General features: G+C 71.0%; 47 protein-coding genes, 2 rRNA genes and 1 riboswitch (2 of these 50 only partly in view). Of the genes, 18 read left to right on the forward strand and 31 right to left on the reverse strand.

Features of this window, described 5'->3' with window-relative positions:
• The 3 genes from B7C62_03140 to B7C62_03150 all read left to right on the forward strand — a co-directional run.
• Positions 1–576: the 3' portion of a stress protein gene (locus tag B7C62_03140; GenBank protein ID ARF71362.1), read on the forward strand. Its footprint begins 291 nt before the window's first position; the window shows 576 of its 867 coding nt (coding positions 292–867); its start codon lies off the left edge, out of view; the stop codon is at positions 574–576.
• Positions 577–809: 233 nt separating this feature from the next.
• Positions 810–1,298: a hypothetical protein gene (locus B7C62_03145; protein ARF71363.1), complete on the forward strand. Its 489-nt coding sequence runs from the start codon at positions 810–812 to the stop codon at positions 1,296–1,298.
• A 121-nt stretch (positions 1,299–1,419) separates the two neighbouring features.
• Entirely contained in the window at positions 1,420–3,006 is a 1,587-nt protein-coding gene (locus B7C62_03150; protein ID ARF71364.1) for an apolipoprotein N-acyltransferase, read from the forward strand.
• Here B7C62_03150 and B7C62_03155 read toward each other — a convergent pair.
• The gene (locus B7C62_03155) at positions 2,975–3,883 is read right to left on the reverse strand and encodes an oxidoreductase (GenBank protein ARF71365.1); all 909 of its coding nucleotides are present in this window, start codon (positions 3,881–3,883) and stop codon (positions 2,975–2,977) included. The genes B7C62_03150 and B7C62_03155 overlap by 32 nt on opposite strands.
• Positions 3,884–4,071: 188 nt before the next feature.
• Here B7C62_03155 and B7C62_03160 point away from each other — a divergent pair, with 188 nt between their 5' ends.
• Positions 4,072–4,584 carry a Mini-circle protein gene (locus tag B7C62_03160; GenBank protein ARF71366.1) on the forward strand — a complete coding sequence of 171 codons (513 nt, stop codon included), beginning with the start codon at positions 4,072–4,074 and terminating at the stop codon, positions 4,582–4,584.
• A gap of 216 nt (positions 4,585–4,800) precedes the next feature.
• Positions 4,801–5,277 (forward strand): hypothetical protein, encoded by a 477-nt coding sequence (locus B7C62_03165; protein ARF71367.1) that lies wholly within the window; start codon positions 4,801–4,803, stop codon positions 5,275–5,277.
• Positions 5,278–5,314: 37 nt separating this feature from the next.
• On the opposite strand, the gene B7C62_03170 is transcribed toward B7C62_03165, so the two are convergent.
• The 7 genes from B7C62_03170 to B7C62_03200 all read right to left on the reverse strand — a co-directional run bounded on the left by B7C62_03170 (position 5,315) and on the right by B7C62_03200 (position 11,395).
• Positions 5,315–5,791, reverse strand: coding sequence for a hypothetical protein (locus B7C62_03170; protein ARF71368.1), 477 nt, complete (start codon positions 5,789–5,791; stop codon positions 5,315–5,317).
• A gap of 112 nt (positions 5,792–5,903) precedes the next feature.
• Entirely contained in the window at positions 5,904–6,596 is a 693-nt protein-coding gene (locus tag B7C62_03175; GenBank protein ID ARF76962.1) for a uracil-DNA glycosylase, read from the reverse strand.
• A gap of 102 nt (positions 6,597–6,698) precedes the next feature.
• Positions 6,699–8,279: a peptide-binding protein gene (locus B7C62_03180; protein ARF71369.1), complete on the reverse strand. Its 1,581-nt coding sequence runs from the start codon at positions 8,277–8,279 to the stop codon at positions 6,699–6,701.
• 115 nt (positions 8,280–8,394) lie between these two features.
• A complete protein-coding gene (locus B7C62_03185; protein ID ARF71370.1) occupies positions 8,395–9,150 on the reverse strand; it encodes a 3-oxoacyl-ACP reductase in 756 nt (251 codons plus the stop codon).
• Between the two features lie 20 nt (positions 9,151–9,170).
• Positions 9,171–9,932 carry a beta-ketoacyl-ACP reductase gene (locus tag B7C62_03190; GenBank protein ID ARF71371.1) on the reverse strand — a complete coding sequence of 254 codons (762 nt, stop codon included), beginning with the start codon at positions 9,930–9,932 and terminating at the stop codon, positions 9,171–9,173.
• Positions 9,933–10,136: 204 nt separating this feature from the next.
• Positions 10,137–10,520, reverse strand: coding sequence for a hypothetical protein (locus B7C62_03195; GenBank protein ARF71372.1), 384 nt, complete (start codon positions 10,518–10,520; stop codon positions 10,137–10,139).
• Positions 10,517–11,395: a hypothetical protein gene (locus tag B7C62_03200; GenBank protein ID ARF71373.1), complete on the reverse strand. Its 879-nt coding sequence runs from the start codon at positions 11,393–11,395 to the stop codon at positions 10,517–10,519. Before B7C62_03200 ends, B7C62_03195 begins: the two co-directional genes overlap by 4 nt.
• Before the next feature lie 134 nt (positions 11,396–11,529).
• On the opposite strand from B7C62_03200, the gene B7C62_03205 reads away from it, so the two are divergent.
• A complete protein-coding gene (locus B7C62_03205) occupies positions 11,530–11,976 on the forward strand; it encodes an iron-sulfur protein (protein ID ARF71374.1) in 447 nt (148 codons plus the stop codon).
• A gap of 96 nt (positions 11,977–12,072) precedes the next feature.
• Here B7C62_03205 and B7C62_03210 read toward each other — a convergent pair whose 3' ends face one another.
• Entirely contained in the window at positions 12,073–12,582 is a 510-nt protein-coding gene (locus B7C62_03210; GenBank protein ID ARF71375.1) for a Mini-circle protein, read from the reverse strand.
• A gap of 43 nt (positions 12,583–12,625) precedes the next feature.
• The gene (locus B7C62_03215) at positions 12,626–13,282 is read right to left on the reverse strand and encodes an isochorismatase (protein ID ARF71376.1); all 657 of its coding nucleotides are present in this window, start codon (positions 13,280–13,282) and stop codon (positions 12,626–12,628) included.
• Positions 13,283–13,407: 125 nt separating this feature from the next.
• Between B7C62_03215 and B7C62_03220 the strand changes: the two genes are divergently transcribed.
• Positions 13,408–13,881, forward strand: a complete 474-nt coding sequence (locus B7C62_03220; GenBank protein ARF71377.1) for a pyridoxamine 5-phosphate oxidase — start codon at positions 13,408–13,410, stop codon at positions 13,879–13,881.
• On the opposite strand, the gene B7C62_03225 is transcribed toward B7C62_03220, so the two are convergent.
• On the reverse strand, positions 13,882–14,805 hold the full coding sequence (locus B7C62_03225; protein ARF71378.1) for a LysR family transcriptional regulator: 924 nt from the start codon (positions 14,803–14,805) through the stop codon (positions 13,882–13,884). It lies immediately after the preceding gene.
• A gap of 118 nt (positions 14,806–14,923) precedes the next feature.
• Here B7C62_03225 and B7C62_03230 point away from each other — a divergent pair, with 118 nt between their 5' ends.
• Positions 14,924–15,892, forward strand: coding sequence for an EamA family transporter (locus B7C62_03230; protein ID ARF76963.1), 969 nt, complete (start codon positions 14,924–14,926; stop codon positions 15,890–15,892).
• Positions 15,893–15,972: 80 nt separating this feature from the next.
• Here the strand turns inward: B7C62_03230 and B7C62_03235 are convergent, their stop codons facing one another.
• Positions 15,973–17,304: a GntR family transcriptional regulator gene (locus B7C62_03235; GenBank protein ID ARF71379.1), complete on the reverse strand. Its 1,332-nt coding sequence runs from the start codon at positions 17,302–17,304 to the stop codon at positions 15,973–15,975.
• A gap of 35 nt (positions 17,305–17,339) precedes the next feature.
• On the opposite strand from B7C62_03235, the gene B7C62_03240 reads away from it, so the two are divergent.
• The gene (locus B7C62_03240) at positions 17,340–18,026 is read left to right on the forward strand and encodes a hypothetical protein (protein ARF71380.1); all 687 of its coding nucleotides are present in this window, start codon (positions 17,340–17,342) and stop codon (positions 18,024–18,026) included.
• 102 nt (positions 18,027–18,128) lie between these two features.
• On the opposite strand, the gene B7C62_03245 is transcribed toward B7C62_03240, so the two are convergent.
• From B7C62_03245 to B7C62_03255, 3 genes are all read right to left on the reverse strand, one after another.
• Positions 18,129–19,100 (reverse strand): EamA family transporter, encoded by a 972-nt coding sequence (locus B7C62_03245; GenBank protein ARF71381.1) that lies wholly within the window; start codon positions 19,098–19,100, stop codon positions 18,129–18,131.
• A 158-nt stretch (positions 19,101–19,258) separates the two neighbouring features.
• A complete protein-coding gene (locus tag B7C62_03250) occupies positions 19,259–20,302 on the reverse strand; it encodes an EamA family transporter (GenBank protein ID ARF71382.1) in 1,044 nt (347 codons plus the stop codon).
• A 125-nt stretch (positions 20,303–20,427) separates the two neighbouring features.
• The gene (locus B7C62_03255) at positions 20,428–20,970 is read right to left on the reverse strand and encodes a peptidase (protein ID ARF71383.1); all 543 of its coding nucleotides are present in this window, start codon (positions 20,968–20,970) and stop codon (positions 20,428–20,430) included.
• A gap of 270 nt (positions 20,971–21,240) precedes the next feature.
• Between B7C62_03255 and B7C62_03260 the strand changes: the two genes are divergently transcribed.
• A complete protein-coding gene (locus tag B7C62_03260) occupies positions 21,241–21,435 on the forward strand; it encodes a hypothetical protein (protein ARF71384.1) in 195 nt (64 codons plus the stop codon).
• Positions 21,436–21,523: 88 nt separating this feature from the next.
• On the forward strand, positions 21,524–21,961 hold the full coding sequence (locus tag B7C62_03265; protein ID ARF71385.1) for a polyketide cyclase: 438 nt from the start codon (positions 21,524–21,526) through the stop codon (positions 21,959–21,961).
• Positions 21,962–22,039: 78 nt separating this feature from the next.
• Here B7C62_03265 and B7C62_03270 read toward each other — a convergent pair whose 3' ends face one another.
• On the reverse strand, positions 22,040–22,666 hold the full coding sequence (locus B7C62_03270; GenBank protein ID ARF71386.1) for a PadR family transcriptional regulator: 627 nt from the start codon (positions 22,664–22,666) through the stop codon (positions 22,040–22,042).
• 439 nt (positions 22,667–23,105) lie between these two features.
• On the opposite strand from B7C62_03270, the gene B7C62_03275 reads away from it, so the two are divergent.
• From B7C62_03275 to B7C62_03285, 3 genes are all read left to right on the forward strand, one after another.
• A complete protein-coding gene (locus B7C62_03275; protein ID ARF71387.1) occupies positions 23,106–23,357 on the forward strand; it encodes a hypothetical protein in 252 nt (83 codons plus the stop codon).
• On the forward strand, positions 23,341–23,583 hold the full coding sequence (locus B7C62_03280; protein ARF71388.1) for a hypothetical protein: 243 nt from the start codon (positions 23,341–23,343) through the stop codon (positions 23,581–23,583). Before B7C62_03275 ends, B7C62_03280 begins: the two co-directional genes overlap by 17 nt.
• Positions 23,584–23,680: 97 nt before the next feature.
• Positions 23,681–24,505 (forward strand): oxidoreductase, encoded by an 825-nt coding sequence (locus B7C62_03285; GenBank protein ARF76964.1) that lies wholly within the window; start codon positions 23,681–23,683, stop codon positions 24,503–24,505.
• 69 nt (positions 24,506–24,574) lie between these two features.
• Here B7C62_03285 and B7C62_03290 read toward each other — a convergent pair whose 3' ends face one another.
• Positions 24,575–25,354: a CPBP family intramembrane metalloprotease domain-containing protein gene (locus B7C62_03290; GenBank protein ID ARF76965.1), complete on the reverse strand. Its 780-nt coding sequence runs from the start codon at positions 25,352–25,354 to the stop codon at positions 24,575–24,577.
• A gap of 207 nt (positions 25,355–25,561) precedes the next feature.
• On the opposite strand from B7C62_03290, the gene B7C62_03295 reads away from it, so the two are divergent.
• Positions 25,562–27,337, forward strand: a complete 1,776-nt coding sequence (locus B7C62_03295) for a hypothetical protein (GenBank protein ARF71389.1) — start codon at positions 25,562–25,564, stop codon at positions 27,335–27,337.
• A gap of 128 nt (positions 27,338–27,465) precedes the next feature.
• Here B7C62_03295 and B7C62_03300 read toward each other — a convergent pair whose 3' ends face one another.
• On the reverse strand, positions 27,466–28,971 hold the full coding sequence (locus B7C62_03300) for a glutamate--cysteine ligase (protein ARF71390.1): 1,506 nt from the start codon (positions 28,969–28,971) through the stop codon (positions 27,466–27,468).
• Positions 28,972–29,467: 496 nt separating this feature from the next.
• Here B7C62_03300 and B7C62_03305 point away from each other — a divergent pair, with 496 nt between their 5' ends.
• Positions 29,468–30,070 carry a hypothetical protein gene (locus B7C62_03305; GenBank protein ID ARF71391.1) on the forward strand — a complete coding sequence of 201 codons (603 nt, stop codon included), beginning with the start codon at positions 29,468–29,470 and terminating at the stop codon, positions 30,068–30,070.
• Positions 30,071–30,384: 314 nt separating this feature from the next.
• A complete protein-coding gene (locus B7C62_03310) occupies positions 30,385–30,591 on the forward strand; it encodes a hypothetical protein (GenBank protein ARF71392.1) in 207 nt (68 codons plus the stop codon).
• 124 nt (positions 30,592–30,715) lie between these two features.
• Here B7C62_03310 and B7C62_03315 read toward each other — a convergent pair whose 3' ends face one another.
• Positions 30,716–33,601 carry a glycine dehydrogenase (aminomethyl-transferring) gene (locus B7C62_03315; GenBank protein ARF71393.1) on the reverse strand — a complete coding sequence of 962 codons (2,886 nt, stop codon included), beginning with the start codon at positions 33,599–33,601 and terminating at the stop codon, positions 30,716–30,718.
• 193 nt (positions 33,602–33,794) lie between these two features.
• Positions 33,795–33,892: riboswitch (glycine riboswitch) on the reverse strand.
• A gap of 152 nt (positions 33,893–34,044) precedes the next feature.
• Between B7C62_03315 and B7C62_03320 the strand changes: the two genes are divergently transcribed.
• A complete protein-coding gene (locus tag B7C62_03320; protein ID ARF76966.1) occupies positions 34,045–34,416 on the forward strand; it encodes a photosystem reaction center subunit H in 372 nt (123 codons plus the stop codon).
• Here the strand turns inward: B7C62_03320 and B7C62_03325 are convergent.
• From B7C62_03325 to B7C62_03380, 12 genes are all read right to left on the reverse strand, one after another.
• The gene (locus B7C62_03325) at positions 34,338–35,804 is read right to left on the reverse strand and encodes a DNA polymerase IV (protein ARF71394.1); all 1,467 of its coding nucleotides are present in this window, start codon (positions 35,802–35,804) and stop codon (positions 34,338–34,340) included. The two genes, B7C62_03320 and B7C62_03325, sit on opposite strands and share 79 nt — an antisense overlap.
• A 90-nt stretch (positions 35,805–35,894) precedes the next feature.
• Positions 35,895–36,512, reverse strand: a complete 618-nt coding sequence (locus B7C62_03330; GenBank protein ID ARF71395.1) for a MerR family transcriptional regulator — start codon at positions 36,510–36,512, stop codon at positions 35,895–35,897.
• 169 nt (positions 36,513–36,681) lie between these two features.
• Positions 36,682–37,155, reverse strand: coding sequence for a hypothetical protein (locus B7C62_03335; protein ID ARF71396.1), 474 nt, complete (start codon positions 37,153–37,155; stop codon positions 36,682–36,684).
• Positions 37,156–37,208: 53 nt separating this feature from the next.
• Positions 37,209–37,952 carry a MerR family transcriptional regulator gene (locus tag B7C62_03340; protein ARF71397.1) on the reverse strand — a complete coding sequence of 248 codons (744 nt, stop codon included), beginning with the start codon at positions 37,950–37,952 and terminating at the stop codon, positions 37,209–37,211.
• Positions 37,953–37,993: 41 nt separating this feature from the next.
• Positions 37,994–38,779 (reverse strand): hypothetical protein, encoded by a 786-nt coding sequence (locus B7C62_03345; GenBank protein ID ARF71398.1) that lies wholly within the window; start codon positions 38,777–38,779, stop codon positions 37,994–37,996.
• A gap of 190 nt (positions 38,780–38,969) precedes the next feature.
• Positions 38,970–39,809 (reverse strand): hypothetical protein, encoded by an 840-nt coding sequence (locus tag B7C62_03350; protein ARF71399.1) that lies wholly within the window; start codon positions 39,807–39,809, stop codon positions 38,970–38,972.
• A 5-nt stretch (positions 39,810–39,814) separates the two neighbouring features.
• Positions 39,815–40,147, reverse strand: coding sequence for a hypothetical protein (locus B7C62_03355; GenBank protein ARF71400.1), 333 nt, complete (start codon positions 40,145–40,147; stop codon positions 39,815–39,817).
• The gene (locus B7C62_03360) at positions 40,144–41,058 is read right to left on the reverse strand and encodes a hypothetical protein (protein ID ARF71401.1); all 915 of its coding nucleotides are present in this window, start codon (positions 41,056–41,058) and stop codon (positions 40,144–40,146) included. The genes B7C62_03355 and B7C62_03360 overlap by 4 nt, the downstream gene beginning before the upstream one ends.
• Before the next feature lie 100 nt (positions 41,059–41,158).
• A complete protein-coding gene (locus tag B7C62_03365; GenBank protein ARF71402.1) occupies positions 41,159–43,654 on the reverse strand; it encodes a mannose-1-phosphate guanyltransferase in 2,496 nt (831 codons plus the stop codon).
• Positions 43,655–43,766: 112 nt separating this feature from the next.
• Positions 43,767–44,375 carry a CDP-diacylglycerol--glycerol-3-phosphate 3-phosphatidyltransferase gene (locus tag B7C62_03370; GenBank protein ARF71403.1) on the reverse strand — a complete coding sequence of 203 codons (609 nt, stop codon included), beginning with the start codon at positions 44,373–44,375 and terminating at the stop codon, positions 43,767–43,769.
• Between the two features lie 167 nt (positions 44,376–44,542).
• Positions 44,543–44,659: ribosomal RNA gene (gene rrf / locus B7C62_03375) — 5S ribosomal RNA — on the reverse strand.
• A gap of 72 nt (positions 44,660–44,731) precedes the next feature.
• Positions 44,732–46,711 (reverse strand): 23S ribosomal RNA (locus B7C62_03380) (it continues 1,170 nt past the right edge of the window).

Below are 46,711 nucleotides of genomic sequence, written 5' to 3' on the forward strand. Positions count from 1 at the left end.
TCGATGGTCGTGGTCGGCTCGCGGGGGCTCGGCGGCTTCCGGTCGCTGATGATCGGCTCCAACAGCCTGGCCACCGCGTCGATGGCGAGCTGCCCGGTCGTCGTCGTGCAGGACGGCGTCCCGGACGAGGACGACCGGGCGGGGGACGCCGAACCCTTCTCCGACATCGTGGCGGGGGTGGCCGCCGACGAGAGCAGCGAGGCGGTCCTGGAGTTCGCCTTCGCCACCGCGGCCGAACGGCCCGGTGCGCGGCTGCGGATCGTGCACGGCTGGACGATGTTCTCCTCGATGCTCGCGGGCGGACCGGTCTTCGACCGGGAGACGGCGGCGGGCTCGGCCGAACGGAGCCTGGCGGAGGTGACCTCCGGCTGGCAGGAGCGGTATCCGCAGGTGGAGGTCGTACGGGAGCCGGTCAACGGTTCCGCCGCGCGCACCCTGGTGACGGCCTCCGCCACGGCGGCCCTGACGGTGATCGGCCGCCGCAGGGGCGGGGAGTCGCTCGGCCTGGGGCTCTCCCCGGTGGCGCAGACGACGCTCACGCACGCGCTGGGCCCGGTCGCCGTCGTGCCCTGCTGACCGGTCGGCCGTCGGCTTCCGGGCGGCGGACGTTCCTTTGGATACGGTGTCGGCCTACCGGTCTCCTGGCGGCCTGCCGACCCCCGGGCTGCGCAAGCCCTCTCGGTACGGTGGCGGCTTGTCGGCTCATCGGTTTCCCGGCAACGGAAGCCCCTCGGCGCGGTGTCGCTTTGTCAACTTTCCGGCGGTGCGGGCCCCTTGGCGTGGCGGGCGGCTTGACCGAGACTTGACCGATGACACAGCGCGTGGCACTCGCGACCGTGATGGACCGGCTCGCCATCGATGACGTGATCACCGGATACGCGGTGGCGGTGGACGACGGCGACTGGGCGGCGTACGAAGCCCTGTTCGCGCCGGACGGCCGCGCGGACTACACGGGCGCGGGCGGGGTGGCGGGCCCGGCGGGCGAGATCGCGCGCTGGCTCGCCGGAACGATGCGCCTCTTCCCGATCCGCCAGCATCTGATCGTCAACCGGCGCATCGCCCTCCAGGACCTGGGCGGCTACCCGGGCGACCTGGCGGAGGTACGGGCCGACTACCTCAACCCGATGCGCCTGGCACGGGAGGGCGAGGCACCCGGGGCCGGTGGCACCGCTCCCGACTTCGTCTCCGGCGGGCGGTACACCTTCGAGCTGGACCGTGGTGACGGTGCGGCCCCGGGCTGGCGCATCCGTACCGTCACCGTCCACGAGAAGTGGCGCCGCACCCCCGGCCCGGCCTGAACAGCCCCCTTCGGCCGGGGGTGTCCCGTGCCCGGTGGGGATCACCTCCCCCACACTGGGTACAGAGCTGATCCGGCAGATCACGCGGCTGCTCACCCGCGCGGGACGAGGAGGGCACGCCATGCGGAGGCGGGGCGGAAGGGGCCCGGCGCCGACGTCCGACGGACAGCGGGTGGGCGGGCTTCCCGCATCCGGCTGGGTCCGGGCGGCCCTCGCCCTGCTCGCCGGGGCGCTGCCCGCACTCGCGTTCCCCGCGCCCTCGCTCTGGTGGTTCGGCTGGGTCGCGCTCGTTCCCTGGCTGCTGCTGATCCGCTCGGCGGGCACGGCGCGCCGGGCGGCGCTGGACGGCTGGATCGGCGGGATCGGCTTCGTCATCGCCGTGCACCACTGGCTGATGCCGAGTCTGCACGTCTTCATCGTGCTGCTGGCCGCGCTGCTCGGCCTCCTCTGGGCCCCGTGGGGCGTGCTGTCCTGGCGGCTGCTCGGCGGCCGGCCCTCCCTGCCGCGGGCCGCCGCCGCGGTGGTGGCCGTGCCCTCGGGGTGGCTGGTGATCGAGCTGATCCGCTCCTGGGAGGGGCTCGGCGGGCCCTGGGGGCTGCTCGGCGCGAGCCAGTGGGAGGTCGTCCCGGCGCTGCGGGTGGCGTCGGTGGGCGGGGTGTGGCTGGTGAGTCTGCTGGTGGTGGCGGTCAACACCGAGCTCGTCCTGCTGGTGACCGCGCGCGCCGCCGCCCGGACGGTGGGCGGGGTGCTGCTGGTCGTGTGCGCCCTGGCCGTGGGGGCCGTGTGGGCCTGGGCCCCGCAGCCGGTGACCACGGGGACGGCCAGGATCGCCGTCGTACAGCCGGGGGTCATCACCGGCCCGAACAGCGTCGAGCGGCGCCTCGCCCGGGGCGAGGAGCTGACCCGTACGGTCGCGGGCCAGGACGTGGACCTCGTCGTCTGGGGCGAGAGCAGTATCGGGGCGGGCGCGTGGCGGGACCCGGGGACCGCGCGGCGGCTCGCGGCGCTCTCCCGGGAGACCGGGGCCGATCTGCTGGTCAATGTGGACGCCCGGCAGACGGACGGTTCGGGCCGGAGCGGGATCTTCAAGTCGGCGGTGCTCGTGGGTCCTGACGGGCCGACCGGGGACCGTTACGACAAGATGCGCCTGGTCCCGTTCGGCGAGTACGTCCCGGCGCGCTCCCTGCTCGGCTGGGTGACCTCCGTGGGCCGGGCGGCGGGCGAGGACCGGCTGCGCGGCGACCGGCAGGTGGTGATGGTCCTGCCCGACGGCGACGAGCGGCTGCGGATCGGCCCGCTGGTCTGCTTCGAGTCGGCGTTCCCGGACATGAGCAGGCGGCTGGTCCGGGACGGCGCCCAGGTGCTCGTCGCCCAGTCCGCCACCTCCACCTTCCAGGAGAGCTGGGCACCGGCCCAGCACGCGTCGCTGGGGGCGCTGCGGGCCGCCGAGAACGGCCGTCCCGTCGTGCACGCGACGCTCACCGGGATCAGCGCCGTGTTCGGGCCGCGCGGGGAGCGGATCGGTGAACCGCTCGGTACGGAGGCGAGCGCGGCGGCCGTGTACGACGTACCGCTGGCGCGCGGCACCACGCTCTACGGCCGTTCCGGGGACTGGGCGGTGTACGGGGCCCTGGCGGCGCTGGCCGTGCTGTGCGCCGCCGAGGGGCTGCGGGCGCTCAGGAGGAAGCCTGCTCCAGGGACTCCCTGACGATCCGCTCGCACAGCTCATGGGTGGCCAGGGCGTCCCGGGCGCTGAGGACCTCGCCCGCGCGGACCGCGTCCAGGAAGGCGTGGACGCACGCCTCGATGCCGCGCTGCCGGGCCACCGGCACCCAGTCGCCGCGCCTGCGCACGCTGGGCTGGCCCTTGTGGTCGACGATGTCGGCGAGGTTGAGGACCTGGCGCTTGGTGTCACGGCCGGAGACCTCGAGGATCTCCTCGGTGGAGCCGTTCAGCCGGTTCATCATGCCGATCGCGGTGAAGCCGTCACCGGAGAGCTGGAGCACCACGTGGTGCATCAGACCGTCCACGATCCGGGCGCGCACGGTGGTGTGGTCGACGGGGCCCGGGGCCAGGAAGCGCAGGGTGTCGACGACGTGGATGAAGTCGTCGAGCACCAGGGCGCGGGGGTCCTCGGGCAGCCCGACGCGGTTCTTCTGCATCAGGATCAGCTCGCGCGGGTGCTCGGCGCACTGGGCGTAGCTCGGCGCGAAGCGGCGGTTGAAGCCGACGGCGAGGCTGACACCGCGCTCCTCTGCGAGCTTCACGAGCCGCTCGGACTCCGTGTACTCGTACGCGATCGGCTTGTCGACATAGGTGGCGACCCCGGCTTCGAGGAGCCGCTCCACGATCTCGGGGTGGACGGCGGTCGGGGCGTGCACGAAGGCCGCGTCCAGCCCTTCGGCGAGCAGCGAGTCCAGGGTGGTGTGGCGGGCTCCGGCCGGGATGCGGTGGGTGTCGCCCACGGTGTCGAGCGTGGCGGGCGTACGGGTCTGGAGGTGCGGCTCGACCCCCGGAACGGCGGTCAGCACCGGCAGGTACGCCTTCTGCGCGATGTCGCCGAGCCCGATGCAACCGACCTTCACAGGGGTCTCCCTATCGCCGTGCCGTCCGATGTGCCGTCCGGTGTCCGGATCGCTGTACCGTCCCGGTCTTCCGGTTCCGGTTCCGGTTCCGGTTCCGGCAGCATACGGGGCCGTTGTCGGCCCGCTCCCGGCCGCCCGGGAAGAAAATTGCCTGGCCAGGGTCGTGATCATGGCCCAGGATGACCGGCATGACTTCCGAAGAACGGCCCGAACCCGCCCTCGACGCTGCCGAACGCCCCATGCTGGAGGGCTGGCTCGACTACCACCGCGAGACGCTCGCCAGGAAGTGCGCGGGCCTCACGGACGCGCAGCTGCGGGAGGCGTCGGTCCCGCCCTCCGCGTTCACCCTGCTCGGCCTCGTACGGCACCTGACGGAGGTGGAGCGCTTCTGGTTCCGCGAGATCCTGGCGGGCGAGGAGCTGCCGGACCTGTACTCCACCCGGGAGAACCCGGACGGGGACTTCGCGGTGACGGAGACCGACACCTGGGCCGAGACGGAGTCGGCCTGGCGGGCGGAGACGGCCGCGGCACGCAAGAGCGCCGCCGCGTACGGCCTGGACGATTTCTCCCAGGGCGTCGGCTCGGCGGGCGAACCGTTCAATCTGCGCTGGATCTACACGCACATGATCGAGGAGTACGCCCGCCACAACGGCCACGCCGACCTGGTGCGGGAGCGCGTCGACGGCGCGACCGGCGTCTGACCGGACCGTCGGCAGGGCCCTCGAACACGGGGCTTCAAACGCGGGGGCTTCAGACGCGGGGGCCTCGAACGCGAGGGCTTCGAACGGAGTCTTCCCGTACGGGGCCTGCGCACGGGGGGGGCCGGGCCGTGGCGCTGTGCTGACGGGGTCACTCGTGCGGGCCATTCCTCGCGCTCGGGCTGCCCGAGCGCCTGTCCGCACCGCAGAGTTACCCGGGTGCAGCGAACCAGATTCACCACGAGCCTCCTGGTCGGGGTGGCCGTCACGGCCGTAGCCGGTTGTGTGTCGGTGGGGCCGCAGACGGGCCCCCGGCAGCCCCCCGGGAACAGCAGCGGACCGGGGCAGGACGTGTTCCCGCAGGTCGTGCAGCCGCCCGCCCGTGAGGCGCTGGAGACCATCGAGGAACCGGCCCCCTCGCCCGGCGCACCCGCCTCCCCCGCACCGGCTTCCGCCGCCCCCACGGAGGCGCGGCGCGCCGGACCTCCCCCGGTACCCCGGCCACCGGAGCGGACCGCGCCACCACCGCGCCGGACCCCGCCCCCGCAGCCTCCGCGCGTCCCGCCCCACGTCCTCCCGGCCCTGCCGCGGGTCGGGGGCGGGATGTACGACGTGTGCGCGCTGGGCCGGGGGTACGGCGGCTGGCAGGCGGGCAGCACGGAGGCCCGGATCTGCGAGAAGACGTACGGCCGCTGACGGCCGAGAAGACCGGCGGGTCCCGGCGAGCCCCCGCTCACAGCCCCCGCATCCGCTGCTCCAGCCGCTCGATGGCGGCCCGCACCCCCTCGCCGTGGCCGTCGTCGTCCAGCGCGTCCGCCGCGTCGCGGGCCTGGCGCAGGTGGATGCGGGCCGCGTCGGGGCGCTGGAGCTTGAGGTAGTCCGCCGCCAGGTTGAGGTGCAGCGAGGGGTAGAACGCCTGGACCGCCAGGGAGTCCCGGTGCCCGGCGGGGCGCTCGCCGCGCAGCCCCTCGGCGGCCGTCAGGGCCCGCAGGTCCCAGGCGAGCTCGTCCCCGGGGTCGTCCTGGGTGTCGGCCATGTAGTGCGCGAGGGTGCAGCGGTGCAGGGCGTCACCGTCCGCGCCGAGCTCCGACCAGAGGAGGCCGAAGCGGTTGCGGGCCTCCTCCCGGTCACCGCCGTGGAGCAGCATGACCGCCTGGCCGATCCTGGTCATGACGGCGTCCTCGGACGACGCCTCCTGCTGCTCCACCACTGCGGTCTCCTCTTGCCCGTCCAGCCGGTCCCGGTCCCTCCGACGCTAGCGCCGGTGGTCCGCGATACCGCTCAGGCACGGGCGGTACGGCCCGTCCGCTCGTCCGGCCCGCTCAGCCCGCCGAGCCGAGATTCGGGATGCGCCAGTCGATCGGCGGGTGGCCCTGGGCCGCGACGGCCTCGTTGATCTGGGTGAAGGGCCGGGAGCCGAAGAACTTCTTCGCGGAGAGCGGGGAGGGGTGGGCGCCCTTCACCACGACGTGGCGCTCCTCGTCGATCAGGGGAAGCTTCTTCTGGGCGTAGTTCCCCCAGAGGACGAAGACGGCCGGGTCGGGCCGCTCGGCGACGGCGCGGATCACCGCGTCGGTGATCTTCTCCCAGCCCTTGCCCTTGTGGGAGTTGGCCTCACCGGCGCGCACGGTGAGCACCGCGTTCAGCAGGAGGACGCCCTGCTCGGCCCACGGCATCAGATAACCGTTGTCCGGGATCGGCAGGCCGAGCTCCTGCTGCATCTCCTTGTAGATGTTGCGCAGGGAGGGGGGCGTCTTCACACCGGGCCGCACGGAGAAGCAGAGCCCGTGCCCCTGGCCCTCCCCGTGATACGGGTCCTGGCCCAGGACGAGGACCTTGACCTTCTCGTACGGTGTGGCGTCCAGGGCGGCGAAGACCTGCTCGCGCGGCGGGTAGACGGGTCCCTTGGCCCGCTCCTCCTCGACGAAGTCCGCCAGCTCCTTGACGTACGGCTTCTGCAGTTCTTCGCCGAGGACGCCGCGCCAGGACTCGGGCAGCAGGTCGATATCGGTCACGTCCACAACCTCCGGTGAGCAACAAGTTCTTGATCCCAGAACCTACCGCCCACCACTGACAACGGGCCCGGGGAGGCCGAACTCCCCGGGCCCGTAAGCCTGCTACCAGCTGGCCTTGCGGTACAGCTCCCACATCTGCATCACGGTCTGCGGGTCCAGTGCGCGTTCGCCGCCGCCGATGTCGTCGCCCGAGGCCACGTACAGCTTGCCCTGCCACAGCGGCAGCAGCCGGACGTCCTCGACCAGGATCTGCTGGGCCCGCTCGAACTGCTTGCTGACCGCGCCCCGGTCGCTCTCCTGGCGCGTGGCGGGGATGAGCTCCTGGGTGATCTCCTTGTTGCGGTACGGGGTACCGGTGACGCTCTCCTCGCCGACGAAGGGGGCGATGAAGTTGTCCGGGTCCGGGAAGTCCGGGAACCAGCCACGGCCGAAGACCGGGTACTCGCCCTGGGTGAAGCCCTCCTGGAAGGTCTTCCAGGGTGCGCTCTCGAGCGTGATGTCGAAGAGTCCCGACTTCTCCAGCTGCCGCTCCAGCTCCTCGAACTCGGGCTGGGTGGAGGAACCGTACCGGTCGGTGGTGTACCAGAAGGTCATCTTCACCGGCTCGGTGATCCCGGCCGAGGTCAGGATCTCCTTGGCCTGCTTCACGTCCGGATCGCCGAAGGTGTCGAAGAAGCTGGTGGTGTGTCCGGAGATGCCCTTGGGGATCATCGAGTAGAGGGGTTCGGCGGTTCCCCGGTAGACCTTGGCGACCAGGGCGTCGCGGTCCACGATGTGGGCGATGGCCTTGCGGACGGCGGGCTTGGAGGCGGCCGGGTCCTTGGGGTTGAAGACGAGGAAGCGGATGTCCGCGCCGGTGGTCTCGATGATCTGAAGGCCCTCGTTGCCCTCCTTCTTGTCCTCCAGGCCGACGACCTCCTCGGCGGTCAGACCGCGGTAGGTGGCGTCGATGTCCTTGGCCTTGAGGGCGTTCACCATCTGGGCCGACTGCTCGAAGTACCGGATGGTGACCGCGTTGTTCTTCCGGTTGGCGAAGCCCTTGTAGTCGGGGTTCTTCGTCAACTCGGCGCTGACGCCGGCCTCGTAGGAGTCCAGGAGGTAGGGCCCGGAGCCGGTGATCTTCCCGTCGTCGCGGATCTTGTCCTTGGGGTAGTCGCCGGGGGCGACGAGCGACATGGCGGGCGTGGCCAGGATGAACGGGAAGGTGGCGTCGGACTTGTTCAGGTGGAAGATGACGGTGTCGTCGCCCTTGGTCTCCACCCGGTCGAGCGAGCCGAGCATACCGGCCGGGCCGCCCTTGAAGTGGATGTCCACGATCCGGTCGATGGAGTGCTTCACGGCCCGGGCGTCGAGCTTCTCGCCGTTGGAGAACTTCAGGTTCTTCTTGAGCGTGCACCGGTAGGCCATGCTCGTGGCGTCGGTGAACGTGCAGGATTCGGCCGCGTCCGGCTCGGGGCTCGTACTGCCGGTGGGGAAGCTCACCAGGGTCTGGTAGATGTTCCGCATCAGCTCCCAGGAGCCGTCCCAGGCCGCCGCGGGGTCCAGCGTGGACGGGGAGCTCGTCGTGCCGACGGTTATCTTCTGGTTCTCCTCCGACCCGCTGTCGGAGAGAAGACCGCAGCCTGCCAGCAGAGAAAGGGATGCTAGGGCTGCAGCGGCCTGCAGACTGGCCCGGTAGAACACGTGCACGCTCCTCGATCAGCCATGGGTCGGCAGACCATACCGCAACGCCCCGCCGGAGCAGTCCCCCTGTCCAGCGGGGCGCAAGGTTCGATCAGGTCAAACTGGTAGAGGTCACTCAGCCAACTCCGGCGTTGAGGAAAATCCCTCCGTCGACCACCAGCGTCTGCCCGGTGACCCAGTCCGACTGCGCCGAGGTCAGGAAGGCCGCGGCGCCCCCGATGTCCTCGGGCACCCCGAGCCGGCCGAGCGGGTAGGCGGCGGCAGCCTCCGTCTCGCGGCCCTCGTAGAGCGCCTGGGCGAACTTCGTCTTGACCACGGCGGGGGCGATCGCGTTGACCCGGACGACCGGCGCGAACTCGTGCGCCAGCTGGAGGGTCAGGTTGATCATGGCCGCCTTGGACATCCCGTACGCGCCGATGAACGGCGAGGGGGAGACACCGGCGACGGAGGCGATGTTGACGATCGCCCCGCCGTTCTCCTTCTGCCAGGCCCGCCAGGTCTGCTGGGCGAAGCCGAGCGCCGAGATCACGTTGATCTCGAAGACCTTGCGGGCCACGTTGAGGTCCATCTCGGCCATGGGGCCGAAGACCGGGTTCGTCCCCGCGTTGTTGACCAGGAAGTCGACCCGGCCGAACGCCTCCATGGTCCGCCCGACCGCCTCCGCCTGGTGGGCCTCGTCGTGGGCCTTGCCGGGGATGGCGATGACCCGGTCGGCGCCGAGCCGCTCCACGGCCTCCTTGAGGGCCTCCTCGCCCCGTCCGGTGATGGCCACCCGGTCCCCGCGCGCGACGAGCGCCTCGGCGACCCCGTAGCCGATGCCCCGGCTGGCGCCCGTGACGAGGGCGACTTTTCCGCTGTCCTGCACCGTCATGTCGTTCGCTGCCCTTCGGGTCAGTTGAGGGGGCCGCCGGCCACGTAGATGACCTGGCCGGAGACGAAGCCTGCGTCGTCGCCGGTGAAGAAGGCGATCGCGTTCGCAACGTCCTCCGGGCGGCCGACGCGCTGGACGGGGATCTGGGTGGCGGCCGCGGCCTGGAACTCCTCGAAGCCCATGCCGACGCGGGCGGCGGTCTGCGCGGTCATCTCGGTGACGATGAAGCCGGGGGCGACGGCGTTGGCGGTGACGCCGAACTTGCCGAGCTCCTTGGCGAGGGTCTTGGTGAGGCCCTGGAGCCCCGCCTTGACGGCGGAGTAGTTGGCCTGGCCGCGGTTGCCGAGGGCCGAGGAGGAGGAGAGGGAGACGATCCGGCCGAACTTGGCCTCCACCATGTGCGCCTGGACGGCCTTCGCCATCAGGAACGCGCCCTTGAGGTGGACGTTCATCACGATGTCCCAGTCGGACTCGCTCATCTTGAACAGCAGGTTGTCGCGGAGCACGCCCGCGTTGTTCACGAGGATGGTCGGAGCGCCCAGCTCGGCGGCGACCCGCGCGACGGCGGCTTCCACCTGGGCGCTGTCCGACACGTCGCAGCCGACGGCGAGCGCGGTGCCCCCGGCGGCGGTGATCTTCTCGACGGTGTCCTTGCAGGCCGCCTCGTCGAGGTCGAGTACGGCGACGGCGCGGCCCTCGGCCGCCAGACGTACGGCGGTGGCGGCGCCGATGCCCCGCGCCGCTCCCGTCACGATGGCAACGCGCTGCTCGGTGGTGGACATGCTTGGTTCTCCTCGCCCTTGGATAGCGGCTCAGCGGACGTCGGGGCGCCTCTCCGGTCAGTCCCTGCCGGAGAGGCCCCGATGACTGAGCAACCGCTTAGTACCTTCAGCAGACGAGACGCTAGAAGCCCTGGCACCCGGTGTCAACGGCGTACGCCCCCGGGGGCCGCACGTCACACCGGGCGGCGGCCCCGGGGCCCGGGCTCAGCGCACCAGCAGATCGAGCAGCCGGTCCACCTCACCGGCCGGGTCGGTGGTGAGCCCGGTGTGCACGGCCCCGGGCTGGACGACCGTGGAGCGCGGGGCGATCAGCCAGCGGAAGCGCCGTCCGGCGTCGTCGCCGGACGCCTGCCCGGCCCCCTCCCCGCCGCCGCAGACCCCTTCGACCGCGTGGAGGGCGGCCCGCACCCCGATGACGTCGGCGTCCGGGTCCAGCGCCCTCAGCTTCGCCTCGTCCAGGTGCGTACGGGCGGCGACGAACGAGTGGGCCCGGCAGTAGACGAGCACCCCCGCGTTGAAGCACTCCCCGCGCTCGACGCGGGGGACGACCCGCAGGAGCGCGTACTCGAAGACCTCGCGGCGCGTCATCGGCCACCCTCCCGGCCGGTACGGGCGGTGGCCCCGGCGCGGTCGCCACCGGCCGGTTTCGGCCGGGGCGGCAGCCGGTCGGTGAGCCAGCCAGGCGCCTGGGAGGGCCGGTTCACGGCCGGAGCGTCCAGAACGATCCGCTCGTGGACGGTGGCGGCCCGCGCCAGCAGCGGCGCCACATAGGCGCGGCGCAGCTCGTCGGTGGAGGAGAACCCGGGCTCGTCCACCAGCCAGACGTCCGGGACCTCGGCGGCCACCTCGGTGAGCAGCTCCTCGGTGACCAGCGGGGCGAGCTCGGCGGCCGCGGAGGCGAGGTCCGGGGCGAAGGAGGCCAGCACATGGTCGGAGGCGTTGTACGGCTTCGCCGCCGATGCCTCGGCGCCCGGCCAGTTGTGGTGCCAGATCATGGTGGCGCCGTGGTCGATGAGCCAGAGGTCGCCGTGCCAGACCAGCAGGTTGGGGTTGCGCCAGGAGCGGTCGACGTTGTTGATCAGCGCGTCGAACCAGACGACCCGCCCCGCCTCGGCCGCGCCGACCTCGTAGGCGAGGGGGTCGAACCCGAGCGACCCCGGCAGATAGTCCATGCCCAGATTGAGCCCACCGCTCGCCTTGAGCAGCTCCTGCACCTCCTGGTCGGGCTCGGCGAGCCCGATGACCGGGTCCAGCTCGATGGCCACCAGCGGCGGCACCCGCAGCCCGAGCCTGCGCCCCAGCTCCCCGCAGATGACCTCCGCGACGAGGGTCTTGCGGCCCTGACCGGCTCCGGTGAACTTCATGACGTACGTACCGAGATCGTCGGCCTCGACGATGCCCGGGAGCGAGCCGCCCTCACGCAGGGGCGTGACGTAGCGGGTCGCAGTGACTTCGGTGAGCATGCGCCCAGGCTATCGGCCGTCCCCGCACCCCGCGCTGAACACCCGCGCCCCGCTCTCCGTACCCATGACCGAGGCCGTGGTCATGCGGCCGGAGCCGTAGTCATTCATGGATACCGATGAAGGGAATTGCCGCGATGAGCGCAGCGCAGGAGCGCCGTATCCTCCTCGAACGCCGCACCGTCGTCCTGGCGGTGGGGGCCGCCGGAGCGGCTGCCGCACTCACCGCGTGCGGGGGTTCGGACGGCTCGGGAGGCGCGGAGTCGGCCGGGCAGCCGGGGAGCGGCGGGGAGGGCGCGGCCGTCCTCGCGCGGACGGCGGACATCCCGGAGGGCGGCGGGGTGGTCTTCGCCGCGCAGAAGGTCGTGGTGACCCAGCCGAAAGCCGGTGAGTTCAAGGCGTTCTCGGCCACGTGCACCCATCAGGGGTGTGCGGTCAAGGACGTCAGGGACGGGACGATCACCTGCCCCTGCCACAATTCGACGTTCGACGCGGGGACGGGCAGCCCCACGGGCGGGCCCGCCACCCGGCCGCTGCCCGCGCGGGAGATCACGGTGGAAGGCGGGTCGATCACACTGGTGTAGGGCCTGTCGCCGCCGTGTCGGCCGCCGCCGCGGCAGCCCGCGTGGCGGTGGCCGACTCCGTTGCTTCGTAAGGAAGTTGACAGAGACGGCAGGCGCTCAGGCGCCGACGGTCCCGTCCACGCCTTCCCGCAGGAAGTCCGCGTGCCCGTTGTGGCGGCCGTACTCCAGCAGTACGTGCACCATCACCATCCGCAGCGACACGTCCTGGCCCCACCTCGGCTGGTGCCCGGCCAGATCCAGGGACGCGGCCTCCCGCTCGATGCGGCGCGAGTGCGCGACCTCGGCCTCCCAGGCCGTGAACGCCTCGGCCCCGGTCGACGCGCTCGCGTCGTACGCCGCCTGGAAGTCGATCCGGTCGGACCAGACCATCGGGGCGTCGTTGTCCTCGAACACCCGGCGGAACCAGGCCCGTTCGACTTCCGCCATGTGCCGCACCAGGCCGAGCAGCGAAAGCGTCGACGGCGGCATCGACCGCCGCCGCAGCTCCTCGTCGGTGAGCCCGTCGCACTTCATGGCGAGCGTCTCGCGGTGGTAGTCGAGGAAGGCCCGCAGCGTGTCGCGCTCACTGCCGGAGCGGGGCGGGGCGGTGCGAGGGTCGGTGGTCACCGGTCGGGCTCCTCGTCCGTGTCGGGTTCAGGACCCCCGCAACCTACCCCGTCTGCCTCCTGGGCCCCTTCCAGCGGCCCAGGATGTCGTCGGTGGTGGTGACGGTGGCGACCAGGGCGAGAGTGTTGCGGATCATCGCGGGGGTGTACTCGGCGGGCACCCCCGCGATCGCGTCGGACGGGACGACCGCCGTATAGCCGAGGTTGACGGCGTCGAACACGGCGTTGGGGATCGCGACGTTGGCCGAGACCCCGGTGACGACGAGCGTGCGGCAGCCGAGGTTACGGAGAAGGGCGTCCACATCGGTCCCGGCGAGCGGCGAGAGCCCGTGCAACCGGCGCACGACGAGGTCCTCTTCCGCCACCTCGACGGGCGGCGCGATCCGTACGGCGGTGGTGCCGGTGTGCTGCTGGACGGGGAGCCGGGCGGCGGCGCGGAAGAGACGGGCGTTGCGGTTGGCGCCGCGCCCGTCGGGGCGGCTCTCGGCGACGGCGTGCATGACCTGGACCCCGGCCTCGTGGGCGGCGGCGACCAGGCGGGCGATGTTGTCGAGGGCGCCCGAGGAGCGGGCGGCCCTGGCGAGTTCGGGCAGAGCGCTGTCCGGTCCCACGACACCCCGCTGGCATTCGACGGTCAGCAGTACGGTGGTGGCGGGGGCCAGCAGCGCGGCGAGCCGTTCCTGCGATTCCCTGGACGCCACGGGGCCACCTCTTCCTCTGCCGCTTCCACTTCTTCCGCCCGCCGTGCGGCGGACGGCGTTGCGCCGCACGGAAGGAGCCCCCATGATTTCTGACACATCATCAGATAGCAAGGGGAGGACACCGCATGACCGACACCCAGCGCCGCGGCCGCCGGATCATGATGACCCCCGGGGAGCGGGACGCCTATCTCCGCGAGCAGCGCACCTGCCGGGTCGCCACCCTCGCCGCCGACGGGCCTCCGCACATCGGCGCGCTCTGGTTCGTCTGGGACGGCTCCTCGCTCTGGCTGTACTCCATCACCCGCAGCCTGCGCTGGTCCCAGCTGCGCGAGGACCCGCGGCTCGCCGTCGTGGTCGACGACGGCGAGACGTACGACGAACTGCGCGGTGTGGAGCTGGCCGGTACGGTCCGGTTCGTCGGCGAGGCTCCGCGTACGGGTGAGCCGTGCGCCGAACTCGACGTACCGGAGCGACTGTTCCCCGCGAAGTACTTCGGGATGACGGAGATGCCGCACGACGGCCGGCACGCCTGGCTGCGGCTCACCCCGGACACCGTCACCTCGTGGGACTTCCGCAAACTCGCGGAGCTGGGGCGGTAGTCACCCGGTGGCCGGAGCCCCGCCCGCCACCCGCTCCCCCACCGCCCGCAGCGCGTCGACCGTGGCCCGGACCGAGGGACGGCGGTCGGCGTCCGTACGCCAGACGGCATGGATGTGGCGGCGCACGGTCTGCCGCACCGGCACCAGGGAGACCCCTTCGGGGACCGGGCCCCGGCCCAGCCGTGGCGCCACGCAGACACCGAACCCGGCGGCGATCAGGGCCAGTTGGGTGTGGTGCTCCCCAGCCAGATGGGAGATGCGCGGCTCGATGCCCCGGGAGCGCAGGGTGAACACGAGCCACTCGTAACAGAATTCCCCCTCCGGCCAGGAGACCCACTCGTCCTGCGCGAAGTCCTCCAGCTCCACTTCGGCCCGGCCCGCCAGCGGATGCCCGGCGGGCATGGCGATGTCCGGTGCGTCGTCGAGGAGTTCGGCCTTGGTCAGACCACCGGGCACGGGCAGCCGCTTGTTGCTCCAGTCGAGCACCACGGCCACGTCGACATCGCCCCGCAGCACGGCGAGGAGCCCTTGCTCGGGCTCCAGCTCCCGCGTCCGCACCCTCAGTTCCGGATGGCCGGCGCGCAGGGCGAGCAGTGTGGCGGGCAGCAGTCCGCGCGCCGCCGTGGGGAAGGCGGAGAGCATCACCTCGCCGACCACCTCGCCCCGCTGGGCCTCGATGTCGGACTGGGCCAGCTCCACCTGCGACAGGATACGGGCGGCGTGGTCCGCGAGCAGCCGGCCCGCGTCGGTGAGGCGGACCCCCCGGCCGTTCCGGGTCAGCAGCTGCTGGCCGACCTCGCGCTCCAGCTTGGCCATCTGCTGCGAGACCGCCGATGTGGTGACATGCAGCCCTCCGGCGGCCCCGCTCACCGAGCCGTGCCGGGCGAGGGCGTCCAGGGTGCGCAGCCGCTCCAGATTCAACATGTAAGCAATGCTAAGCGAAAAGGCGCAGAAACTCTCGCTTGTTCTAACCAGTACGGTTCGTCATCGTGGAGCCATGAGCGCCCCCTGCCAGCAGCCCGCCATCCCTCCGGCCGCCTCCGTGCCCCCTCTTCCGCCCGCTCCCGCCGCCCGGCGCCCCGCCGTGGACTGGCGCATCCGGTTCGCCGCGCTCTCCCTCATCTGGGGGTTCAGCTTCCTGCTCATCAAGGTGGGCACCGAGGGGTACGCGCCGTTCCAGGTCACCCTGGGCAGGCTGCTCGCCGGGACCGCCGTGCTGGCCGTCGCGATGGCGGTGCGCCGCGAGCGGCTGCCGCGCTCGGCCCGGACCTGGGGGCACATCACGGTGGCGGCGTTCTTCCTCAACGCCCTGCCGTTCTCCCTCTTCTCCTACGCCGAGCTGACGATCCCCTCCACCCTCGCCGGTATCTGCAACGCGACCTCGCCCCTGTGGGGCATGGCCCTCTCGGTGGTCGCCCTCTCCGAGGACCGCCCGACCCGCCGCCGGGTCGCGGGCCTGGGCATCGGCTTCCTCGGCGTCCTGACCGTCCTGGGTGCCTGGCAGGGCTTCTCCGGCCTGGACCTGCCGGGTACGGGCATGGCGCTGCTGGCCTCGTTCAGCTACGCGGTCGGCTGGATCTACGTCCGCCGTACGCTGGCGGGGACCGGCTCGTCGACGCTGACGCTCACCGGCAGCCAGCTCTTCGTGGGGACGCTCCAACTGGCCGTGGTGACCCCGGTGTTCACCTCCGCACCGGACTCGTTCCCGGTCCTGCCCACCCTGTCCGTCCTGGCGCTGGGCGCGCTCGGCACGGGCCTCGCGGTGCTGCTCCAGTACGGGCTGGTCCAGGAGGTGGGCCCGACGACCGGGCAGATGGTCACCTACTTCATCCCGGTGATCGCCACGGCGGCGGGCGTGACCCTGCTGGGCGAGCAGCTGACCTGGAACACCCCGGTGGGCGCGGTGATCGTGCTGGCCGGAGCGGCCCTCACCCAGAGCCGCCCGTCGGCCGCCGCCCGCCCCCGGCCCCGTACGCCGGACGTCCGGCCGGAGCGCCTCAGCCGTACATGACCCCAACCGTACGAGCCCGCCTCCTCCATCCCCGTACATGACCAGGCGCCCACAACGGCAGACGACCGTACGCGCACGTCTCACCCGTACGTGACCGGCCGCGCCGGTCCGGCCGCCGCCGCCACCGCGTCGGCCAGCGGCCCGATGTCCGCCGCGCCCAGCCGGGAGACGGTGAGCCGCACCGCCTGGGGCGTGGCCACCCGGAAGCGCGCGCCGGGGGCCGCCGCCCACCCCGCGCGCAGCAGCCGGGTGACGGCCCCGGTCTCGTCGCTGACGGGCACCCACACGTTCATCCCGCTGCGCCCGCGAGCCGCCACCCCCCGCTCCGCCAGCGCCCGTACGAGGGCGTCGCGGCGCTCTCCGTACGACCGGGCGACAGCGGCGGTGTCCACGGCGTCCGAGGTCCACAGGTGGAGCACCGCACGCTGGAGCAGCCGGCTGACCCAGCCGGGCCCCAGCCGCTGCCGCCCCCCGACCCGGTCGACCGTGACCGGGTCGCCAGTGAGTACGGCGACCCGCAGATCGGGCCCGTACGCCTTGGCCGCCGACCGGACGAACGCCCAGTGGTCCGTGGTGCCCGCCAGCGGGTGCAGCGGCAGGTCGACGATGGCGTGGCCGTGGTCGTCCTCGATCAGCAGCACGTCCGGGTGGCGGGCGAGCACGGCCCTCAGCTCCCGGGCGCGGCCCTCGCCCACCGAGGCCCCGGTCGGGTTCTGCGCCCGGTCGGTGACGACGAGCGCCCGCGCCCCGGCCCGCAGCACCCGCTCCACGTCCGCGACCAGCGGCCCGTCGTCGTCCACCCCGACCGGTACGGCACGCAGCCCGAGCGCGGGGACGAGGTCGAGCACACTGCCCCACCCCGGGTCCTCCACCGCCACCGTGTCCCCCGGCCGCAGATGCGCGGCGAGCACCCGTTCGATGGCGTCGAGGGAGCCGGAGGTCACGGCGACGGGCCCCTCCGGCACCCCGTCGGCGTCCATCGCGCCCCGCGCGTACGCGGCGAACTCCGGGACCACGGGCTCCTCCCCGTACAGACCGGGGTGTTCGGCGTCGATCGCGGCGGCCGCGGCGAGCGCCGGGCCGAGGGGCGGCAGCAGGGCCGGATCGGGGTTGCCCTCGCCGAGGTCGCGTACGCCCGGCGGCGCCTCGATCCGCAGGGAGCCGCGGGGCGTGCTGGCGGGGCGCGCCCGCACCCGGCTCCCCCGGCGGCCCGCCGTCTCGATCACTCCGCGCTCGCGCAGGGTCCGGTAGGCGGCGGCCACCGTATTCGGATTGACCTCCAGGCGGGCGGCCAACTCCCGCAGGGGAGGCAGCACATGACCGGGCGCGAGCTCTCCGGAGCCGACCCCGCGCTCCACACTGGCGGCGATCTCCGATGCGCGCCGCCCACTGATCCGATACTCTCCTAGCACAAACAACAGTATGCACTAGTGCAATGGAGTACGCAATGCGGCACCCCGCCACGACGTCTGCGACGGCCCCCTCCTCGTACACCCCCACCGACCGCACGGTGCCCACCCGGTCCAGGGAACGCGCCTCCTACGACCGCGAGCTGGTCCACTCGATCCTCGACGGGGCCTACCTCTGCCACCTCGGCTTCGTCCGGGACGGGGCGCCGGTCGTGCTGCCGACCATGTACGGACGGGTCGGGGAGCGGCTGTACGTGCACGGGTCGACCGGATCGCGGCCGCTGCGGACCATCCGGGCGGCCGACCCGGGCCTGCCGGTCTGTCTGACCGTCACCCATGTCGACGCCCTGGTGCTGGCCCGGTCCGCCTTCCACCACTCGCTGAACTACCGCTCCGTGGTGGTCCACGGCACCGCCACCACCGTGACCGACCCCGAGGAGCTGCGCATCGCCCTGGACTCCATCGTGGACCAGGCCGTCCCCGGCCGCTCACAGGACGCGCGTCCGGCCAACGCCAAGGAGCTGGCCGCCACGGCGGTGATCCGGCTGGACCTGGACGAGGTCTCCGCGAAGGTCCGCACCGGCGGCCCCAACGACGAGCCGGAGGACCTCGCCCTCCCCCACTGGACCGGGATCGTGCCGCTCACCCGGGGCCACGCGCGCCCGGTCCCGGCGGACGACCTGGACCCGGCCGTCGGCATACCGGACTACCTCCACGCGCTCTGACCCCGGGAGTCCCGAGCGGACAGGCGGACCCGGGCCGGACCCCGGCACATGACCGCGAGCCCGCCACCCGGACACCCCGCCACGAGCCCGCCGCCCGGGCCGCTACACCGCCACGGCCTCGGCCCCGTTCTCCCTCCGGCGCGCGGCAGCGGCCCCCCGCGCCTCGGCCGCCGCCAGCCCGGCCACGGCGGCCAGCAGGAGCAGGGTGCCGACGACGGTGGCCGCCGTCAGCCGCTCCCGCAGGACGGTCACCGCGATGACCGCGGCGCTCACCGGCTCCAGGAGCATGATCACGGAGACGGTCGCCGAGCGGACGGCCGCGGCCCCCGCGAAGTACAGCGCGTACGCGAGCGCGGTGGGCACCGCCGCCACGTAGAAGAGCAGCCACAGCACCTGCCCGGTCTCGGCGGTGTGCGGCACGAGCCCTTCGGCGGCCGCCATGGGCAGCAGCCCGACCGCTCCGACGCCGAACGCCCAGGCGCTGGTGGTCAGCGCGTCACCACCGCCGCCGTCCCGCCCGAGCCACCGGGTGAGCAGGGTGATCGCCGCGTATCCGGAGGCGGACAGGAGCGCGAGCAGCACCCCGGCCGGGACGACCTCGCCGCCCTCACCCCCCAGGACGAGCACGGCGAGACCGGCCAGCGCGCCCGCCACGGCGGCGAGACCGCCCCAGCCGAGGCGTTCGCCCAGCAGCACGCGCGCACCGACGGCGATCAGGACGGGCCCGGCGCCCAGGGTGACGACGGTCCCGACGGCGAGACCGGTGACGTCCACCGCCGCGAAGTACGCGCTCTGGAACACGGTCAGCCCCACCCCCGTCCCCAGGACGCGCAGCAGCCGGCGGCTTTGGGGCTCGGGCCGCCGGGGCGCACGGCGGGGACGCAGGGCGAGCGCCCCCGCCAGCAGGACGAGGCCCCCGGCGCAGCGCCAGAAGGACAGGGCGAGGGGGCCGAGATCGCTGACCCGGAAGATCAGGGAGGCCGCCGCACCGGCGGTGCCCCAGGCGACTCCGGCGACGACGAGATACAGCAGGCTCCGCCCGACGGGCAGCGCGGAAACAGCGGGCATGGACATAGGACTGCTCCTGAGAAGGACAGGGTGGTGGTCGCTCGGCTCCGCACGCGGGCAGCGACGGACCGCTCGGGGACTGCCCGAGCCCGGTCTTCGTCAGGAGTGGCCGCCCGCGCTAGGCGGCGGGCGGCGGCAGCACAGTCAGATGCATGACCGGCACACTAATGCGGGGCGCGCCCGGCGGACAACTCGCTTCCTACGGCGCCCTCGACGGCACCGGCCGCCGCCCCCGCCCCCGCGGCGACGGGTCCCGACGGCGGTTTCGGGGCGGCCGACTGGGCGATGAACGCGCCGGTCAGGACCACGAAGCCGCCGATGAGCTGCGGGGCGGAGAGGTGCTCGCCGAGGAGCACCCAGGCCAGCACGGTCGCGATGACCGCCTCCAGGCAGGCGACGACCCCGGCGACCTGCGGCGAGAGCCTGCGGACGGAGACGACGCCACTGCCGTACGCGAGCACGGTGGCGACCAGCACGATCCAGCCGAGCAGCGCCCAGGCGGGAACCCCGGTGCCGTTCATCCCGGCGGTGCCGCCGAGCAGGGACCAGTTCATGCCCCACGGGCGCGCCACGACGGTGAGGACGAGGGCGCCGACGATCAGTCCGTATGAGATGACGCCGAGCGGATGCGGAGGTTCGGCCCGTCGGCCGTCGGTGCCCTCACCCCTGCCTTCCTGGCCGCCGTGGTCGGAGAGGACGAAGTAGCCCACCTGACAGCAGGCGGCACCGAGGGCGAGCAGCAGCCCGAGCGCGTCGAAGCTCAGCCCGGCCCAGACCTCCACGACACAGGCCAGACCGCCGACCGCCAGGACCACACCGAGCGCGGCGGCCCGGGTGACGGGCCTGCGCTGGACGAACCGGACCCAGCCGAGGACCAGCGCGGGGGCCAGATACTCGACAAGAAGCGCCACGCCGACCGGGATACGGGAGATGGCGGCGAAGTAGCACGCCTGCACCCCGGCCACGGCGAAGAGCCCGAACCCGGCGAGCAGGGCGGGCCGTTCGCGTACCAGGTTCCGGTGCCGCCAGGCGACGGGCAGCATGATGAGGGCGGCGCCCGCCACCCGTAGCCACACCACGTGCAGCGGGTCGAGCCCCGCCTCGATCAGCGGCTTGGCGGCGACCCCCGAGCCGCCGAACGCGAAGGCCGACAGGAGGGCGAGCCCCAGGCCGGCGCTTCTCTTCTGGGTACCCCGAGACGCGTGCATCGGCACATCATGACAGCAGCCGACAGCACCGTCACCTCTGTCACACCTGTCGAGACGGCCCCGCCGTCACCCGCGCCCCCGGACGCCCCACCCGTACACCTCACCGCCGCCCGTACGCCCCCTCGTCACGCCCGCTCCGGCGCCCCCGCCGTACGCTCCACCGCCCGCCCCGACAGCCACCGCGCGTCCACGCCCGCCCGGCCCAGCACCTCCACCGCACGGCACTCGCCGTCGGCGGCCAGCGCGGCGAGGAGGTCGAGGCCACAGGCGCGCGGTTCGCCCCGCAGCCCGGCCCGGTACAGAGCGTCCTCCATCGCGGCGACGGCCGACGGCGACCAGCCGTCCGCCGCCGGGTCCCGTACGACGGGAAGGGCCCCGGAGTCCTCCACCGACCCCTGCCAGCGGAGCCCGTAACCGATGCTGCGCTGTACGAGGTAGCCGAGCACCCGGGCCAGCTGCGGCCCTCCGTCGAAGGCTTCACGGACCTCGGGGTCACTCTCGAGGAGGGAGTGCAGAAGGTGGGCGGTGTCGATCTGGCGGTCGCCGTCCCGCAGCGCGCGCCTGCGCGCACCCGTCACCACCGAGGCCAGCTCGACGGTGAACCCGGCGTCGGGTCCGACGGGGTTCGGGGCGGGCTGTTCGGGGTTCCTCGGCGTCCGGTTTTGCACTACTCCACCCCATCAGTCCCCGGGCGGTGAGGCATCGGCGGAGCGGCCCATTCGCGCGTCCCACCCAAGTTGGGCGCACCGGAGCGCCCCCTCCTCCTTGCGGATGAGATCGCGGCACGACGTACAACCATCGCCCTCAGGGGGCGCGCGCCGCCTTGCACCGCACGCCCCCGGGAAACCGCCACCCCCTCCCCGTACGTCCCTCAGGCCACAGCAAGCAACGCACGGCAACGGCAACAACGCATCGGCTCCGGACGGAGGGAACCACGGGTGTTCTGGTTGGTCGCACTGCTCGCGCAGGACGGGATGCAGTACGTCTACCGCGTGTACGCACCGGACGACGCTCTGCCCGCCGACCTGTTCTGGACCGCTTTCCACTGCCATGACGAGGGGCCGCACCCCCGCGCGTCGGACCGCTTCGACGCGGCGGAGATCTGGCGGAACCGGCAGCCCCAGCAAATCTGACGGTGCATCAGCATTGAATGTTGAAGCCGCCGCCGTTACGTTCCGCGCCACCGTGACACCGTGAATCGGACGAACCAGGGGTGATCGCATGGCCGAAGTCAGCGCGGAGGCACGCATCGAGGCACCCGCCGGGAAGGTCTGGGCCCAGCTGACGGACTTCTCGTCGTACGGCGAGTGGAACGCCACCCACACGAGCTTCCCCAAGGGCGGTCCGGCGACGCTTGAGCTCGGGGCCACCTATGAGGAGAACATGAAGCTCATGGGCTTCCCCGCCGAGGTGACCTGGACGGTCGGCGAACTGGCGGACGGCAGGCTGCTGACGACCCGGGGCACGGGCCCGATGGGGGTCAGCCTGGCCATGCGCTACTCCCTGACCCCGTCCCCGGACGGCGCCGCCACCGTGCTGCGCATCGACGGGGAGTTCACCGGGGCGGCCGTCTCCCTGATGGGCGGAAAGCTCAAGGACTCCGCGACGGCGGCGCTCCAGGAGTCCCTGCGCAAGCTCGACGCCCTCGTCACCCCCTGAACCCTGACCACGACGACCGAAGCGGAGAGGGGCCCGCTGCCTGCGGGCCCCTCTCCGCTTCGATGGCCGGGCACCGGCTCAGTGCTCGTCGGCGAGAATCAGGTACAGCTTCTTACGGGCGTCGTTGATGACGGCCAGCGCCTTCTGCCGCTGATCGGGAGAGCCGGTCTTCCAGACCTGCCCGAACGCCTCCATCAGACCGAACCCGGCCTGCCGGATCTCGTTCACGCCTTCCCAGTCCGCACCGCGCCCGGCCTCCTCCCAGGGAGCCTCGGGCCCGGACTCGGCCTCGCCGCGCCCGGAGTCGGTGAGCGTGAAGAGCTTCTTGCCGCCCTCGCTCGCGCTGACGATCAGCCCCTCGTCCTCCAGCAGCTGGAGCGTCGGATAGACCGAACCGGGGCTGGGCTTCCAGGCCCCGCCGCTGCGCTCGCCGATCTCCTGGATCATCTCGTACCCATGCATCGGCCGGTCCTTCAGCAGGGCCAGGATCGACGCGCGCACATCTCCGCGCCGCGCCCTGCCCCGGCCTCCGCCCCGGCCGCGCCCACCACCGAAGGGACCGCCGCCGAACGGCGGCCCGAACGGCCCGAAGGCGGACCGGCGCCCGTCGTGACCGCCTCGGCCATGACCGCCCCGACCGTGATGACCGGGCCCGTAGTGCCCCGGTCCGTGCTCATGCTCGTGCTCGTATCCGTGTGAACGCATCGCTACGCTCCTTCCATCGTCGATCTGTCGCGATGCGTCAACGATATATCGGAAGCTATCGCCTGGCAAGGTGCTGCCGCAGGCCGTGCGAACCGGGTCGCGGACGGTCTCCCCGGAGGGCAGCGCGACGTCGTGGTCGAGGACACCCGGCCCGTCGGGGACACCCAGCTCGTCGGGCGAGGCGGAGGCGAACACGACCCGCCCGGGCAAAGACTCCCGCCATGACGTGCGCCACAGGCCCGTGCGCAGGGCGGGGCCGCCGCGAGCACCCCCGTACCGGACAAACCCCCGCCCTCGCCCGCCGATCCGGGGACACGGCCCCGGGACGGCGGAGAACGGCACCGCACCGGGCGACTTAGGTCACCCTTCCCTGCCGCCTCGGAGGACTGGTACAGATGGTGAGGTTTCACCCCTCGGACCTCGGAACGGAAGCGCAGCCATGCACCAGGACAGGACAGCCGAGCTCGTCCCCTTCACGATCGACCTGACCTTCGAGGAGGCACGGCGACGGGCCGAGGTGGTCGCCGCGCTGGGGCCCGACTGGGACCCGGTGGCCGCGCTCCGCAGCGAGAACGAGGCGTACTCCCTGCTCTACTCGGGCCTGGACGCCGAACAGCAGCGCACCTACGACCGGCTGGTGGCCGCCGGTGTCCTGCCCGACGAGGGTCCGGGCCGTGCGGCTGCCCATTGATCCGCAGGCGGACCTCGCCCGCCGCGCCTGGGTGGCCTGCCCCGCCTGCGACGACGCCCGCCACTGCGCGGCCTGCGCGGACCGCCGCACCTGCGGCGATCACTGGCGCTATCTGATCTCCAGCAACGGCCCGGTCCTGCACCTCCAGTGCCCCGGCTGCACACACACCTGGTCGCTCGACACCCGGCCGGGCCTCCCCCGTAGCGGCGGCGCCCCCTGCCCCTGAACAGCGGGCGCGCAGGCCCGGGGCGCGTGGGCACAAGGGGCCAGGAACCCCGGATTGGCCTTGGCCGGTGGCCGTGCGGGCGCTCTACGGTCGCCGCATGAGGATTCGTATCGTCGACGCGTTCACCGACCGCCCCTTCTCCGGCAACCCCGCAGGGGTCCTATTGCTGGAGTCCGCCGCTTTCCCGGACGACGAACGGCTCCAGGAGATCGCCGCCGAGGTCAACCTCTCCGAGACGGCGTTCGCCCATCCGCTGCCGCCGGGCGGCGAGGCCGACTGGGCGCTGCGCTGGTTCACCCCGGCCACCGAGGTCGGCATGTGCGGGCACGCCACGCTCGCCACCGCGCACGTCCTGCACTCCACGGGCCGGGCCACCGGCACCGTACGCTTCTCCGCCCGCTGCGGGCTCCTCACCGCCACCGCCCGCCCGGACGGCGCCTTCACCCTCGACTTCCCCACCGCCCCGCTCCGCGAGGAGGCCGCACCGCCGTCCGGTCTGGCCGAGGCGCTGGGCGCGGAGCCGGTCTCGGTGCACGACACCGGCGAGCACATCGGCGACCTGCTCGTGGAGCTCCGCGACGAGGCGACCGTACGGGCTCTGTCCCCGGACTTCGCCGCCCTCGCGGCCCACTCGCGGCGGGGCGTCATCGCCACGGCCGCCGCCGAGGACCCGGCACGTGGCTACGACTACGTCTCGCGCGGCTTCTTCCCGGGCGTCGGCATCGACGAGGACCCGGTGACCGGCAGCGCCCACACCGCGCTGGCCCCGTTCTGGTCGGCCCGGTTCGGCCGGGACGATCTGACCGGGCTCCAGGCGTCCGCCCGCTCGGGCCTCGTACGCACCTCGCTGCGCGGCGAGCGCACCCTGCTGACCGGCACGGCGGTCACGGTCATCGACGGCGAGCTGCTGACGTCCTTCTGAGCTTCGGCCACGGGCCTTCAGCAGGACAGGAGGGGCGGCGTACGGGAAACCCTCCGCACCGCCCCTCCCTCACGGCGTCGGCAGCCAGTCCACCTTCCCGGCGAGCAGCGCGTACCCGACGAACGCCCCGATGTCGAGCAGCGTATGGGCGACGACCAGCGGCCCCACCCGCCCCCAACGCCGGTACAGCAGCACGAAGACGACGCCCATCACCAGGTTGCCGATGAAGCCGCCGATGCCCTGGTAGAGGTGGTACGAGCCGCGCAGTACGGAGCTGGCGACCAGCGAGGCCATCGGCGTCCAGCCCAGCTGGTCCAGCCTCCGCAGCAGGTAGGCGACGACGATGACCTCCTCCACCACGGAGTTCTCCGCAGCGGCGAGGATGAGCACGGGGAACTTCCACCAGACGTCGGGCAGCGACTCCGGTACGACGGTGAGGTTGAAGCCGGTGGCCCTGGCCACCAGGTAGAAGGCAAGCCCGGCGCTGCCGATACCGGCCGCGATCAGTGTTCCGCGTCCGAGGTCGGACCACGGCCGGGTCCGGTCGAACCCGATCGTCCGCAGGCTCGCGCCCTCCCTGATCAGCAGGTGCGCCACGAGCGCGACCGGCACCAGAGCCGTTGCGATTCCGAACATTTGCCACGCCAGATCAAGCCATGGACGGCCCGGGGCGTACGAACCGTTCAGCGTCGCCGCCTGGTCCTTCAAACCCCCTGGTTTCGTCAGCGATCCGACAAAACTGATGAGCGCGGACACCGCACTGGCGCCCAGAGAGAGCGCCAGGACCAGCAGCGTCTCCGACCGCAAGATCCTTCGCGATGAGCCCTCTTGGGGAAAAGAATCAGCCATGCGCCCCACCTCCACCGGTACACCTGCCTTTTGTTCTGCAATCGCGTCTCATCCCACCCACCGTCCCGCTAGGGTCTCGAATGCAGGTACGAAGATCATGCGCGACAGGCCGGGGGACGACCACCATCGACGGTGCGGTCCCCCTTTTCCTTGTTCACCGTTCATCGTTCGCCTTCAGGGGGCTCCACCGACATGGGACGTCACAGCATGCCCGACGCCTACGCACGGGAAGAACGCGGGGACGCATCCCCACGACGTAGGCGTCGCACCATCGCCGTCGCCACCCTGCTCGTCCTCGCCGTGGCGACGGGAACAGCGGTGGCGGTCAAGGGCGGTCTGCTGTCGTTCTCCGAGTCCTGCGAGGACTCCGCCGTACACCTGACCCTGGCCGCCTCCCCGGACATCGCGCCGGCGGTCCGCGCCATAGCCGGGCAGACCCTCGCGGACGAGGTGAGGTCCGACGGCCGCTGCCTGGACGTGGAGGTGGTGGCCCGCGACTCCTACAAGGTGGCCGACGCGCTCGCGAGCGGGGCCGAGGCCCCCGGCTTCCAGGTCTGGCTGCCCGACTCCGATCTGTGGCTGGACCGGGCGGAGGGGCTGGGCACGGGCACCCCCATCTCCCCCTCGGACTCGGTGGCCTCCTCCCCGGTGACCCTCGCCATGGTGCCGTCGGCGTCGAAGCGCCTGGGCTGGCCGGAGAAGACGTACTCCTGGGCCGAGTCGGTCGGCGCGGCCCTCCGGTCGGGCAAGGTCCGCCTCGGCGCGGCCGATCCGGCGCGCAGCGCGACCGGTCTGCTGGCGCTCACCAGCATCGGCGCCTCGTCCGCGCAGCAGGGCGGGGACAGCGACACCAGGGTCGCGGAGACCGCGAAGGTGCTGGCCGAGCGGATGTCGGACAGCGACGCCCAGGTGCTGGAGACCCTGGCGCGCAGCGGCTCCGGCGCCGAGGAGGGCAACCCGAAACGCAATCAGGCGGTCCTCATATCCGAGCAGGCCGCCTTCACCCACAACGCGGAGGCCACCGGCAGCGGCAGGCTGGACCTCTTCTACCCGGAGGACGGCACCCCGCTGCTGGACTACCCGTACACCCTGGTCGACGAGGAGAAGCTGACCCTCCCCCAGTCCCGCGCGGCCCTGCGCTTCATGACCCTGCTCAACGACAGGAGCTCGCAGGCCGTGTTCGCCCGGTACGGGTTCCGCCCGGCCGACGGTGGCGCCGACGACGCCGTGGTCACCCCGGCGGGCGGCAAGTCGCCGCAGCCGTACGACACTTCGGCGGCCGAGGCGCCGTCGGCGAAGGAGCTCCAGGAGATGCTGGGGATGTGGACGATCACCGTCCAGAGCGCCCGGCTGACCACGGTGGTCGACGCCTCGGGCTCGATGGCCACCCCGGTGCCGGGCAGCGGCCGGTCCCGGATGGACGTCACCAAGGAGTCGCTCATCCAGGCGCTCACCCAGTTCACCCCGGACGACGAGATCGGCCTGTGGGAGTTCGCCACCACGCTGGACGGCGAGAAGGACTACCGCAAGCTCATGCCGACCCGTCGGCTGGGCGACCCCGCCCAGGGCGGCTCCACCCACCGGGAGAAGCTCTCGGCGGCGTTCGCGGGGCTCCAGCCCGTACCGGGCGGGGCGACGGGGCTGTACGACACGGTGCTGGCCTCGTACCAGGAGGCCCGGTCGACGTATGTGAAGGGCAAGTTCAACGCCCTGGTGATCCTCACGGACGGCTCCAACCAGGACGAGAACGGCATCTCACGGAGTGCGCTGGCCGCCCGGCTGAAGGAGCTGGCCGACCCCGAGCGTCCCGTTCCCGTCATCGCCATCGCGGTGGGCCCGGACGCCGACCGCGAGGAGGTCGCCGAGATCGCGCGGATCACCGGCGGCGACGGGTACGAGGTGAGCGACCCGGCGGAGATCCAGGCCGTCATCTTCCGGGCCATCATGACGGCCGGACAGAACGGCCGCGCCGCCCAGGAGTGAGGGCGGCGCGCCCGGCCGGGACGCCGCCCCCGTCCGCGTACGGAGGCCGCCGGACACACCCGCGTACGCGAACACCCCACGGCACACCCGCGTACCCGGCTGTACGGGAACACCCCGCCCGGCCGCGTTCAGGGCGCCGGGAACCCGACCGGCCAGGTGTGCACCGGCTCCCCGGCGTGCATCAGCTCGGCGTAGCGCCGGGTGGTCGCGGCCAGCGCGGCTTCCCGGCCGAGTCCCGCCTCCAGCGCCCGGCGGTACGTGGCGACCTGCCAGGAGGCCCCGTTGACCCGCCGCCTGCACCGCTCCTCGATGACGCCGAGGTAGCGGTCCCGGTCGGCGGGCTCGATCTGCCAGGCGTCGAGCCCGGCCACCGCCAGCGGGAGCAGCTCCTCCCGTACGAGCTGTACGGCGGGGACCCTGGCCAGTCCACCGGCCCGGCCGGGGCGCGGCCAGAGCAGTTCGGCCTCGATGCCGTGGCGGCACGCCTCGGTGAAGTTCTCGGCGGCGGCCTCGAAGGGGAGCTTGCTCCACACCGGGCGGGACTCCTCGGCGAGCGCCCGGACGAGCCCGTAGTAGAAGGCGGAGTTGGCGATCACGTCCGTGACGGTCGGCCCGGCCGGCAGCACCCGGTTCTCCACCCGCAGGTGCGGGACGCCGTCGACCGTCCCGTAGACCGGGCGGTTCCAGCGGTAGACCGTGCCGTTGTGGAGGACCAGCTCGGCCAGCTCCGGCACCCCGCCCTCGTCGAGGACGCGCAGCGGCTCCTCGTCGTCGCAGATCGGCAGCAGCGGCGGGAAGTAGCGCAGGTTCTCCTCGAACAGCTCGTAGGCGGAGGAGATCCACCGCTCCCCGAACCAGGTCCTGGGCCGCACCCCCTGGTTGGCCAGCTCCGGCGGCCGTACGTCGGTGGCCTGCTGGAACAGCGGGGGGCGGGACTCGCGCCAGAGCTCCTTGCCGAACAGGAACGGGGCGTTGGCGCCCAGCGCGATCTGGACGGAGGCGATCGCCTGGGCCGCGTTCCACACGTCGGCGAACCGGGCCGGTGTCACCTGGAGGTGCAACTGCACCGAGGTGCAGGCCGATTCGGGGGCGATCGAGGGCGAGGAGCAGACCAGGTGGTCCACCCCCTCGATATCCAGGGTGAAATCCTCCCCCCGGGCCGCCGCCATTTGGTCGTTGAGCAGGGTGTAGCGGTCCACGTCCGAGAGATTCGCCGAGACCACGTCGTGCTCGCCGAGCGTGGGCAGGATTCCGATCATGACGATCCCCGCGTCCACCTCACCGGCCTTGCGATGGGCGTAGGCGAGACCGGTGCGCAACTCCTCCGAGAGCTGATCGAATACCCGGCCGCCGAGCCGGTGCGGAACGATATTTACTTCCAGATTGAACATCCCCAGTTCGGTCTGGAAATCGCGGCTCGCGATGCGCTGGAGCACTTCCTGATTCATCATCCGGGGCAGCCCGTCGGACCCCGCGAGATTCAGCTCTATCTCCAGCCCCATCAGGTTTCTGGGACGGTCGAACCTCCGCTCCGCCAGCAGTCTGCCCAGCCCCTCCAGGCACTGGTTGAGCTTGGTGCGGTACGCCTGCCGATCGGACAGGTCAACGGCGCCCGCCACGACCTTCTCCCCCATCGAGGGGTCCCTCCTCCAGTGGTCGGCCCGCTGCCCGGGCCGTTCGCATCACGATCGATAATGCCCAGTGGGAGTGATCCGTAACGCCCCACGGAGCACCGGAAACCCGCTAGGCTGGTTGACGGAGACCGGGGGCACATTCCGGCGGCACCCGGCGAGCGGCATTTTCGCCCGGGAAGTGCACGGCGGAATCACCGATGAGTTTCGGCCTACCGCGCCGCCGAAAAAGCCGCAGGCGGGGACCGAAAACGGCCGATCAAATCACCAGGAAAACCGCATTCCGAAGTCCGGATGTCGCCTTGCGCGAAATATCCCCGGCAGCTAGCGGAAACACTGAGTGAACACGTGTCGTATAAACTCCGCCTGACGAGGCAGAGAGTTGACGCAACCGGCCCGTCGTCCGGCCCGTCATCGGCCTCCTCTGGCCCCGCACGCCGACAGCGCCGTCTGCACCCGCCCACGCATCACCGTGTCTCCAAGTGAGAGGCGACCCACTATGCCGCTGCATGTCCCCTCGGCTCCCGCGCCCGCCCTGCGCAGCGTTCTCGCCGCCCTCGGTTCCCCCACCGCGGTCCGCGAGGCGCGCACCTCCGCCCTCCGGTCCGTCCAGGGACCGCTCAGCCCCGAACTGCCGCTCCCCGTGCACGTTCTGGACCGGATCGCTCCCACCGGGACCGTTCCCCGGACCCGCCTCGCGGCCTGGCGCTTCCTGATCCGGAGCGAGGGCCGCGCGATCGCCGCGGCGGACACCATGCTCACCCCGGACGGCTGGAGCTTCTCGCACTTCTTCGAGGGCCCCTATCTGGCCTCGACGGAGCTCGCGGTACGCCAGGCGGAGTCCTCGCCGACGGCGTACCGGGCGAGACTGCTCTCCATCCCCGAGCTGTACATGCTCACCCTGTGGCTGCACGACGACACCGGGGACTACGCCTCCGGCACCTCCGACGCCTCCGGCGGTGTGCTCGCCCCGGCCGACGTCCTGGTGCCCCTGGCACCGGCGCCGCCGGGCATCGCCGCGCACCGGCCGCACCGGGTCGCCGATCTGCTGCCCGTGATGACCCTGCGCGTGGGCCCCGGGCCCCTGCTCAGCTCCGCCTGACCGGCGGCCGTGGACGGCCGGCCCCCGTGGTGACCCCGACGCCTGTGGCGGAACGGGCCACCGCGGGGGCCCTGTTCTACCCACTCGGACTAGCCCGCTCAGGCCACCCCGAACCACCCGAAGTGACGGTGCAGTTGCGGTGAACCGTCCGCGCGGGTGACACGTCATGAGAGGAGAAGGAGAGCTGGAGCGAAATCCCTGCGGAATCATCCCCGTAGGGCAACACTGGGACCGGACCGACTGATACGGGGGCGGCCATGAACCTCTCATCCAGCCGCAGGACACTCGACTCGACGCAGCGAAAGAACGCATCCATGTGCCAGCACCAGCCACCCTGCCCCACCGCCGACTCGCCCGACCGGGAGGCGGCCCGCCTGACGGCACACCATCCCGAACAGGGCTGGAGCCTCCTGTGCAACGGGGTCCTGCTCTTCGAGGACACCGGCGAGCTGCTGCCGGACGGGCAGATCATCGCCCCGCACCGGCCGTTGGTGGCGGGCCGCGTGGTGAAGGCCGCCTGAGGGCGGACGTACGGAGAGAGCCGCACGGACACCACCGTACGAACGAAGCCGTACAGGAGAAGGGGCCGGCCCGGGGAACTCCCCGCACCGGCCCCGACGCATGTCAGCGCTCCACCCCGAAGGGTCAGCCGTCGTACTCCTCCAGCGGCGGGCACGAGCAGACCAGGTTGCGGTCGCCGAAGGCCCCGTCGATACGGCGGACCGGCGGCCAGTACTTGTCGGCGGCGGAGACACCGGCCGGGAAGACGGCCTCCTCGCGGCTGTAGCCGTGCTCCCAGTCGCCACCGAGCGCAGCGGCGGTGTGCGGGGCGTTGGCCAGCGGGTTGTCGTCCGCGCTCCACTCCCCGGAGGCGACCTTCTCGATCTCGGCGCGGATCGCGATCATCGTGTCGCAGAACCGGTCGAGCTCCGCCAGGTCCTCGCTCTCGGTCGGCTCGATCATCAGCGTGCCGGCCACCGGGAACGACATGGTCGGCGAGTGGAAGCCGTAGTCGATCAGGCGCTTGGCCACATCGTCGATGGAGACGCCGGTCGCCTTGGAGATCGGCCGCAGGTCCACGATGCACTCGTGCGCGACCAGTCCGGCCGGGCCGTTGTACAGGATCGGGAAGTGCGGCTCCAGCCGCTTGGCGATGTAGTTCGCGGCCAGCACGGCGACCTGCGTGGCGCGCTTGAGCCCCTCGCCGCCCATCAGCCGGACGTACGCCCACGAGATCGGCAGGATGCCCGCCGAGCCCCACGGGGCGGCCGAGATCGGGCCCACACCGGTCTCCGGGCCCGCGGCGGGCTGGAGCGGGTGGTTGGGGAGGTACGGGGCGAGGTGGGCGCGGACGCCGACCGGGCCGACGCCGGGGCCGCCGCCGCCGTGCGGGATGCAGAAGGTCTTGTGCAGGTTCAGGTGCGAGACGTCGCCGCCGAACTTGCCGGGCTTGGCGAGCCCGACCAGCGCGTTGAGGTTGGCGCCGTCCACGTAGACCTGGCCGCCCGCGTCGTGCACCTCACCGCAGATGTCGGCGACGTGCTCCTCGAAGACCCCGTGGGTGGAGGGGTAGGTGATCATGAGCACGGAGAGCTCGTCGCGGTACTGCTCGATCTTGGCCCGCAGGTCAGCGATGTCGACCTCGCCGTCGTCGGCGGTCTTCACCACGACGACCTTCATGCCCGCCATGACCGCGCTCGCGGCGTTGGTGCCGTGCGCGGACGAGGGGATGAGGCAGACGGTGCGCTGGTCGTCGCCGTTGGCCCGGTGGTACGCGCGGACGGCCAGCAGGCCCGCGAACTCGCCCTGCGAGCCGGCGTTCGGCTGGATGGAGACGGCGTCGTACCCCGTGACCTCGGCGAGGCGCTCCTCCAGCTCACGGATGAGCGTGAGGAAGCCCTGCGCCTGGTCGGCCGGGGCGAAGGGGTGCAGCGCGCCGAACTCGGGCCAGGTGATGGACTCCATCTCGGCGGTCGCGTTCAGCTTCATGGTGCAGGAGCCGAGCGGGATCATGCCCCGGTCCAGCGCGTAGTCGCGGTCGGCGAGCTTGCGCAGGTAGCGCAGCATCGCGGTCTCGGAGCGGTGCTGGTGGAAGACCGGGTGGGTGAGGATGTCGTCGGTCCGCAGCAGCGCCCCGGGCAGCGCGTCGGCCACCGAGCCGTCCAGCGCCTCGATGTCTGCGTCGGCGCCGAAGGCGGCCCAGACGGCGGAGAGCTGGGCGCGGGTGGTGGTCTCGTCGCAGGCGATGGAGACGTGGTCGGCGTCGACGCGGCGGAGGTTGACCCCGCGCTCGCGGGCGTCCGCGACGATGTCGGCGGCCTTACCGGGCACCCGCACGGTGAGCGTGTCGAAGAAGTCGGCGTGCACGACCTCGGCACCGGCGGCCCGCAGGCCCTCGGCGAGGATCGTGGCGTAGCGGTGGGTACGCCGGGCGATCGTGCGCAGCCCGTCGGGGCCGTGGTAGACGGCGTACATCCCGGCCATGACGGCGAGCAGCACCTGTGCCGTACAGATGTTGCTGGTGGCCTTCTCGCGGCGGATGTGCTGCTCGCGGGTCTGGAGGGCCAGGCGGTACGCCTTGTTGCCGTCGGCGTCGACGGAGACGCCGACGAGGCGGCCGGGCAGGGAGCGGGCGAACTTCTCGCGGACGGCCATGAAGCCGGCGTGCGGGCCGCCGAAGCCCATCGGGACGCCGAAGCGCTGGGTGGTGCCGACCGCGATGTCCGCGCCGAGGGCGCCGGGCGAGGTGAGCAGGGTGAGGGCCAGCAGGTCGGCGGCGACGGTGACGATCGCGCCGAGCTCGTGGGCCTGCTCGATGACGGGCTCGATGGCGCGTACGGCACCGGAGGCGCCCGGGTACTGGAGCAGGACGCCGAAGACACCGCGCTCGGCGATCCCGGCCGGGATGCCGTCGCTCAGATCCGCGACGACGACCTCGACACCGGTCGGCTCGGCGCGCGTCTGGATCACCGCGACGGTCTGGGGCAGGGTGTCGGCGTCGACCAGGAAGACGCCGTTCTTGACCTTGCCGACGCGGCGGGAGAGCGCCATGGCCTCGGCGGCGGCGGTGCCCTCGTCGAGCAGGGAGGCGCCGGAGGTGGGCAGCCCGGTCAGCTCGGCGACCATCGTCTGGAAGTTGAGCAGGGCCTCCAGGCGGCCCTGGGAGATCTCCGGCTGGTACGGCGTGTAGGCCGTGTACCACGCGGGGTTCTCCATGACGTTGCGCAGGATGACCGGCGGCGTGAAGGTGCCGTAGTAGCCGAGGCCGATCATCGGGGCGAGCACCTTGTTGCGGTCGGCGAGCGAGCGCAGCTCGGCCAGCACCTCGGCCTCGGTGCGGGCCGAGGGAAGGTTCAGGGCCTCCGCACTCTTGATCACGTCGGGCACCGCGGCGGCGGTCAGCTCGTCGAGGGAGCCGTAGCCGACCTGGGCGAGCATCTTCGCCTGGGCCTCGGCGTCGGGCCCTATGTGGCGCTGCTCGAACGGAATGCCCTGCTCCAGCTGGGAGAGCGGAGTGCGACGGGGGGTCATGGTGGAGGCCTCCTGGTCTGTCACGACCTGCGAGGGGCACCACGGCGCGGGTGCCCGAACGGCCTCCCCCTCTGTCATCTCAACCTGAGAGCTTCACCGGCCAGCCCGGGGGCGTGCCGGCTTTCACCGTCGGTGAGGGTCGAGTCCGTCCCGGCATGTGCCCGCACGAACCCGCCCTGCTTTCCAGAGTGACCTCGTCCGTGCGGTACGGGGGCCTGAGAGATTCCGGGGAGGATTTGCTCCTTCGGCGCCTCCGGATTCTGCACCGGAGGACTCTCCCGCACGGGGTCAGCAGCCATCTGCCAGCCTACCAGCGGCCATCCTCGTGGCGTCCTCGAGTGGCCGACGCCACGGATCTGCACTTGTCTGGTGCTGGTGGAGCGACAGGGCCCCCTGGAGTCGCCGGGGAACCCCTTGCGCAGCTGCGACCAGTGGGAGGCACCGTGCAGACCGATATCGATCCGCGCCGCCTGATCGGCCGCAAGGCGTTCGATCGCAAGGGCACCAAGATCGGAACGGTGGATGAGGTCTATCTCGACGACGCGACGGGGGTCCCCGAGTGGGCGGCCGTCCGCACCGGCCTCTTCAGCAGGGACGCCTTCGTCCCGCTGGAACCCAGCGAATTCGTCGAGGACGAGCTGCGGGTGCCCTTCGACCGCGCGCTGATCAAGGGCGCGCCGGACTTCGGCGTCGGCCGGCACCTCTCCCCCGAGCAGGAGCTCCAGCTCTACCGGCATTACGGCCTGGACTCCCCGCCCGTGGCGGAGACCGGCCCCGACCGCGACTTCGGCAGGCTGGCCGGCCAGGAGGAGTAGTCGACCGGGTCGCGGACCAGCGGCAGCGGGTCGGCCGGGGTCAGCTCCGGGTCGTCGGTCCGGAACGTGAGGACCCGGCCGACCGGCCCCCCGGGCTCCTCGAACCGGACCGTCACCCGGCCCACCCCGCTCCCCTGCACCCAGCCGTGCCCGTGCAGTGCGTGGCGTACGTCGTGCCCGGCGGGCCAGCGGCGGGCGGCAAGCTGCTCCGCGGCCTCCCGCTCGGGCTCCTCCTCCGCCGGTCCCCCGCCCTGCCCGGCCTCGTCCGCGACCGGCTGCTCGGGCGCCTCCGACCGCTCCGCCAGCTTCTTCGCGTCGGCGGCCTGCGCGAACAGGTCCTCCTGGGTGAAGTCCGCGAGCCCCGTGACGCCCACACCGAGCAGCCGTACGCCCCCGGTGGTGTCCACGGCCTCCAGGAGCCGCGCGGCCGCCTCACGGACCACCGTGGGGTCGTCCGTGGGGCCTCTGAGGGTCTCGGAGCGGGTCAGGGTGGAGAAGTCGTAGCGGCGCACCTTCAGCACCACCGTGCGCCCCGACCGGTCGGCGGACCGCAGCCGCTCCACGCACCGCACGGCCAGCCGCTCCACCTCCGCGCGCACCCGCACCCGGTCGTGCAGGTCCACGTCGAAGGTGTCCTCCACCGATACGGACTTGGCGTCCCGCTCGGCGACCACCGGCCGGTCGTCCAGCCCCAGCGCCATCCGGTACAGCCCGTGGCCGTGGGCCTTGCCCACCAGCCGTACGAGCTCCGCCTCACCGGCCTCCGCGAGGTCGTGGACAGTGGTCATCCCGGCGCGCCGGAGGTGGTCCCCGGTGGCGGGCCCGACGCCGGGCAGCGTCCGTACGGGCATGGGGGCCAGCAGCTCGCGCTCGGTGCCGGGCTCTATGAGCACCAGCCCGTCCGGCTTGGCCTGCTCGGAGGCGATCTTGGCGAGCATCTTGGACCCGGCGAGGCCGACCGAGCCGCTCAGCCCGGTCACCGCCCGGATGGCCGTGCGCAGCCGCTCCCCCGCCGTACGGGCCGAGGCCGAGTCGTCGGCCACCCCGCCCGCCTCCAGGTCGACGAACGCCTCGTCCAGGCTCAGCGGCTCCACCAGCGGCGAGAGCCGCCCCAGCAGCTCCATCACCTGCTCGCTCACCGACCGGTACAGCCGGAAGCGGGGCACCAGGTAGGCGGCGTTCGGCGCGAGCCGTCGGGCCTGGGCCGTCGGCATCGCGGAGTGGACGCCCAGGAGCCGTGCTTCGTACGAGGCGGTGGCGACCACTCCCCGGGGGCCGAGGCCGCCCACGACGACGGCCTTCCCGCGCAGGCTGGGCTTGGCCGCCTGCTCCGCCGAGGCGTAGAAGGCATCCATGTCCAGGTGGAGGATGGTCGGCGCGGGTCTCACATCTTCGATGCTGCCCTACACCACTGACAACGGGGCGGCCCGGCACTCCGCGGAGTGCCGGGCCGCCCCGTGCCGCTGTCGCTCAGCCGTTCATCCGGCCCGGTTGCGGCGCCGGGCCAGCTCGTCGGCCGGGTTGTTGCCGATGAGGGTCTCACCGGTGTCGACCCGCTCGCCGTGGAGCTGGGAGAGTGCCGCGTCCACATCCCGCCAGACGACGCCCACGGCGATCCCGAAGACGCCCTGACCGCCCTGGAGGAGGCTGACGACCTCGTCGGGCGAGGAGCACTCGTATACCGTCGCCCCGTCGCTCATCAGCGTCATGCGCTCGAGATCCTGGAACCCCCGGGCCCGCAGGTGCTGGACCGTGGTGCGGATGTTCTGGAGAGCCACCCCGGTGTCCAGGAACCGCTTGACGATCTTGAGGAGGACCACGTCCCGGAAACTGTAGAGACGCTGGGTCCCCGACCCGTAGGCCGGCCGCACGCTCGGCTCGACCAGCCCCGTACGCGCCCAGTAGTCCAGCTGGCGGTAGGTGATCCCCGCCGCCGCGCACGCCGTCGGCCCGCGATAGCCGATATCGCCGGCCGCTGCCCTGCCGCCCGCTGCCACGGCGGCCGGCGCAGCCGGCTGCCTGATGGCGTGGTCGGCTCCACTGCCGTGCTGCGGATACGGCCCACCCGCCGCCGTACCGTCGCCGCTGCTTCTCACGCCGACCTCCGTCCTTGACCTGCCCACTCGAAGGTAGGCAGTCACCGGGGGTGCGTCAACGATCGCCACACTCGGCACGCCGAGTGATAATCACCCTGAGGGTGGTTTCCCGTATCCCGCTTCCGGGAAAGGCTTTTCGGATGCGCTGCCGACACCCTCCGCGGGACGGTCACTGACTGTTGGTACCGAAGTCCTCCGGTGAGATCTGGTCGAGGAATTCGCGGAACTTCTCCACCTCGTCCTCCTGCTCGTCGGGGATCGCGATACCCGCGTCGTCCAGCACGCCGTCACTGCCGTAGATCGGCGTTCCGGTCCGCAGGGCGAGCGCTATGGCGTCGGACGGCCGGGCGCTCACCTCGACCCCGCTGGCGAAGACGAGCTCCGCGTAGAAGACCCCTTCGCGAAGGTCCGTGATCCGGACCTCGGTGAGCTCCTGGCCCACGGCCTCGAGCACATCCTTGAACAGGTCGTGGGTCAGCGGCCTGGCCGGAGCCATGCCCTGCTGGGCGAAGGCAATGGCGGTCGCCTCCCCAGGACCGATCCAAATGGGGAGGTACCGGTCGCCTCCCACTTCACGCAGGAGAACGATCGGTTGGTTGGAGGGCATTTCCACCCGGACACCGACAACGTCGAGCTCGTTCACACAGCAACCCTAGGACGTGCTCGCCATGTTTGGGTAGTCGGGCTCCGCCGAGCTCAGTGCAGACGGCTGCGCAGAGCGGTCTGGACGAGGGCCGCGTGCAGCCGTACGGAGAGCTCCGCCAGCTCGTTCGCGGTGGCCTCGGCATGGGCCCTGGTCTGCGGATTACGATGCCGCCGCAGCGGCGCGACCAGCTGTTCGACCAGCCCCGCCTCACGGTCGGCGGAGGCCCGCATGGCGCGCAGATGGCGTGGCTCCAGACCGAAGCGCCCCAGATCCGCCACCAGCTTGGCCACGGTCACCATCTCGGCGTCGTAGCCGCCCTCGGGAGCCGCCACGATGAGCCCGTAGGACTCCCACTCCGCCAGCTGTTCCTCGTCGACCTGGGCCGCCGCCAGGAGCTCGGCACGCCCGATCCGCGCGACGGTCGCCGCACCGGGGCCGGACTCCCACACACCGTCGCCGAGGTCCCGCTGGCCGCCGGGCGAGGGCAGCGCGGGCTGCTCCCCCCGGGCCAGGGCGTCCAGGTGCTCGCGGATGACCTTGAGCGGCAGATAGTGGTCCCGCTGCATGCGGAGCACCTGCGCGAGGCGCTCCACATCACCGGGAGCGAACTTCCGGTAGCCGGACGGAGTCCGCCGCGGCTCGACGAGCCCCTCGGCCTCCAGAAAGCGGATCTTGGAGATCGTGACTTCCGGAAACTCTTCGCGCAGTCGGGTGAGCACCGTTCCGATGCTCACCCAGTGCGCGTCCGCGGTGGCGGTGCCGTCACCGGCACCGCCTGTCGGTGTTCGCAGCATGGGCCTTCCTGGGGTTCCCCCCGGACGGACTCCGGGGCGGGTCACACGCCCCGCGGGCTCGCATAGAAGACCAGCCGGTACTTACCGATCTGGACTTCGTCGCCGTTGGACAGCAGGACCGAATCGATGCGCTCGCGGTTGACATAGGTGCCGTTGAGGCTGCCGACGTCACCCACGGTGAAGCTACCGTCCGGGCCCCTGCGGAACTCCACATGACGCCGCGACACGGTCACGTCGTCGAGAAAGATGTCGCTCTGCGGGTGACGGCCGGCCGTCGTGAGGTCGCTGTCCAGCAGGAAGCGGCTGCCGGAATTCGGGCCGCGGCGCACGACGAGCAGCGCCGAGCCCCCGGGCAGCGCGTCGACGGCCGCCTGGGCCTCCGGGGAGAGCGAGGGCAGGGCCGTCTGGCCCGTCGCCTCGGCCTCGTACGCCTCAAGACCGGAGATGGAGATCGTGGACGTCGTCTCCGAGGCGCGCTCGGGGACGGCGCCCCGCAGCGGCGTGCCGCAGTTGGAGCAGAATCGGCTGGCCTCCGCATTGCGGTGGCCGCACCTCGTACAGACCGGCATCGACGCGCCCCCCGGGGTGAACCCTCCACCCGTGCTTGAGGTTGATGGTTCGCCGAAACCTATGCGCCCGGCACCGGCAGGGTCAACGGACGACACGCCGGGACCACCCGGAGCGCCGTCACCGGACACCTCATCGCGGAAGAGCGGACGCTCCGCCTCCTGCTCCTCGCCCTGGCCGTGGCGCGGAGCACGGTGGCGGGCAGCACTGTTGCTGTCCTCGCGTGCGCTCTTCCCGAACAACTTCGCAAACAACTTCACGGGCGATTCCCCTTGACCGACATAGACCCGCCCGTGGGGCAGGACGAACCCTGAATGAACACACCTGCCGACCCGGACATCTTCACAACGTCCGTATCCACCCGACAGTTTCCACCACGCACCACCAATCCGGTGCGCCGACCCCCCGCAACCTCCCGCCCTCGCCCACCGGCCCTCCGGCCCGCCGCGATCACGGGGACGACGACCGAGCGTAGTCAGGCCGCTCCGCCGGTCGCAAGGCGTCGACGGTGATGTCGTCGAAGCGCTCCACCACCGCCGTGGCCTGCTCCTTCTCGAGCGTCTGCACCACACCGCCGGGGATGTTCAGGGCGGGCTCCAGGTCCTGCGGCTTGCCGATCACCTTGAACTCGTACGGTGCTTCGATCTTCTTGCCGTCGACCTGGATGTCACCGCCCTCCCCGGCGAAGTACGTGTTGGCGACCACGCGGACACCGTTGACCTCGATGGCCTCGGCACCGGCCGCACGCAGCTCCTGGATGGCGTCGAGCAGCATGTCGGCCGCGACGGCGGCCGAGGGGTCACTGATCGTCAGCGTGATGCCGGGACCGTGGGCCGCCACCGTACCCGCGAGGATGCCCAGCTGCCGCTCTTTTTCCAGCGTCTGCTTACGGGCCTCCTCGGCCTGGTCCGAGCTGTTCTCCAGCTCGGTGCGCTGGTCGTCCAGACGCTGTTTCTCGTCCTCCAGGCGCTGGGTCCGGTCGTCGACCTCGTCGAGAATCCGGACCAGGTCCTCCTGGCGTGCGCCGCGCAGCGCGCTGTCGTCACCGGCGGACCGCACCTGGATGGCCAGCCCCAGACCGAGACCGAACAGCAGCACGGCGACGATGAGTTGAGCACGGCTCAGCCGGGGCGGCCACAGGCCCGCCAGCAGTCTCTGACGCCCGGAGACCTCCTCGGCCGCGGGCGGCTGCGCGGGGGCGTCCGAAGCGGCGGGCGGGACGGTTTTCGGCTGCTCCGGCGGCTCCGGCCGGTCCGGCTGTTCGCCGCGGGGGTTCTCGTCGTTGTTCATCGGCCTCAAGCCCGGAAGACGTGCCGGCGGATCGCGGCGGCGTTGGAGAAGATCCGGATGCCGAGCACGACCACCACACCGGTGGAGAGCTGAGCGCCGACACCCAGTTTGTCGCCGAGGAACACGATCAGCGCGGCGACGACGACGTTGGAGAGGAACGACACCACGAAGACCTTGTCGACGAAGATGCCGTCGAGCATGGCCCGCAGCCCTCCGAAGACCGCGTCCAGCGCGGCGACCACGGCGATCGGGAGGTAGGGCTCGACCACCGCCGGCACCTCGGGCCGGACCAGCAGTCCGACCACGACTCCCACGACGAGGCCCAGTACGGCGATCACGATGTGCCCTTCCCTGATTCTGCCGCATCACTGCCGGCGGCCTTCGGCTCTGCTGTACGGACGATCAGGCTCGGCGCGGCCGGGAGCCGCACCTTCCCCTGATCGGTCAAGGTGGTGCGGATGTCGAAGCTCTCCTTCAGCGCGTTGAGGTACTGGCCGTCGGCACTGTCCCGGAACGCGGCGGCAAGATTCTTGCGGTCCCCCACCGCGAGCACCGTGTACGGCGGCACGAGCGGCCTGTTGTCGACCAGTATGGCGTCGCCCGCGGCACGGATCGCCGACAGGGCCGTCAGCCTTTGCCCATTGATGGCAATGGCCTCGGCCCCGGACTCCCACAGGCCGTTGACGACCCGCTGCATGTCCCGGTCGCGCACCCGGCCGGTGTCGGCGAAGCCCGACGACTCACGGGGTCCGCCGCCGCCCTGATCGGTGTTCTTGGCGTCGTCCACGACGAGCTTCACCCCGGGCCCCTCCACCGGGGTCGCCCCGGACAGCAGGGCCACCAGCTCACCCTGGTCCCCGCCGTGCTGCTCCAGGGCCTTGCGCTGCCGCTCGCTCACATCTCTGCGGAGCTCGTCGACATCCGACTCCAGCGTGTCGGCGGCCCGTGTCTCGGCGTTGATGCGGTCGATCAGCTCTTCGCGTTCCTTCGCGACGACCGGCGCGGACACCCGCGCCTCGGCGGCCCCGAGGGTGACCACGAGGGCGGCCACCACCAGACCGGCGGCGAGGCCGAGCTTCGACTTGAGCGTACGGGGCAGCCCCGCGCTCCCGTCGGCCTTGCGGCGGGCCGACGCCTCCACGTACCCCTCGTCGAGGCTGTGGTCCATCACGTTGTTCAGCAGCGACATGGAGGCATCGGGACGTGCGGGCCGTGCGGGTGTGCTCCGATCGGGGGGCTGCTGCGACATGCCGCACATCGTCGCACGTCACCACGGCTGCCGCCGAATGGCCCCACCGGTGCACCGGAACGCCCCCGACAGGGACTTCCGGTGCACCGGTGCCATCAGGTCACTCGCCGGCGCTCTCCACCACGGCGGACCACTCGTCGAGCAGCGCCTGCGCCGAGGCGTCGTCCGGGCCCTCCGCCCACAGATGGGTGACGGCCTCCGCACGGTCGGGCAGCACCATGATCCACCGGCCGTCCGCCTCGACCACCCGGACGCCGTCCGTGGTGTCCACGCTGCGGTCCCCGGCCGCCTCGACGACCCGGCGCATGACGAGGCCCTTGACCGCCCAGGGCGTCGCGAGATCGCGGCGCAGGACATGGGCCCGGGGAATGCGGGCGTCGATCTGGCTCAGGGTGAGCTGGGTGCGGGCGACGAGACCGATGAGCCGGACGAAAGCGGCCGTCCCGTCGAAGACGCTGCTGAATTCGGGAACGATGAACCCGCCGCGCCCGTCTCCTCCGAAGATGGTGGTTTCCTCGCGCCCCACCCGGGTCAGGTCGTCGGGCGAGGTGGTCGTCCACTCCACCTGCGTGCCGTGGTACGCCGCCACCTGCTCGGCCACGCGCGTGGTGGTCACCGGCAGGGCGACGCGTCCACTGCGCCGTTCGGCGGCGACGAGGTCCAGCATGACCAGCAGGGCCCGGTCGTCCTCGATGATCCGGCCGAGCTCGTCCACGAGGGAGAGCCGCTCGCCCACGGGGTCGAACCGCACGCCGAAGGCCGCCCGCGCCGAGGAGACGATCTCCCCGAGGCGTACGAGGCCGGCGCGGCGGGTCTCGGCGGACTCGGTGGGCCGCGCCTCGTCGAGCCCCGGGTTGATCGTCAGCGCGTCCACCCCGAGCCGCCCGAGGAGGCTCGGCAGAACGAGCCCGGCGGACCCGTTGGAGGCGTCCACGACGACCTTGAGCCCGGAGTCGGCGATGCCCGCGATGTCGACGTTGCGGAGCAGGGAGCCGGTGTACGAGTCGAAGACGCTGGACGGGAAGTGCAGGTCGCCGATCTCCCCGGGAAACGCCCTGCGGTACTCCTGCCTCGCGTACACCCGGTCGAGCTTGCGCTGCTGGGCCTGCGAGAGGTCGGCGCCCCGCTCGTCGATGAACATGATGTCCACCGAGTCGGGCACCCCCGGCGACGTACGGATCATGATCCCGCCCGCACTCCCCCGCGCCGTCTGCTGCCGGGCGACGGGCAGCGGTACGTTCTCCAGGTCGCGTACGTCGATGGCGCTGGCCTGGAGCGCCGAGATCACGGCCCTCTTGAGCGCCCGCGCGCCTCGGGAGTGGTCACGGGCGGTGGTGACCGTCGCGCCCTTCTTGAGGGTGGTGGCGTAGGCGCCCGCGAGCCGGACCGCCAGCTCGGGGGTGATCTCGACGTTCAGGATGCCGGAGACCCCGCGCGCCCCGAAGAGATGCGCCTGCCCACGGGACTCCCAGATCACCGAGGTGTTGACGAACGCACCGGCCTCGATGGTCTTGAACGGGTACACCCGTACGTTGCCCTGGATGATCGACTCCTCGCCGACCAGGCATTCGTCACCGATGACAGCGCCGTCCTCGATCCGGGCCGCGCGCATGATGTCGGTGTTCTTGCCGACCACGCAGCCCCGGAGGTTGCTGTGCTGCCCGATGTAGACGTTGTCGTGGACGACGGCCTTGTGAAGGAAGGCACCGGTCTTGACGACGACGTTGGAGCCCACCACCGTGTGCTCGCGGATCTCGACGTCGGCCTCGACCTTGGCGTAGTCGCCGATGTACAGCGGCCCGCGGAGTACGGCGTCCGGGTGGACCTCCGCGCCTTCGGCGACCCACACACCGGGCGAGATCTCGAACCCGTCGAGCTCCACGTCGACCTTGCGCTCCAGGACATCCGCCTGGGCCTTCACATAACTCTCGTGCGTACCGACGTCCTCCCAGTAGCCCTCGGCGATATAGCCGTAGATCGGCTTGCCTTCCTTCATCAGCTGCGGGAAGACATCACCCGACCAGTCGACGGAGGTATCGGCCTGGACGTAGTCGAAGACCTCGGGCTCCATGACGTAGATGCCCGTGTTCACCGTGTCCGAGAAGACCTGGCCCCAGGTCGGCTTCTCCAGAAAGCGTTCGACCTGACCGTTCTCGTCCACGATGGTGATGCCGAATTCCAGCGGATTGGGGACCCGGGTCAGACAGACCGTGACGAGTCCGCCCTTCTCCTTGTGGAAGGCGATGAGATCGGTGAGGTCGAAGTCGGTGAGAGCGTCACCGGAAATGACGAGGAAGGTGTCGTCCTTCAACGCCTCCTCGGCGTTCTTCACACTCCCCGCGGTGCCGAGTGGCTTCTCCTCGTTGGCATAGGTGAGCTCCATCCCGAGCTCCTCGCCGTCCCCGAAATAGTTCTTGACGAGGGAGGCGAGAAACTGGACAGTAACTACTGTTTCATTGAGCCCATGCCTCTTGAGAAGCCGCAGGACATGCTCCATGATCGGCCGGTTGGCCACGGGCAGGAGCGGCTTGGGCATGCTCGAGGTCATGGGGCGCAGGCGTGTGCCCTCGCCACCAGCCATCACGACGGCCTTCATTCGGAAACGTCCTCCTAGAAGAGACGACGGTCAGCCGAGTTCGCCCGTCGGGGCATCGTTCAAGACATCACACCGCGGACCGGCCACACTGCACGGCACCGCATCAACGAGCTCAATCGGCTACTGCATCCGCCTTGACGAGCCGGCGGACCTGGACCACGTAGAGGATTCCTGCCCACCAATACAGAGTTGTACCCCATCCTGCGAACGCCCATCCGAAAACGGCGGCCACGGTAGCCAGCCAACCACTGCCGTCGCTGAGCAGCAACAAGGGGAACGCGTACATCAGGTTGAAAGTTGCAGCTTTCCCCAGGAAGTTGACCTGCGGCGGCGGATAGCCGTGGCGCCGCAGGATGGCCACCATCACGAGCAGCATGAGCTCGCGGGCCAGCAGGGCGGCGGTGAGCCAGAGCGGCAGGATCTCGCGCCAGGTGAGGCCGAGAAGCGTGGAGAGGATGTAGAGCCGGTCGGCGGCCGGGTCCAGGAGCCGGCCGAGGCTGCTGATCTGGTTCCACCGCCGGGCGAGCTTCCCGTCGAGATAGTCGCTGATGCCGCTGAGCATCAGCACCAGCAGCGCCCACCCATCGCTGTTGGGCCCGCCGAACACGGGGCGGAGAATCAGCCACAGGAAGAGCGGGACCCCGACAAGGCGAGCCATGCTGAGGATGTTGGGGATGGTGAGGACCCGGTCCGTCTGGACCCGAGTCTCCTGGACCTCCACCCGGGGGCCTCCTGTGAAGAACGTGCGAATGATGCCCCCCGACCTTACCTTCAGCTTCCGCCTGCACATGCACAGGGGTGGGCGGAGCGAAGGCGTTCCAGGCCCCATCGGGCCCGGAACGCAGGAAAGCCCCGTGCCTGACGGCACGGGGCTTTCCCACAAAGATTGTTCGGCGGCGTCCTACTCTCCCACAGGGTCCCCCCTGCAGTACCATCGGCGCTGAAAGGCTTAGCTTCCGGGTTCGGAATGTAACCGGGCGTTTCCCTAACGCAATGACCACCGAAACACTATGAAAATTTGAACACCGGTGTTGTCACGGCTGTTCGTTATTTCAGAACTAACACAGTGGACGCGAGCAACTGAGGACAAGCCCTCGGCCTATTAGTACCAGTCAGCTCCACCCGTTACCGGGCTTCCACATCTGGCCTATCAACCCAGTCGTCTACTGGGAGCCTTAACCAATCTAGTTGGTGGGAATACTCATCTCGAAGCAGGCTTCCCGCTTAGATGCTTTCAGCGGTTATCCTTTCCGAACGTAGCCAACCAGCCATGCCCTTGGCAGAACAACTGGCACACCAGAGGTTCGTCCGTCCCGGTCCTCTCGTACTAGGGACAGCCCTTCTCAATATTCCTACGCGCACAGCGGATAGGGACCGAACTGTCTCACGACGTTCTAAACCCAGCTCGCGTACCGCTTTAATGGGCGAACAGCCCAACCCTTGGGACCGACTCCAGCCCCAGGATGCGACGAGCCGACATCGAGGTGCCAAACCATCCCGTCGATATGGACTCTTGGGGAAGATCAGCCTGTTATCCCCGGGGTACCTTTTATCCGTTGAGCGACAGCGCTTCCACAAGCCACTGCCGGATCACTAGTCCCGACTTTCGTCCCTGCTCGACCCGTCGGTCTCACAGTCAAGCTCCCTTGTGCACTTACACTCAACACCTGATTGCCAACCAGGCTGAGGGAACCTTTGGGCGCCTCCGTTACTCTTTAGGAGGCAACCGCCCCAGTTAAACTACCCATCAGACACTGTCCCTGATCCGGATCACGGACCCAGGTTAGACATCCAGCACGACCAGAGTGGTATTTCAACGACGACTCCACAACCACTGGCGTGGCCGCTTCACAGTCTCCCACCTATCCTACACAAGCCGAACCGAACACCAATATCAAACTATAGTAAAGGTCCCGGGGTCTTTCCGTCCTGCTGCGCGAAACGAGCATCTTTACTCGTAGTGCAATTTCACCGGGCCTATGGTTGAGACAGTCGAGAAGTCGTTACGCCATTCGTGCAGGTCGGAACTTACCCGACAAGGAATTTCGCTACCTTAGGATGGTTATAGTTACCACCGCCGTTTACTGGCGCTTAAGTTCTCAGCTTCGCCACCCCGAAGAGCAGCTAACCGGTCCCCTTAACGTTCCAGCACCGGGCAGGCGTCAGTCCGTATACATCGCCTTACGGCTTCGCACGGACCTGTGTTTTTAGTAAACAGTCGCTTCTCGCTGGTCTCTGCGGCCACCCCCAGCTCACGGAGCAAGTCCGATCACCGGTGATGGCCCCCCTTCTCCCGAAGTTACGGGGGCATTTTGCCGAGTTCCTTAACCATAGTTCACCCGAACGCCTCGGTATTCTCTACCTGACCACCTGAGTCGGTTTAGGGTACGGGCCGCCATGAAACTCGCTAGAGGCTTTTCTCGACAGCATAGGATCATCCACTTCACCACAATCGGCTCGGCATCAGGTCTCAGACTATGTGCACGACGGATTTGCCTACCGTGCGTCCTACACCCTTACCCCGGGACAACCACCGCCCGGGCTGGACTACCTTCCTGCGTCACCCCATCGCTTACCTACTACAAGTCTGGTTCATCGGCTCCACCACTACCCTCAACTCCGAAGAGATCGGGCCGGCTTCACGGACTTAGCATCGCCTGATTCAGTACTGGGCGTTTCAAAGCGGGTACCGGAATATCAACCGGTTGTCCATCGACTACGCCTGTCGGCCTCGCCTTAGGTCCCGACTTACCCTGGGCAGATCAGCTTGACCCAGGAACCCTTAGTCAATCGGCGCACACGTTTCTCACGTGTGTATCGCTACTCATGCCTGCATTCTCACTCGTGAACCGTCCACAACTCGCTTCCACGGCTGCTTCACCCGGCACACGACGCTCCCCTACCCAACCCAACAGGCGTTGGCCCTATTGTTGGATTGACACGACTTCGGCGGTACGCTTGAGCCCCGCTACATTGTCGGCGCGGAATCACTTGACCAGTGAGCTATTACGCACTCTTTCAAGGGTGGCTGCTTCTAAGCCAACCTCCTGGTTGTCT

Source organism: Kitasatospora albolonga (genome assembly GCA_002082585.1).
In the GTDB taxonomy this organism is placed as follows: Bacteria; Actinomycetota; Actinomycetes; order Streptomycetales; family Streptomycetaceae; genus Streptomyces; species Streptomyces stephensoniae.

Bases quoted from the DNA above. Each gene is read 5' to 3' on its own strand.
- B7C62_03145 (ARF71363.1), top strand. From the start codon at position 810: ATGACACAGCGCGTGGCACTCGCGACCGTGATGGACCGGCTCGCCATC.
- B7C62_03150 (ARF71364.1), top strand. From the start codon at position 1,420: ATGCGGAGGCGGGGCGGAAGGGGCCCGGCGCCGACGTCCGACGGACAG.
- B7C62_03160 (ARF71366.1), top strand. From the start codon at position 4,072: ATGACTTCCGAAGAACGGCCCGAACCCGCCCTCGACGCTGCCGAACGC.
- B7C62_03185 (ARF71370.1), bottom strand. From the start codon at position 9,150: ATGACGGTGCAGGACAGCGGAAAAGTCGCCCTCGTCACGGGCGCCAGC.
- B7C62_03190 (ARF71371.1), bottom strand. From the start codon at position 9,932: ATGTCCACCACCGAGCAGCGCGTTGCCATCGTGACGGGAGCGGCGCGG.
- B7C62_03195 (ARF71372.1), bottom strand. From the start codon at position 10,520: ATGACGCGCCGCGAGGTCTTCGAGTACGCGCTCCTGCGGGTCGTCCCC.
- B7C62_03200 (ARF71373.1), bottom strand. From the start codon at position 11,395: ATGCTCACCGAAGTCACTGCGACCCGCTACGTCACGCCCCTGCGTGAG.
- B7C62_03205 (ARF71374.1), top strand. From the start codon at position 11,530: ATGAGCGCAGCGCAGGAGCGCCGTATCCTCCTCGAACGCCGCACCGTC.
- B7C62_03220 (ARF71377.1), top strand. From the start codon at position 13,408: ATGACCGACACCCAGCGCCGCGGCCGCCGGATCATGATGACCCCCGGG.
- B7C62_03225 (ARF71378.1), bottom strand. From the start codon at position 14,805: ATGTTGAATCTGGAGCGGCTGCGCACCCTGGACGCCCTCGCCCGGCAC.
- B7C62_03240 (ARF71380.1), top strand. From the start codon at position 17,340: ATGCGGCACCCCGCCACGACGTCTGCGACGGCCCCCTCCTCGTACACC.
- B7C62_03245 (ARF71381.1), bottom strand. From the start codon at position 19,100: ATGTCCATGCCCGCTGTTTCCGCGCTGCCCGTCGGGCGGAGCCTGCTG.
- B7C62_03250 (ARF71382.1), bottom strand. From the start codon at position 20,302: ATGCACGCGTCTCGGGGTACCCAGAAGAGAAGCGCCGGCCTGGGGCTC.
- B7C62_03265 (ARF71385.1), top strand. From the start codon at position 21,524: ATGGCCGAAGTCAGCGCGGAGGCACGCATCGAGGCACCCGCCGGGAAG.
- B7C62_03270 (ARF71386.1), bottom strand. From the start codon at position 22,666: ATGCGTTCACACGGATACGAGCACGAGCATGAGCACGGACCGGGGCAC.
- B7C62_03275 (ARF71387.1), top strand. From the start codon at position 23,106: ATGCACCAGGACAGGACAGCCGAGCTCGTCCCCTTCACGATCGACCTG.
- B7C62_03285 (ARF76964.1), top strand. From the start codon at position 23,681: ATGAGGATTCGTATCGTCGACGCGTTCACCGACCGCCCCTTCTCCGGC.
- B7C62_03290 (ARF76965.1), bottom strand. From the start codon at position 25,354: ATGGCTGATTCTTTTCCCCAAGAGGGCTCATCGCGAAGGATCTTGCGG.
- B7C62_03295 (ARF71389.1), top strand. From the start codon at position 25,562: ATGCCCGACGCCTACGCACGGGAAGAACGCGGGGACGCATCCCCACGA.
- B7C62_03300 (ARF71390.1), bottom strand. From the start codon at position 28,971: ATGGGGGAGAAGGTCGTGGCGGGCGCCGTTGACCTGTCCGATCGGCAG.
- B7C62_03305 (ARF71391.1), top strand. From the start codon at position 29,468: ATGCCGCTGCATGTCCCCTCGGCTCCCGCGCCCGCCCTGCGCAGCGTT.
- B7C62_03310 (ARF71392.1), top strand. From the start codon at position 30,385: ATGTGCCAGCACCAGCCACCCTGCCCCACCGCCGACTCGCCCGACCGG.
- B7C62_03315 (ARF71393.1), bottom strand. From the start codon at position 33,601: ATGACCCCCCGTCGCACTCCGCTCTCCCAGCTGGAGCAGGGCATTCCG.
- B7C62_03340 (ARF71397.1), bottom strand. From the start codon at position 37,952: ATGCTGCGAACACCGACAGGCGGTGCCGGTGACGGCACCGCCACCGCG.
- B7C62_03350 (ARF71399.1), bottom strand. From the start codon at position 39,809: ATGAACAACGACGAGAACCCCCGCGGCGAACAGCCGGACCGGCCGGAG.
- B7C62_03360 (ARF71401.1), bottom strand. From the start codon at position 41,058: ATGTCGCAGCAGCCCCCCGATCGGAGCACACCCGCACGGCCCGCACGT.
- B7C62_03365 (ARF71402.1), bottom strand. From the start codon at position 43,654: ATGAAGGCCGTCGTGATGGCTGGTGGCGAGGGCACACGCCTGCGCCCC.